Annotated in this window: 51 protein-coding genes and 2 pseudogenes (2 of these 53 running past the window's edge); 24 read left to right on the forward strand and 29 right to left on the reverse strand. The window is 64.6% G+C overall.

What is annotated here, in order from left to right:
• The 3 genes from ACS5Q0_RS03225 to ACS5Q0_RS03235 all read right to left on the reverse strand — a co-directional run.
• Window positions 1–207, reverse strand: the start of a protein-coding gene (locus ACS5Q0_RS03225) for a terminase small subunit-like protein (protein ID WP_473125157.1). 252 nt of this gene lie to the left of the window's left edge; the window shows 207 of its 459 coding nt (coding positions 1–207); it begins with the start codon at window positions 205–207; its stop codon lies beyond the left edge, outside the window.
• Window positions 207–467: a hypothetical protein gene (locus ACS5Q0_RS03230; RefSeq protein ID WP_473125158.1), complete on the reverse strand. Its 261-nt coding sequence runs from the start codon at window positions 465–467 to the stop codon at window positions 207–209. Before ACS5Q0_RS03230 ends, ACS5Q0_RS03225 begins: the two co-directional genes overlap by 1 nt.
• Before the next feature lie 121 nt (window positions 468–588).
• Window positions 589–825 (reverse strand): helix-turn-helix domain-containing protein, encoded by a 237-nt coding sequence (locus tag ACS5Q0_RS03235; protein ID WP_473125159.1) that lies wholly within the window; start codon window positions 823–825, stop codon window positions 589–591.
• Window positions 826–953: 128 nt separating this feature from the next.
• Here ACS5Q0_RS03235 and ACS5Q0_RS03240 point away from each other — a divergent pair, with 128 nt between their 5' ends.
• Window positions 954–1,355: a hypothetical protein gene (locus ACS5Q0_RS03240; protein ID WP_473125160.1), complete on the forward strand. Its 402-nt coding sequence runs from the start codon at window positions 954–956 to the stop codon at window positions 1,353–1,355.
• Window positions 1,356–1,371: 16 nt separating this feature from the next.
• Window positions 1,372–1,551 (forward strand): hypothetical protein, encoded by a 180-nt coding sequence (locus tag ACS5Q0_RS03245; RefSeq protein ID WP_473125161.1) that lies wholly within the window; start codon window positions 1,372–1,374, stop codon window positions 1,549–1,551.
• A 98-nt stretch (window positions 1,552–1,649) separates the two neighbouring features.
• Here ACS5Q0_RS03245 and ACS5Q0_RS03250 read toward each other — a convergent pair whose 3' ends face one another.
• A complete protein-coding gene (locus ACS5Q0_RS03250) occupies window positions 1,650–2,237 on the reverse strand; it encodes a hypothetical protein (RefSeq protein ID WP_473125162.1) in 588 nt (195 codons plus the stop codon).
• Window positions 2,234–3,205: a hypothetical protein gene (locus ACS5Q0_RS03255; protein ID WP_473125163.1), complete on the reverse strand. Its 972-nt coding sequence runs from the start codon at window positions 3,203–3,205 to the stop codon at window positions 2,234–2,236. The genes ACS5Q0_RS03250 and ACS5Q0_RS03255 overlap by 4 nt, the downstream gene beginning before the upstream one ends.
• A 385-nt stretch (window positions 3,206–3,590) precedes the next feature.
• On the opposite strand from ACS5Q0_RS03255, the gene ACS5Q0_RS03260 reads away from it, so the two are divergent.
• Entirely contained in the window at window positions 3,591–4,058 is a 468-nt protein-coding gene (locus ACS5Q0_RS03260) for a GFA family protein (RefSeq protein ID WP_473125164.1), read from the forward strand.
• 6 nt (window positions 4,059–4,064) lie between these two features.
• Here ACS5Q0_RS03260 and ACS5Q0_RS03265 read toward each other — a convergent pair whose 3' ends face one another.
• The 4 genes from ACS5Q0_RS03265 to cckA form a co-directional block, all read right to left on the reverse strand.
• On the reverse strand, window positions 4,065–5,168 hold the full coding sequence (locus tag ACS5Q0_RS03265; RefSeq protein ID WP_473125165.1) for a cyclic nucleotide-gated ion channel: 1,104 nt from the start codon (window positions 5,166–5,168) through the stop codon (window positions 4,065–4,067).
• Between the two features lie 76 nt (window positions 5,169–5,244).
• Window positions 5,245–7,896 carry an alanine--tRNA ligase gene (gene alaS / locus ACS5Q0_RS03270; protein WP_473125166.1) on the reverse strand — a complete coding sequence of 884 codons (2,652 nt, stop codon included), beginning with the start codon at window positions 7,894–7,896 and terminating at the stop codon, window positions 5,245–5,247.
• Between the two features lie 396 nt (window positions 7,897–8,292).
• Window positions 8,293–9,387, reverse strand: coding sequence for a recombinase RecA (gene recA / locus ACS5Q0_RS03275; protein ID WP_473125167.1), 1,095 nt, complete (start codon window positions 9,385–9,387; stop codon window positions 8,293–8,295).
• Between the two features lie 173 nt (window positions 9,388–9,560).
• Window positions 9,561–12,092 (reverse strand): cell cycle histidine kinase CckA, encoded by a 2,532-nt coding sequence (gene cckA, locus ACS5Q0_RS03280; protein ID WP_473125168.1) that lies wholly within the window; start codon window positions 12,090–12,092, stop codon window positions 9,561–9,563.
• 399 nt (window positions 12,093–12,491) lie between these two features.
• On the opposite strand from cckA, the gene ACS5Q0_RS03285 reads away from it, so the two are divergent.
• A complete protein-coding gene (locus tag ACS5Q0_RS03285) occupies window positions 12,492–13,745 on the forward strand; it encodes a hypothetical protein (protein WP_473125169.1) in 1,254 nt (417 codons plus the stop codon).
• A gap of 82 nt (window positions 13,746–13,827) precedes the next feature.
• Here the strand turns inward: ACS5Q0_RS03285 and dksA are convergent, their stop codons facing one another.
• The 4 genes from dksA to ACS5Q0_RS03305 form a co-directional block, all read right to left on the reverse strand.
• Complete coding sequence (gene dksA, locus ACS5Q0_RS03290; protein WP_473125170.1) at window positions 13,828–14,247, reverse strand: RNA polymerase-binding protein DksA; 420 nt, start codon at window positions 14,245–14,247, stop codon at window positions 13,828–13,830.
• A 178-nt stretch (window positions 14,248–14,425) separates the two neighbouring features.
• Window positions 14,426–15,412: a YcjF family protein gene (locus tag ACS5Q0_RS03295; protein WP_473125171.1), complete on the reverse strand. Its 987-nt coding sequence runs from the start codon at window positions 15,410–15,412 to the stop codon at window positions 14,426–14,428.
• Entirely contained in the window at window positions 15,409–16,857 is a 1,449-nt protein-coding gene (locus ACS5Q0_RS03300; protein WP_473125172.1) for a YcjX family GTP-binding protein, read from the reverse strand. Before ACS5Q0_RS03300 ends, ACS5Q0_RS03295 begins: the two co-directional genes overlap by 4 nt.
• A gap of 51 nt (window positions 16,858–16,908) precedes the next feature.
• Complete coding sequence (locus ACS5Q0_RS03305) at window positions 16,909–17,934, reverse strand: hypothetical protein (RefSeq protein ID WP_473125173.1); 1,026 nt, start codon at window positions 17,932–17,934, stop codon at window positions 16,909–16,911.
• Between the two features lie 142 nt (window positions 17,935–18,076).
• Here ACS5Q0_RS03305 and ACS5Q0_RS03310 point away from each other — a divergent pair, with 142 nt between their 5' ends.
• On the forward strand, window positions 18,077–18,598 hold the full coding sequence (locus tag ACS5Q0_RS03310) for a GNAT family N-acetyltransferase (RefSeq protein ID WP_473125174.1): 522 nt from the start codon (window positions 18,077–18,079) through the stop codon (window positions 18,596–18,598).
• Between the two features lie 4 nt (window positions 18,599–18,602).
• Here ACS5Q0_RS03310 and ACS5Q0_RS03315 read toward each other — a convergent pair whose 3' ends face one another.
• Both ACS5Q0_RS03315 and ACS5Q0_RS03320 read right to left on the reverse strand, forming a co-directional pair.
• Complete coding sequence (locus tag ACS5Q0_RS03315) at window positions 18,603–19,127, reverse strand: SixA phosphatase family protein (RefSeq protein WP_473125175.1); 525 nt, start codon at window positions 19,125–19,127, stop codon at window positions 18,603–18,605.
• Window positions 19,127–19,975, reverse strand: coding sequence for an AAA family ATPase (locus ACS5Q0_RS03320; protein WP_473125176.1), 849 nt, complete (start codon window positions 19,973–19,975; stop codon window positions 19,127–19,129). Before ACS5Q0_RS03320 ends, ACS5Q0_RS03315 begins: the two co-directional genes overlap by 1 nt.
• A 215-nt stretch (window positions 19,976–20,190) precedes the next feature.
• Here ACS5Q0_RS03320 and ACS5Q0_RS03325 point away from each other — a divergent pair, with 215 nt between their 5' ends.
• On the forward strand, window positions 20,191–21,477 hold the full coding sequence (locus ACS5Q0_RS03325; RefSeq protein ID WP_473125177.1) for a cystathionine gamma-synthase family protein: 1,287 nt from the start codon (window positions 20,191–20,193) through the stop codon (window positions 21,475–21,477).
• Between the two features lie 66 nt (window positions 21,478–21,543).
• Here the strand turns inward: ACS5Q0_RS03325 and ACS5Q0_RS03330 are convergent, their stop codons facing one another.
• Entirely contained in the window at window positions 21,544–22,209 is a 666-nt protein-coding gene (locus tag ACS5Q0_RS03330) for a glutathione S-transferase family protein (RefSeq protein ID WP_473125178.1), read from the reverse strand.
• 108 nt (window positions 22,210–22,317) lie between these two features.
• On the opposite strand from ACS5Q0_RS03330, the gene gcvA reads away from it, so the two are divergent.
• From gcvA to ACS5Q0_RS03355, 5 genes are all read left to right on the forward strand, one after another.
• Window positions 22,318–23,241: a transcriptional regulator GcvA gene (gene gcvA, locus ACS5Q0_RS03335; RefSeq protein WP_473125179.1), complete on the forward strand. Its 924-nt coding sequence runs from the start codon at window positions 22,318–22,320 to the stop codon at window positions 23,239–23,241.
• 362 nt (window positions 23,242–23,603) lie between these two features.
• The gene (locus ACS5Q0_RS03340; protein ID WP_473125180.1) at window positions 23,604–24,263 is read left to right on the forward strand and encodes a hypothetical protein; all 660 of its coding nucleotides are present in this window, start codon (window positions 23,604–23,606) and stop codon (window positions 24,261–24,263) included.
• Window positions 24,264–24,331: 68 nt separating this feature from the next.
• The gene (locus ACS5Q0_RS03345; RefSeq protein ID WP_473125181.1) at window positions 24,332–26,122 is read left to right on the forward strand and encodes a cation:proton antiporter domain-containing protein; all 1,791 of its coding nucleotides are present in this window, start codon (window positions 24,332–24,334) and stop codon (window positions 26,120–26,122) included.
• Between the two features lie 67 nt (window positions 26,123–26,189).
• Window positions 26,190–27,365 (forward strand): vWA domain-containing protein, encoded by a 1,176-nt coding sequence (locus ACS5Q0_RS03350; protein ID WP_473125182.1) that lies wholly within the window; start codon window positions 26,190–26,192, stop codon window positions 27,363–27,365.
• 4 nt (window positions 27,366–27,369) lie between these two features.
• Complete coding sequence (locus tag ACS5Q0_RS03355; RefSeq protein ID WP_473125183.1) at window positions 27,370–27,939, forward strand: hypothetical protein; 570 nt, start codon at window positions 27,370–27,372, stop codon at window positions 27,937–27,939.
• A 180-nt stretch (window positions 27,940–28,119) separates the two neighbouring features.
• On the opposite strand, the gene ACS5Q0_RS03360 is transcribed toward ACS5Q0_RS03355, so the two are convergent.
• On the reverse strand, window positions 28,120–32,787 hold the full coding sequence (locus ACS5Q0_RS03360) for an apolipoprotein A-IV repeat region-like domain-containing protein (RefSeq protein ID WP_473125184.1): 4,668 nt from the start codon (window positions 32,785–32,787) through the stop codon (window positions 28,120–28,122).
• A 317-nt stretch (window positions 32,788–33,104) separates the two neighbouring features.
• Here ACS5Q0_RS03360 and ACS5Q0_RS03365 point away from each other — a divergent pair, with 317 nt between their 5' ends.
• Window positions 33,105–33,425, forward strand: coding sequence for a 2Fe-2S iron-sulfur cluster-binding protein (locus tag ACS5Q0_RS03365; RefSeq protein ID WP_473125185.1), 321 nt, complete (start codon window positions 33,105–33,107; stop codon window positions 33,423–33,425).
• A 14-nt stretch (window positions 33,426–33,439) separates the two neighbouring features.
• Window positions 33,440–33,865 (forward strand): universal stress protein, encoded by a 426-nt coding sequence (locus ACS5Q0_RS03370; protein WP_473125186.1) that lies wholly within the window; start codon window positions 33,440–33,442, stop codon window positions 33,863–33,865.
• Window positions 33,866–33,961: 96 nt separating this feature from the next.
• Here the strand turns inward: ACS5Q0_RS03370 and ACS5Q0_RS03375 are convergent, their stop codons facing one another.
• Genes ACS5Q0_RS03375 through ACS5Q0_RS03390 form a run of 4 tightly spaced genes read right to left on the reverse strand, consistent with a single transcriptional unit; the run spans window position 33,962 to window position 37,949 of the window.
• The gene (locus tag ACS5Q0_RS03375) at window positions 33,962–34,627 is read right to left on the reverse strand and encodes an ABC-type transport auxiliary lipoprotein family protein (RefSeq protein WP_473125187.1); all 666 of its coding nucleotides are present in this window, start codon (window positions 34,625–34,627) and stop codon (window positions 33,962–33,964) included.
• Window positions 34,628–34,651: 24 nt separating this feature from the next.
• Entirely contained in the window at window positions 34,652–35,989 is a 1,338-nt protein-coding gene (locus ACS5Q0_RS03380; protein ID WP_473125188.1) for an MlaD family protein, read from the reverse strand.
• Between the two features lie 9 nt (window positions 35,990–35,998).
• Window positions 35,999–36,799, reverse strand: coding sequence for an ABC transporter ATP-binding protein (locus ACS5Q0_RS03385; RefSeq protein WP_473125189.1), 801 nt, complete (start codon window positions 36,797–36,799; stop codon window positions 35,999–36,001).
• Between the two features lie 4 nt (window positions 36,800–36,803).
• Window positions 36,804–37,949 (reverse strand): ABC transporter permease, encoded by a 1,146-nt coding sequence (locus ACS5Q0_RS03390; RefSeq protein WP_473125190.1) that lies wholly within the window; start codon window positions 37,947–37,949, stop codon window positions 36,804–36,806.
• Between the two features lie 88 nt (window positions 37,950–38,037).
• On the opposite strand from ACS5Q0_RS03390, the gene dgcA reads away from it, so the two are divergent.
• Window positions 38,038–39,021 (forward strand): N-acetyl-D-Glu racemase DgcA, encoded by a 984-nt coding sequence (gene dgcA, locus ACS5Q0_RS03395; protein WP_473125191.1) that lies wholly within the window; start codon window positions 38,038–38,040, stop codon window positions 39,019–39,021.
• On the opposite strand, the gene ACS5Q0_RS03400 is transcribed toward dgcA, so the two are convergent.
• The 3 genes from ACS5Q0_RS03400 to ACS5Q0_RS03410 form a co-directional block, all read right to left on the reverse strand.
• A complete protein-coding gene (locus ACS5Q0_RS03400) occupies window positions 38,991–40,175 on the reverse strand; it encodes an MFS transporter (RefSeq protein WP_473125192.1) in 1,185 nt (394 codons plus the stop codon). The two genes, dgcA and ACS5Q0_RS03400, sit on opposite strands and share 31 nt — an antisense overlap.
• A 110-nt stretch (window positions 40,176–40,285) precedes the next feature.
• Window positions 40,286–41,296, reverse strand: coding sequence for a glycosyltransferase family 4 protein (locus ACS5Q0_RS03405; protein WP_473125193.1), 1,011 nt, complete (start codon window positions 41,294–41,296; stop codon window positions 40,286–40,288).
• Window positions 41,296–42,123: a UDP-2,3-diacylglucosamine diphosphatase gene (locus tag ACS5Q0_RS03410; protein ID WP_473125194.1), complete on the reverse strand. Its 828-nt coding sequence runs from the start codon at window positions 42,121–42,123 to the stop codon at window positions 41,296–41,298. The genes ACS5Q0_RS03405 and ACS5Q0_RS03410 overlap by 1 nt, the downstream gene beginning before the upstream one ends.
• 198 nt (window positions 42,124–42,321) lie before the next feature.
• On the opposite strand from ACS5Q0_RS03410, the gene ACS5Q0_RS03415 reads away from it, so the two are divergent.
• Both ACS5Q0_RS03415 and ACS5Q0_RS03420 read left to right on the forward strand, forming a co-directional pair.
• On the forward strand, window positions 42,322–43,254 hold the full coding sequence (locus ACS5Q0_RS03415) for a DMT family transporter (RefSeq protein WP_473125195.1): 933 nt from the start codon (window positions 42,322–42,324) through the stop codon (window positions 43,252–43,254).
• A 108-nt stretch (window positions 43,255–43,362) separates the two neighbouring features.
• Window positions 43,363–43,980 (forward strand): helix-turn-helix domain-containing protein, encoded by a 618-nt coding sequence (locus ACS5Q0_RS03420; protein WP_473125196.1) that lies wholly within the window; start codon window positions 43,363–43,365, stop codon window positions 43,978–43,980.
• Window positions 43,981–44,005: 25 nt separating this feature from the next.
• On the opposite strand, the gene ACS5Q0_RS03425 is transcribed toward ACS5Q0_RS03420, so the two are convergent.
• From ACS5Q0_RS03425 to lysM, 4 genes are all read right to left on the reverse strand, one after another.
• Complete coding sequence (locus ACS5Q0_RS03425; protein WP_473125197.1) at window positions 44,006–44,941, reverse strand: c-type cytochrome; 936 nt, start codon at window positions 44,939–44,941, stop codon at window positions 44,006–44,008.
• Window positions 44,942–44,997: 56 nt separating this feature from the next.
• Window positions 44,998–45,435: a c-type cytochrome gene (locus tag ACS5Q0_RS03430; RefSeq protein WP_473125198.1), complete on the reverse strand. Its 438-nt coding sequence runs from the start codon at window positions 45,433–45,435 to the stop codon at window positions 44,998–45,000.
• Window positions 45,436–45,558: 123 nt separating this feature from the next.
• The gene (locus tag ACS5Q0_RS03435) at window positions 45,559–45,879 is read right to left on the reverse strand and encodes a rhodanese-like domain-containing protein (RefSeq protein ID WP_473125199.1); all 321 of its coding nucleotides are present in this window, start codon (window positions 45,877–45,879) and stop codon (window positions 45,559–45,561) included.
• An 85-nt stretch (window positions 45,880–45,964) separates the two neighbouring features.
• Window positions 45,965–46,411, reverse strand: coding sequence for a peptidoglycan-binding protein LysM (gene lysM / locus ACS5Q0_RS03440; protein WP_473125200.1), 447 nt, complete (start codon window positions 46,409–46,411; stop codon window positions 45,965–45,967).
• Between the two features lie 429 nt (window positions 46,412–46,840).
• On the opposite strand from lysM, the gene ACS5Q0_RS03445 reads away from it, so the two are divergent.
• The 8 genes and pseudogenes from ACS5Q0_RS03445 to ligD form a co-directional block, all read left to right on the forward strand.
• Window positions 46,841–48,055 (forward strand): urate hydroxylase PuuD, encoded by a 1,215-nt coding sequence (locus ACS5Q0_RS03445; RefSeq protein ID WP_473125201.1) that lies wholly within the window; start codon window positions 46,841–46,843, stop codon window positions 48,053–48,055.
• Window positions 48,056–48,101: 46 nt separating this feature from the next.
• Complete coding sequence (locus tag ACS5Q0_RS03450; RefSeq protein WP_473125202.1) at window positions 48,102–48,536, forward strand: GlcG/HbpS family heme-binding protein; 435 nt, start codon at window positions 48,102–48,104, stop codon at window positions 48,534–48,536.
• A gap of 272 nt (window positions 48,537–48,808) precedes the next feature.
• Window positions 48,809–50,404 (forward strand): peptide ABC transporter substrate-binding protein, encoded by a 1,596-nt coding sequence (locus tag ACS5Q0_RS03455; RefSeq protein WP_473125203.1) that lies wholly within the window; start codon window positions 48,809–48,811, stop codon window positions 50,402–50,404.
• 84 nt (window positions 50,405–50,488) lie between these two features.
• On the forward strand, window positions 50,489–51,409 hold the full coding sequence (locus ACS5Q0_RS03460) for an ABC transporter permease subunit (RefSeq protein WP_473125204.1): 921 nt from the start codon (window positions 50,489–50,491) through the stop codon (window positions 51,407–51,409).
• Window positions 51,410–51,417: 8 nt separating this feature from the next.
• Window positions 51,418–52,563 (forward strand): ABC transporter permease subunit, encoded by a 1,146-nt coding sequence (locus ACS5Q0_RS03465; RefSeq protein ID WP_473125205.1) that lies wholly within the window; start codon window positions 51,418–51,420, stop codon window positions 52,561–52,563.
• Window position 52,564: 1 nt separating this feature from the next.
• A complete protein-coding gene (locus tag ACS5Q0_RS03470; protein ID WP_473125206.1) occupies window positions 52,565–54,199 on the forward strand; it encodes an ABC transporter ATP-binding protein in 1,635 nt (544 codons plus the stop codon).
• Window positions 54,200–54,240: 41 nt separating this feature from the next.
• Window positions 54,241–54,897 (forward strand): annotated as a pseudogene (locus tag ACS5Q0_RS03475) (DNA polymerase ligase N-terminal domain-containing protein); the annotation flags it as partial.
• A 63-nt stretch (window positions 54,898–54,960) separates the two neighbouring features.
• Window positions 54,961–55,791 (forward strand): annotated as a pseudogene (gene ligD, locus ACS5Q0_RS03480) (non-homologous end-joining DNA ligase); the annotation flags it as partial.
• An 18-nt stretch (window positions 55,792–55,809) separates the two neighbouring features.
• Here ligD and ACS5Q0_RS03485 read toward each other — a convergent pair.
• Window positions 55,810–56,164, reverse strand: the 3' portion of a protein-coding gene (locus ACS5Q0_RS03485; RefSeq protein WP_473125207.1) for a GYD domain-containing protein. It continues 8 nt past the right edge of the window; only the last 355 of its 363 coding nucleotides appear in the window; the start codon falls outside the window, past its right edge; the stop codon is at window positions 55,810–55,812.

Below are 56,164 nucleotides of genomic sequence, written 5' to 3' on the forward strand. Positions count from 1 at the left end.
GTCCTCCATCACGTTCAACTGGATCTCCCTCGCGCGCGCGTACTGGTCGCGAAACTCCGGGTCGCCGTCGTCGGCGAGGGAACGGTAGATCGTGCTCGCATGCGGCATGTGCTCGTCGGCCGCAATCTGCCTGACGGTCCCGCCATTTGCGATGCGCTGGCAGATTTCCGACTTCAAGGCTTTCGTCAGGACCTTCGGCCGCGCCATCATGTCCTCCTGTGCTTGCGCCTCGACCGGGCCGCCGAGGCGCGCGCCTGGCAGCAGCGGGCGTAAGCGGCGGCCACGGCAGCATCAGCTCCCGGCCCGCCGCGTGTGACCTGCTCACGAAACTCCGGATGGTCTTTCATCCAGACGTGGAACGTAGCCACGTCGATGCCGAACTGCCGGGCGATGGCCTCGTCGGACATCCCCAGCAGGGCGTACCCGAACGCCACCTCGGGGTGGTAGTCGGGCCTGTATTCGGTCATCGGGTCAGCTCCTTTCCTAGGAGCTGCGAGGCAGTCATTAAAGTTGCCCCTATGTTCAATGTTTGTTCTAGCATCATGGTGATTCAATTGCACGTCTATGGGGGCTGCACCCGTAGTCAGGTCAGGACTTGCTCCGATCCCTCAGGCGCACCCCTGCGCCGCCGCCATTCTCGGGAATGAAGGTGACCCCTGCCTTCTCGAACGAGAGCTGCAACAGCATGCGATTGCTGTCCCGCATCTCTCCCCCCTTTTCGAACGCACGAATGGTGACGACGCTCAGGCCCGTCACCTGAGCGAGGTCGGCTTGGGTCCAATCGAGAAGCGCGCGGGCGGCCCGGCATTGGGCAGAGACAATCATGGCGCGGATATAGCCAAGTCTTTCCTTTTTAGCAAGTTACATCTTGAAAGAGAAAGACACTTGAAATAACTTTCCTTTTTAGAAAGTCGGTCTCTCTTCTGCTTCTGCTGACGAACAGGAGACGCTCCATGGCTCGAAGCAAAGCACACCTCACCATTCGCAAGCGTGCCCAAGGGCAACCCGATGCGGCGCTGCTGCGGCTCTTGGACGAGCACACCAAGGCCCAAGCCCTTGTCGATGCCGCCGAGGCCACTCCCGGCAGCCTGTCGGACGAAGCCTTCGATCGGCTCTGCGCAAAGGTCTCCGCGCTTGAGGATACCCTGCTGGTGCAGCCCGCCTGTACGCCTGAGGAGCTTGGCGTCAAGGCGCGGGTTGCGGCCCGCTACCTGCAATCGCCCGAGGCGTGGGGCTGGCGCACCTACGCTGTTCTTGGCCACCTCGTGCAGGACGTGCTGCGCCTGAGCGAGAGCCGCCGCGCAGCAGGTCCCGCTGCTGTCGTGCGCCAGCACGCAATGCCGGGCCGTTCCTGAGCCCGAGGAGGTCACGATGAAACACCGATCGGGAGACATGGCCCGCCGCCGCGCCGCAGCCTACCGCAGGGGCCGCCGCGACCTGGCGGAGGAAATCCTGGCCCTCCTGCGCGAGGGCGAGGTGAGTGCCGCCCAGGAGCGGCTACGGGCTGAGGCAGGCTGGGGTAATTTCAGCCAGGGAACGAGCAGGGCTTGATAGAGCAAGGACTTCGGCAAGGCCAGCGAAGCCCTGCCCTGCCAGGCTCTTCCCCACTCCCGAAATTCAACCTCCAGTCGCAATGGAGGTAGGTGCAATCAGTGTGGTATCTCAATCCTTGAGCCATAGCCAGGCGGCATCTGGTAATCGTCAAGCTCGTTTACGGTGGCATCCTCAGCTGGCTTGTCACGTGCCCGCGCCTCGTCCTCCGCAATTGCGGTCGAGAGATGCAAAATGCTTCTCACGGCTGCGATAACCCGGAGCGAACGCAGAACCAGCAGAACAAGCGTGTAGGTAAGGGCTGCCGGAAGCAATTGTGCGAAGGAGATGGTGGGCATTTGCTCCCACCCGGTGGGAAGCGCCGGAAGTGTCCAATTGAGGAGTTTGCCGGTGACGGCAATCACGCAGGCAATGACGGCGTAGACAAACAGTCCGCCGAAGACGGCGACTTGTCGGTCAATTGCTTCAGAGATCGACTGAAGGCGCTTTACGCTGAAATTCCCGGCCCGAAGCGCCGTTGCACCTAAGACCATCGCAGGGATGAATGCGGCCATGAGGAAGCCGATCACGGTCACAATCTCGGCGATGGCGTCCTTATAGAAGTCTCTTGGCATGAAGAGGGCCGAGGCAATACCCGCCGCCAAGGCTGCGATTGTCTCCCATCCGGCGAAGCGTAGGCGTCTCATTCGATCAATCCTGCGTTCCTGTAGGAGGTCGCCGCCGTTTGCAGAGCCCGCCAAGCCTCGTTCCGAATCAGAATGTTCCCTCTATGTTCAATATCGGCCTCAACGCTAAGACGTTCAAGCCTCCCTCGGTTTCTCTGCATTCCGCTCCCTTTGAGAACCAGCTCCTCATCCGGGATATGACGGAGCATGGCCAGGGCCTCATCCCCCTTGAGGGTGAGTTTCTTTCGTCCAGATTTGAGCGAGACGCTAAGGTTGATTTCGATCGTCGCGCCATAGTCGCCAGCAATCTTCTCAATAACGCCAGTATCGAAATGTGCGGCTTTCAAAACGCCCCACACGTCCGTCGGGCTCTCCCCGGTCATGCGTGCTGAGAAATTGCTGTTGGTGTCCAGCCTTAGATCATTCAGGCTGAGGGGCGGCGGCCTCAGGTTAATTGAGTTCACGTCCTTGAGGATGTGGGCGCTGTCATCGAGCAGAACCTCACGCAGCAATTGTACCTTTCCGTTCTTGGCTGCGACCTGAGTCCTCTCGCCGAGGAGCCAAGAGAGATACCGCTCTAAAATGCTCGTCGTCAGGTCCTGTTCAATGATGAGAACATGATCAGCTCTGACCAAAAAGAAGCTCATGCCGCGCAGGACTTCGGCATCGTTTGGCTTCACAAGTTCTCGAACCTCAAGTTCGGCCACGTTGGCCGCGTTCTGCATTAGCAGCGGAATATGGGTATCCTCTCGGAAGCGGACCAACTCGCCATAAACGTCTCCGCTTTTGGTTGCCTTTCGGCCATTGAGCAGAATACTCCCATGATCCAAATCCAGGCAGGTTCGAAGTTTGGCTGCCGCATCAAGTGGTACGCCATCCACTCGATGCTGCAGAGCCTCAGCAATCGAAGAGGAAAGTGTCCCCGCAATCAGCGGCTCAGAGCTGCGGTGGAAACGGCGGTAATGAACACGAACGCGCTTGGTCGGCATCGATAAGCCTTAATACCTAAACTGCTGGAACCTTACGGGCTGGTGGCCTCACGGGACAAGGGCGGCAATACGCTTGTGCATAGGTTCTGGCCCCGCCAGAATGGCAATCGAGTAACACGGATGCCTCAGGGGGCTCCGGTTGCAAGCTGCTTAGCCCAAAGTTGCAGGGAAACCGGGAGAGCTATTGGCACTAATGGCACAAACGACTCAACTTCTCGGAAGAAAACTGGAAGAGCTGAGATCCACGGGCATTGTCATATTCAATCGTACTACTTCGCTTCCCATATGCTTCCCAATTCGGATTTCTGGGAAGCAGGTTGCGCCGCGGGCAGACGAAGCCAAGGACCTGGAATGCTATTGCAGCAAAATGGAGGGACACCGCTAAATGGCTGAAAATATAGATAAACCTAACATGACCGGCGGCTGCCAGTGCGGCGCGGTGCGCTATGCGCTGACGGCCGAGCCGACCCATGCCAGCATCTGCCATTGCCGCATGTGCCAGAAGGCCTTTGGCAACTACTTCGCGCCTTTCACCGGCGTGCGGAGGAAGAATCTGGTCTGGACGAAGGGGGAGCCCAGCATCTTCAGGAGCTCGGAGGCCGTGGAGCGCGGGTTCTGCCGGGATTGCGGAACGCCGCTGACCTATTCCTACCTGGGGATCGACCGCATCAGCGTCTCCATCGGCAGCCTCGACGAGCCGGGCCGGATCACGCCGGAATTTCAGTACGGCCTCGAGAGCCGAATCCCCGCATTCGACCTTCTCCACACCCTACCCGGCCAGCGGACGGAGGATTACGCCACGCCGGAAGAACTGGCGAAGATGGCCTCCAGGCAGCACCCCGATCACGACTGAAGCCGCTTACTGGTTCGTCTCTCCCCCTCGGGAGCGAGCGACCGCGTGAACGTGCTCGGCCAAGGCCGGATTGCCTTCCATGAGGTCGTGAAGATCGCCGGCATCGAGCACGAGCAGGCGGCAATGGGTGAGTGCCCTGACGGTCGCGGCGCGGCGGCGGCGTTTGAGAACGGCCTTTTCACCGAAGAAATCGCCCGGACCGAGCCGGACGTTCTCGCCGGGGAGCACGACCTCCACGTCGCCCGCGGCGATCAGATACATGGAATGGGCCTCGTCGCCCTTCCGGACGATGACCTCCCCCGGCGCACAGCTGCGGGAGTTCAGGCACTGCATCACGCTTGCGATCTCCTGGGCGTCCAGATCCGCGAAGAGCGGCACTCTCGCCACCATGCTGGAGGTGATGACGAAGTCCCTCCGGTGGATCTCGCGTGAGAAGGCGCTCGCGATGATGCCGACCGGCAGGGCCAGCATGACGAGCCCTGCCACCGCGGTCAGGGCAGCGATCACCCGCCCGAGCGCCGTCACGGGAACGGCGTCGCCGTAACCCACGGTGGTCAGGGTCACGATGGCCCAGTACATGGATTCGGGGATGGTGCCGAACTTCTGGGGCTGCACGTCCCGTTCGACCAGATTGATCGCCGACGCCGCGAGGAGCATGGCGCCCATGAGGATGACGCCGCAGGCGATCAACGCCCGCCGCTCGGCATAGACGGCTTCGGCGAGGCTTGCGAGCCCCGGCGAGTAGCGCGCGAGCTTGAAGAAGCGGAAGAGCCGGAGCAGCAGGAAGGCCCGCAAGCCTCCCACGTCCCAATAGGCCAGGTAGAAGGGCAGAACGGCCATGAGGTCGATGATGGATTGCGGGTACAGCGCCCATTTCACCCGCGCCCGCCACGGCTTCACATGGCGCAAGGACAGATATTCCGGCGCGCACCAGAGCCGCGCCGCGTATTCCACCGTGAAGATGAACCCGCTGACGATCTCGATGACCAGGAAAAGCGTGTCATAGGTGCGCTGCAGGGACGGCACGCTTTCGAGGACGACCGCCGTGACGTTCACGGCGATCAACAGGATCAGGAAAAAATGAACAGCGTGAACGACAGGGTCGTTCACGCTGCTGCGTTCAAGGATTTCGTAGATCCTGCGCCGTGTCGGGTGTGAATGAACCCTCGGCACGGCGCTCGACCTCTCAGGCCGCGGCGGACAACGCCGCTTCGATGGCGGAGAGAGCGGCCTCCGCCTGCGCCCCGTCGGGGCCGCCGGCCTGGGCCATGTCGCGGCGTCCGCCGCCTCCCTTGCCGCCGAGCTTCTCCGACCCGATGCGCACGAGCGAAACCGCATCGTATTTCTCGGTCAGGTCCTCGGTCACGGCGACGACGATACCCGCCTTCCCGTCCTCGGCGACGCCCACGATGGCGACGACGCCGGAGCCAAGGCGCTTTTTGCCCTCGTCGGCGAGGCTCTTGAGGTCCTTCATCTCGACGCCCGTCACCGCGCGGGCCATGAGCTTGGTGCCGGCCACGTCCTTGACCGGCTCGCCGCCGCCCGCGCCGCCGCCCATGGCGAGCTTGCGACGGGCCTCGGCGAGTTCGCGTTCGAGCTTCCGGCGCTCTTCGAGAAGAGCCGTCAGGCGCGAGGAGACCTCGTCCACCGGCGTCTTCAGGAGGCCTGCAACTTCGCGCAGCCTGCGGCTTTCGCTTTCGAGGTGATGGCGCGCGCCATTCCCCGTCATGGCTTCGAGACGGCGCACGCCGGCGGCGACCGCGCTCTCGGACACGATGGTGATCACGCCGATATCGCCCGTGCGGTTCACATGGGTGCCGCCGCAGAGCTCGACGGAGAAGGCCTTGTTGCCCTCGCCTTTACCCATGGTGACGACGCGGACCTCGTCGCCGTACTTCTCGCCGAAGAGGGCGCGCGCGCCGGATTCGATGGCCTCGTCCACGGCCATGAGCTTGGTCACGACCGGCTCGTTCTGGAGCAGGACCTTGTTGGCGATTTCCTCGACCTCTTTAAGCTCCGCGTCCTCGATGGGCTTGGGATGGCTGAAGTCGAAGCGCAGGCGGTCGGGCGCGACCATCGAGCCCTTCTGGGCCACGTGGTCTCCCAGCACCTGGCGCAGGGCCTCATGCAGGAGGTGGGTAGCCGAGTGGTTCGCGCGCACCGCGGAGCGGCGCTCGTGATCCACGAGCAGTTCGAGGGACTGGCTGAGCTTCAGGGAGCCGTGCTCGACCGTGACATGGTGCACGAACAGGTCCCCGAGCTTCTTCTCGGTATTGGTCACGAAGACGCGCGCGCCCTCGCCCTGCATCACGCCGGTGTCCCCGACCTGGCCGCCGGACTCGCCGTAGAACGGGGTCTGGTTGAGAACGACGAGGCCGGTTTCGCCTGCCTTCAGCTCGGAAACCTCCTTGCCGTCTTTCAGCAGGGCCAGGACGACGCCCTCCGCGTTCTCGGTGTCGTAGCCGAGGAACTCGGTCGCGCCCGTGCGCTCCTTCACGGAGAACCATACGGTTTCCGTCGCCGCCTCGCCCGAGCCGGACCACGCCGCGCGGGCCTTCTCGCGCTGGCGCTCCATGGCCGCGTTGAAGGCCTCCGTGTCGACGCCAATGCCGCGCGGCTTCAGCGCATCCTGCGTCAGGTCGAGCGGGAAGCCGTAGGTGTCGTAGAGGGTGAAGGCCGTGTCGCCGGAGAGGTTCTGGCCCTTGGTGAGGCTGCGGCTTTCCTCGTCGAGGATGGAGAGGCCGCGCTCCAGGGTTTTGCGGAAGCGGGTTTCCTCGAGCTTCAGGGTCTCGGTGATGAGCGCCTCGGCGCGGAGCAGCTCAGGATATGCCTGTCCCATCTCGCGCACGAGAACGGGCACGAGGCGGTACATGAGCGGCTCCTTGGCGCCGAGCAGCTGCGCATGGCGCATGGCGCGGCGCATGATGCGGCGGAGCACGTAGCCGCGTCCCTCGTTCGAGGGCAGAACGCCGTCGGCCACGAGGAAGCACGAGGTGCGCAGGTGATCGGCGATCACCCGGTGCGAAGCCTTGCGGTCGCCTTCCGGCGCGATGCCGGTGGCATGGGCCACAGCCTCGATGAGGGTGCGGAACAGGTCCGTGTCGTAGTTCGAGTAGACGCCCTGCAGGATCGCCGAGATGCGCTCCAGCCCCATGCCGGTGTCGATGGAGGGCCTGGGCAGGCCGATGCGGTTGCCGGGCTCGATCTGCTCGTATTGCATGAACACGAGGTTCCAGAATTCGAGGAAGCGGTCGCCGTCCTCCTCCGGGCTGCCGGGAGGGCCGCCCCAGAGCTTGTCGCCCTGGTCGATGAAGATTTCCGAGCACGGGCCGCAGGGGCCGGTATCGCCCATCTGCCAGAAATTGTCCGAGGTCGGGATGCGGATGATCTTGGAATCTGAGAACCCGGCGATCTTCTTCCAGAGGTTCGCCGCCTCGTCGTCGTCGTGATAGACGGTGACCAGGAGCTTGTCCTTGGGCAGGTTGAACTCCTTGGTGATCAGCCCCCAGGCGAGCTCGATGGCGCGCTCCTTGAAGTAATCGCCGAAGGAGAAGTTGCCGAGCATCTCGAAGAAGGTGTGGTGGCGCGCCGTGTAGCCGACATTGTCGAGGTCGTTGTGCTTGCCGCCCGCGCGCACGCATTTCTGCGCCGTCGCCGCCGTGCTGTAGGGACGCTTCTCGGCCCCCGTGAAGACGTTCTTGAACTGCACCATGCCGGCATTCGTGAACATCAGGGTCGGGTCATTGCGCGGCACGAGGGGGCTCGAGCCCACGACCTCATGGCCGTTCTTGGCAAAGTAATCGAGGAAGGCCGACCGGATTTCGTTGACGCCGCTCATGGGTTCTCAAACTCGGATGCAGGGGCTCTCGGGCCCGGAAAACTGATATTTCGTCGGCGGTTTTAGCTGTCTGTCGAGGCCCTGTCGAGGCGGCGTGTCGTCAAATCCAAGACCCGACCTCCCCTCTCCCGTTTCGGAGAGGGGCCGGGGGTGGGGGCAGGCGGTCTCAACGCCCGGAAGCCGGAGCCGCGCCCAGCGGACGAGAGATGTCGGCGTCCTGCTGTTTCGACACCGGCTCTCACTTGCCCTGCACCTCTCCCAAACGGAAGAGGGAGGACAATAAAAAGACCGCCGCGATCTCTCGCGACGGTCCTTCCTTTGCCCTTGAAGGAGAGCAAACCCTCTTCTGTGCACGGCCTCACCGGATAACCGGATCCCGCTTATCCGGGCCATGCATCAGTCGGCGGAACCTTCATCCAGGTCTTCGGCGGTCGGGGTCGCCTGCTCCAGGATGCGGTCGGCCAAGAGGCCGGCATTCTGGCGGATGAGAGCCTCGATCCTGCCCGCGACCTCGGGGTTGTCGCGCAGGAATTGCTTGGCGTTCTCGCGGCCCTGGCCGAGGCGCTGGCTGTCGTAGGAGAACCAGGCGCCGGACTTCTCGACGATGCCGGCCTTGACGCCGAGATCGACGAGCTCGCCCACCTTGGACACGCCCTCGCCGAACATGATGTCGAACTCGACCTGCTTGAAAGGCGGAGCGACCTTGTTCTTGACGATCTTGACGCGCACCGAGTTGCCGATCGGATCATCGCGATCCTTCAGCGTCGAGACGCGGCGGATGTCGAGGCGTACGGAGGCGTAGAACTTCAGGGCGTTGCCGCCCGTGGTCGTCTCCGGGCTTCCGTACATGACGCCGATCTTCATGCGGATCTGGTTGATGAAGATCACCATCGTGTTCGAGCGCGAGATCGAACCGGTGAGCTTGCGCAGGGCCTGGCTCATGAGGCGGGCCTGGAGGCCCGGCTGGACCTCGCCCATCTCGCCGTCGAGCTCGGCCTTGGGGGTGAGCGCCGCCACCGAGTCGATGACGAGCACGTCCACCGCGCCGGAGCGCACCAGCGTGTCGGCGATTTCGAGGGCCTGCTCGCCGGTGTCGGGCTGGGAGATCAGGAGATCGTCCAGGTTGACGCCGAGCTTGCGGGCATAAACGGGATCGAGCGCGTGTTCCGCGTCCACGAAGGCGCAGACGCCGCCCTTCTTCTGGGCCTCGGCGATGGTGTGCAGCGCCAGCGTGGTCTTGCCGGAGGATTCCGGCCCGTAGATCTCGATGATGCGGCCGCGGGGCAGTCCGCCCACGCCGAGCGCGATGTCGAGGCCGAGCGACCCCGTCGAGATGGTTTCGATTTCGACCGGCTGCTGCCCCTTGCCGAGCCGCATGATCGAGCCCTTGCCGAAGGCGCGCTCGATCTGAGAGAGCGCCGCGTCGAGAGCTTTCGACTTGTCTTTATCCATTGATGAGCTTTCCACCAGTCTCAGAGAAGACTGCGACATGATCAGACACCTTCTTATGGCAGGAGGATGAGTGAATCTCAACGCGGTGTTGAGGGAATATATGTACTCACTTTGTTCCCCCTTACAAGTTCTTTTTTCGTTCTCATTCGAGAATTCACAACCCTTTGCCAAGTCAGATTGGCGCAGAAAAATTATCTAATTATGTCAGAATCTTAACGCCCCATGGCCTGCTTCACGGTCTCGACGAGCTGGCGCAGGCTGAAGGGCTTGGGCAGGAAGTTGAAATCCTCACCCTCCGGCAGGTTCTTGCGGAATGCTTCCTCCGCGTAGCCGGAGACGAAGATCACCTTGAGATCGGGATAGAGCTTGCGCAGTTCGCCCAGCAGGGTGGGCCCGTCCATCTCCGGCATCACCACGTCGGACACCACGAGATCCACGGGCGCACCCCGCTCCTGGATGATCTCCAGGGCCTCGACGCCGGAGGCCGCCTCCAGCACGGTATAGCCCCGCGCAGAGAGAGCCCGGGCGTTCACCGCGCGGACAGGATCCTCGTCCTCCACGAGAAGGATGGTGCCCTGCCCCGTCATGTCGGCCGTTGGCTTCTTGGGTGCGTCGGCCTTGGCCTCCTCGGGCGCCTCCTGGGCCTCCACCATGTGGCGCGGAAGGTAGATGCGGAAGGTGGTGCCCTGCCCGGGCTTCGAATCCACGTCGATATAGCCGCCCGACTGCTTGACGATGCCGAAGACGGTGGACAGGCCGAGACCCGTTCCCTTCCCGACCTCCTTCGTGGTGAAGAAGGGCTCGAAGATCTTGTCGACGATCTCGGGGGTCATGCCGGTGCCGGTATCGGACACCTCGACGAGCACGTAATCGGCGGGCGGCATGCCGCTCACGTTGAGACGCGCGGCGTCCTGGGCCGAGACGTTGGCCGTGCGGATGGCGAGCTTTCCGCCGTCCGGCATCGCGTCGCGGGCATTGACCGCCAGGTTCACCACCACCTGCTCGAACTGGTTCACGTCCGCCTTTACGAACCACAGGTCGCGGCCGTGGCTGAGGTCCAGCTCGACGCGTTCGCCGAGGAGGCGCTTGAGGAGCATGGACAGGTCGTAGAGCCGGTCGTTGAGGTTGAGCACCTCGGGCCGCAGGGTCTGGCGGCGGGAGAATGCGAGCAGCTGGCGCACCAGGCTCGCGGCCCGGTTCGCGTTCTGCTTGATCTGCATGATGTCCTGGAAGGACGGGTCGGTGGGCCGGTGATTGGCCAGCAGCAGGTCGCTGTAGCCGATGATGGCCTGAAGCACGTTGTTGAAGTCATGCGCCACGCCGCCCGCGAGCTGGCCGACCGCGTTCATCTTCTGCGATTGGGCGAGCTGTTCCTCGACTTTGCGAAAATCCGTGGTGTCGAGGGCATAGAGGATCGCCGCCTCGCCGTCCGCGCCCGAATCCCCCGCGGGCGTGACCCAGACGCGCACGGAGCTGCCGTTTTCGCCCGCGGTCTGGAGTTCGAGCGGAGCGATGTCGCCCCGGTTCTCCACGACGGCTTTGAGGGCCGCGTCGAGAGGGCCGCTCTCGCGCAGGCTTTCGAAGATGGAAGGGCCCTCGCCCGCATTGTCGCCGGTCCGCGGCAGGATGCCGAAGAGCTTCGAGAAGGGCGCGTTGGCGTGAACGATGCGGCCCGCGCGGTTCACGGTCGCGATCGCGATCGGCGTGTTGTTGAAGAAGCGGACGAACCGCACCTCGGCGGCGCGCTGGCCCTCGTCCACCTCGACGCCCGGCGAACGGTTGAGGACGAGGGTGCGGGACGCGCCCGCCCGCCCGTCCATTCCGAAAGCGATCCGGTGGTAGAGGCGCGCGGGCAGGAACTGGCCGTTGCGGCGGCGCAGGTCGAGATCAAAGGTCTCCGTCCGCACGCTTCCCGGCTCCCCGGTGAGCGACGTCATCATCGCCGCCACGTTGCGCGGCACGATATCGCCGAGGCTCAGGCCGCCGGAGCCGACCTGGGCGAGGTCGTAGTCGAGCCAGCTCGCCAGCGTGGCATTGAGATAGAGGATCGCCCCGTTGGGGTCGATCGAAAGGAAGCCTGCCGGCGCGTGGTCGAGATAGTCGATGGCGTGCTGGAGTTCCTGGAAGACGTTCTCCTGCCGCTCCCGCTCGTGGGTGATGTCGGCGACGATCCACAAGGTGGCGTCCCGGCTGCCGGTGCGGGGCACAGGCCGGACGCTGACGCGATACCACCCGAACTCCCGGGTCCCGTCGAGAGACGGCGACAGGCGGATCTCTTCGATCCCGGTCCGGCGCTCGCGCCCGGCCTGGGCAAGGCGATAGATGGCCTCCGAGACCTCCGGGGCGCCCATGAACAGGCGTTCGACCGGCAGCACCTCCGCCCCGTCGGAGCCTGAGAAGGAGAGATAGGCGGCATTGGCGTAGACGATCCGCCCCTCGTCGTCGATCACGGCCAGCCCCTCGCCTGCCGTGTCGGCCATGATCTTGGTGATGTCGTTCCGGACGGTCTGGCCCGCGAACCGGACGACGCCGATGGCGAGAGCAAAGAGGAAGAACACGCCGGCCATGGCAAAGAAGGCCAGGAGCCCCAGGATCAGCGGCTGCGCCTGCTCGCTGCCGAGAAAGCGCAGGCCCAGGACGGCACCCGCCAGGACGGCGGCCAGCAGCAGGACCCAACCGAAATGGCCGGTACGGTCGGAACGGTCGATGGTCGCGCCCTTCGGCATGTCGCCTCGTTGAGCCATGTACTTTCACTATCCCTCAGGAAGGCGGATGCGTCCAAGGACACCGGCGAGAGAGCGGCGGCGGGAGCCCGGACCCGCGCCTGATCTATGAGGTGTCCTACACGGAATTTATTGATTGACCTCTAAGTCGGCATCAAGAGGCCGCGCAAGAGGTGTAAAGGGGTCGATTCTCCGAGGAATAATTCTCAGACTGCCCCGCGCAGGCCACATTTGAGTGATTGAGGGCTCCTTCACCCTTCCCCTGCGGATTGCAGGGATTCTCCTGAACCCTATATGCCGCAAGGCAGAATTTGCGCCGTTAACCATCTGTTAACCTTGCAACTGGCTTTGGCGGTCAATGTGGTACAACCAACACAGAACTGGCCTGTCAAAGGCCCCCACAAGGCTTGAGAGTTCATCGTGTCATCACTTTTTGGTATCGAAGCGTCGCGGGCAGTCCTTTTCGTGATCGCGTTCGCGATCATTCTGGCCCTGGTCGCATTGTTCGGCCTGGTGTTGCGCAAGCTGACGGGCGCCCGCCTCATGATGCCGGGCAACGACCGGTCCCGCAGCCGCCAGCCGCGTCTCGGCATCGTCGACGTTTACGACCTCGACCGTCAGCGCCAGCTCGTTCTGCTGCGGCGCGACAATGTCGAGCACCTTCTCCTGATCGGCGGCCCCAACGATGCAGTCATCGAAACGAACATCGTGCGCGTGGCGGGCGCCCGTATTCCGGCAGCCGCCAACGAGGCCGTGCCGGAGCGCTTGGAGCCCGCCTTCGATCAGGTTCCGCGTGCAGCCCAGGTGGAATCGGGCGGACGCCCCTCCATTGAAACCCAGCTCGCGGCCCAGCTCGACGCCTTCGTGCGCCGCCCCTCCGAGGAATCGGACGTCGACCAGGAACTGGCGGCCGTGGCCTCGGTCAGCGCGCCCGTTCCGGCTCGCCCGGAACCCGTTCTGAAGCCGGACACCATTTCGGTGTCCGCTACATCCGCCATCCCGGGCCTGCGCAGCGAGGCGCGCTCGACGCCGGCCCCGAGCGCTCCGGCAGCCGCTCCACCTCCGGAGCGCCCCGAGCCGCGCCCGTCGTTCACGCCGCCGCCCTTCCAGTCCCGGGCGACGCCGACGGCTCCGACTCCGCCCGCGCCTCCGCCGCCGGCTGAGCCCATCCGCCCGGCTCCCGCCGCGCCTGTCGCGCCTGTTGCTTCCGTGGCTCCTGCCGCTCCTGCCGCTCCTGCCGTCAAGGCGGGCCCCGACGCCGCGATCCTGTCCAACATGGCCAAGCAGCTCGAGGAGGCCTTGAAGCGCCCTGCGGCCACGGTCACCCCTCCTCCCCCTCCGGCCTACGAGCCGCAGAACGAGGATGTCGAGGAGGAGGACGATCTTCTCGAATCCGCCTCCGCCGAGGACGTTCGTGCGGACTTCCACGACGAGGATCGCGAGGAACACGTCGAGGAACCCGTCGAGGAACCCGCGCCCGTTGCGCAGCCGGAGCCGCCCCGTCCGGCCGTCGAAGCCGTGCGCCCCGCCCCGTCCCCGCTGCCTCCGCAGCAGCCGGAGCCGGCCGCGGCCTCCAAGGCGCAGAAGGAGCCAGACCCCTTCTCCGTGGAGGAGATCGAGGCCGAGTTCGCCCGCCTCCTCGGACGCCCGCTCGATACGGGCAAGAGGGGTTGAGGCTCTCACCGGAACCATCGCACCCAATGAAAAAGGGCTCCGTCACCGGAGCCCTTATTTCTTTTTGGAATGACGGGAGGAGTTAGTCGTCCCGGTAGACCCGCTCATTGCGTTCGTGCCGCTCCTGAGCCTCCAGCGAGAGGGTCGCAATGGGGCGAGCCTCGAGGCGCTTGAGGGAAATCGGATCGCCGGTTTCTTCGCAATACCCGTAGGAGCCGTCATCGATCCGGGCAATCGCCGCATCGATCTTGGCAATCAGCTTGCGCTGCCGGTCGCGAGCGCGAAGCTCGATGGCCCGATCCGTTTCAGAAGAGGCGCGGTCCGCCAGGTCAGGATGGTTCTCGTTCTCGCTCTGCAAGGTGGCGAGGGTCTCCTGAGCCTCTTTGAGGATGTCGTTCTTCCAGCGGATGAGTTTACGCCGGAAATACTCCCGCTGCCGTTCATTCATGAAGGGCTCGTCTTCTGTCGGTCGATATCCCTCATCAATAACGATGTCTGTCATGTTCGGCCGTTGTTCCCCGATGAACTGTGGCGCCCCTATATAGGGAAGCGGGTTGCACCACAACGCTCTTCAGCGTCATCGATTCGTCTAAATGCGTGTTTGGCGGCCCCAGAACCCCTTGAATTTTAAAGAAAAGCTCAGACGCGTACGATTTGCCGCACCGCGGAATGGCTACCCCCTAAGAGGTAGCTGCCTCCGCGCGGCTCACCAGCTCTCCCGCTACGTCTCCGATCTTCGGAGTCTCCTCCCGAATAAAGGGCAGCGGCCGGCAGACGGACAGCGCAGCCAGTCCGAATCGAGCGGTCATGAGCCCGTTCAGAACGCCCTCGCCCAGCTTCGCCGAGATCCGGGCGGCCAGCCCCAGTCCCAGAACCTGCTGCATCAGGCTATCGCCGACCGCCATGCCGCCTGTGACGGCGAGGTGGTTCAGCGCCGCCTTGGCAAGCCGCAGGAAGCCGAAAAGCCCCGGCCTGCCGCCGTAGATCCGCGCCAAGGTGCGCAGCAGCCGCACGGCCGCGAAGATCACGAAGGCCACGTCCACGATGGCTCGGGGGCTCACGGCGGTGACGAGCGAGACCTGCTTGGCCGCGGCGGCGATCGCCCGCTTGGCCTGCGCGTCGAGAGGCGCGAGCAGCTCGCGCTCGGCAATGGCCAGCCGGTCGTCCGCATCGATGATCTCGTCGGTCAGTCCCTTGAGGCGTGCGCTCCCGCGGGCAGCGCTGCTCCTGCCCCCGTACAGGGTCACGAGATCGGCCACGATGCCTTTGGCGGCCTTGTGATCCTTCACGGCGAGGGCATCGACGGCCGCCTCGCGCAGCCGCTCGATCTTCTGCTCCCGCCAGATCCCAAGCACCTCGCGCCCGATGATGGCGAGAAAGGCCAGGGCCGCGAGGACCGCGAGGGCGAGCGCGACCCAGCCGAGCCACGGGGCGACGGCATAGAGATCGACGATCAGGTTCTCGATGGCGAGGCCGAGCCCCAGGACGATCAGGCCCGACACGGCCGAGAGAAGGATGCCCACCCAGGGGGCGCGCCGCCGCTCGCCCATGGGCACGACGACGCCGTCCGCCGCCTCGATGGCGTCGAAGGGCTCCTCCGTGACCTGGATCGAACCGCCGGTCACGTTGGGATCATCGAGGCGGAAAGCGCGTGGTTGGCGGCTCATGCGAAACGGTCCCCCAGCAGGAATTCAAGGGCGCGGTCGAGGCGGATATGGGGCATCCTGGCCATGCGGCCCGCCGCATCCACCGGAAGCCTGGGCGGTCTGAAGCGCGGGAACCGCAAGGAGCCGGGCTCGATCGCGCCATGAAAGATGGCTTCCGCGTTTTCGGGCAGCTCACCTGGGAAGATCGCGGCCTCGGTCTCGCCGTCGAAAATCTCGTCCCCCACCTGCTCGCCCGCCTCGGGCACGCCCGCCACCGCCCGAAGGGTTTCCCGGCCCTCGCGGATGGTCGTCTCGCGGGTCGCCCGCAGGGACGCCAGCGCGACCGTGCCGACCCGCGCGCCCGCGGCTTCCGTCCGACGGGAGGCCCGGTTCACGAGGAGGCGCAGAACCGCGTCGAGCCGGTCGTGATCGGTATGGTGGATGTGATCGGCCTTGGTCGCCGCGAACAGCACCCGGTCGGCGCGCGGCGAGAACAGACGCGAGAGCAGCGTGTTGCGCCCGATCCGGAACGCCATGAGGACCTGATCGAGCGCCTCCTCCAGTTCGGCCAGGGCCACGGGCCCGGCATCGATGGCGGCCAGCACGTCCACCAGGACGATCTGCCGGTCGATGCGCTGGAAATGATCGCGGAAGAAGGGCCTCACGACATGGGTCTTATAGGCTTCGAACCGGCGCTCCATGAGGGCCGCGAAGCTGCCCGGCGCGATGGTCTGGCCGATGGAAAGGTCGAGGGGGGCGAAGGTCAGCGCCGGAGAGCCCGCGAGATCGCCCGGCATGAGGAAGCGCCCCGGCGGGGTCGTGGCCACCGCCTCGGCGCCCGAGCGAAGAGCCAGCAGGTAATCCTTGAACACCTCGCTGGCTTTCGAGGCCAGCACCTCGTCTGCTGGGCCGGAAGGGTCGAGAATCTTCAGAATGTCGTGCCAGCGGCCCGCGACCGCCGCCCGATCGGACCGGCGGCTGGCCTGAACCGTCTGGCGGGACCAGTCGGCATAGCCCGCATCGAGGAGGGCCAAGTCCAGCAGCCATTCGCCGGGATAATCCACGATGTCGAGGGCAAGGGAGGCCGGGCCAGGACGCCAGCCCGCCTTACGTTCATACTCAATGTCCACCCGCAATTCGCTGATCCGGCTCGTGGATTGCGGCCAAAGGCGGTCCTCCGTCAGGGAGGCCATGTGCTCTTCGAACGGAAATCTGGGCACCGCGTCGTCGGGCTGATGGGCCAGGTGCGCGCGCCGGATGCGCCCTTCGGCCGAAGCGCGAAAGGCGGGAAGGCTGGTGCCGCGGGTCAGATGGTGCACGAGGGCCGTGGTGAACACGGTCTTTCCGGAACGGGCGAGGCCCGTGACGCCGAGGCGGAGCGAGGGCTGGATCAGTTGGCCGGAGGCCTCCCAGAGCGAATGCGCAGCAGACCCGGCGCGGGAGGCAAGATCGGTGATGACAGACACGCAGATGAACCTAATTCTCTCAAGCCAAGCTGAAAGGTGGGGCTTGGAGTCCTATCGCGCAAGGCGGCTCTCCTGTTCCTGAGCCTGGACGGTTTCGGCCCTCGCCTCGGTTTTCCGGACAGCCCGCTCGATGGCGGCCTGGACCAGATCCGGACTGGCCTTGAGGGCTCCCAGTTCGACGGCCGACATGGCCAGCATCACCGGAGCGAGGTTCGGCAAGGGCTTCCCGTCCGCTGCGAAGAGCTTGAGATCGTCCTTGGGGCCGATCCCCAGCCCCTCGACCATGCGGCTCGCATAATTGCGCAGGCGCTGCTCGTCCGGAGCACAGGCGGAGGCGACCGGCGGATTGGGAGCCGTGGAACCCGTCTTGACCGACTCCCGCTTGGGCTTGGCTTTTTCGACGACCAGCGGCCTCGGGTCCGGGGCCTTCGGTTTCTCGCCCATCCCCACGGCGATGCTCGGCACGCGGTATTCCGGCGTCTTCGGCTTCACGGGAATGACGACGGATACCCGGCCCGGCTTGCCGCCGCTGCCGCTCTTCGCCGTATAGCGCACCACGTTTCCCTTGCGGCGCGATGCGAGATATTGGGCGCGGACCGTTCCGCCGATCCCCCGCACGGCCAGCACGGCGATTCCACCAATCCCGGTCGCGACGCCGCATTCGGGCGGCGCCCAGCGGCGCACGATGTCGAGGGCGGACTTGCGTCCGTAATCGAGATAATAACGCTTCAGCAGCAGGGCCGCGGCGTCGGCCCCGTGATGCGCGGAGACGAAACCCACATGCCCTTCGCTGTCGGTGGCGAGCTCCCCGTTCCAGCGCGCGCTCTTGATGCACCAATAATTGTTCAGCTTCACGCAACGGGTGACGAAGGGGCGCTCCGCCTTGAAAAGAGCCGCCAGGGTGATCACGACCTTCGGTTCGAGCGCGTCGACCGCCTCCGAGCGCCAGTTCGTCACCTCGCGGCCCCGGGGCTCATAGCGGACCTGGAGCGCCTGAGCGGGCGCCGAAAAATCCGCGATGTCGGGAAGCAACGCGCGGCCGGCAAGCCCGAGCGCAAGAAGCGTCTGAAACAGCATGGTAAGCTATAAATCCCGCGAACGCCTGAAGACTTCTGAAGGAGGTTCCAGGAGAAACGACGGCGGAAAGGATATGTTCATGCGGGTTGAGCAGGACCTCCGCGATCTTGACCGTCGGTACCGTCAGCCCCACGAATAGGCGATGACAGCCGATATCCTGATCCGAACACTGGAGCCGTCAGACGTCCGAGCCTTTCGGGACCTGAGGCTGGAAGCCCTCGCTGCCACTCCGGAGGCCTTCGGCTCCAGCTACGAGGAGGAAGCCCCGATTCCTCTCGAAACCGTGCGGGCGCGCATCCCGACCTCCGGCCCCAACGCCATCTTCGGAGCTTTTGCGGGAGACCGCCTCGTGGGAATGGCCGGATTTGCCGCCTATGAACGCGCCAAGGCATCCCACAAGGGCGTGATGTGGGGGGTCTATGTCCAGGCGGAGCAACGGGGCCGGGGATTGGGCAAGAGGCTGGTCCAGGAGGTCATCGGACACGCCTCGCGGCACGTGATCATGCTCGAAGCGGCGGTCGGAATGACGAACGAGAGCGCCCGGCGCACCTACCATGCCCTCGGATTCAGGCCCTACGGGATCGAACGGAAGGCCCTGCGCGTCGGCGGCATCTTCTACGACGAGGAACTGCTGTTCATCGAATTCGAGGAACGCGAGACCTGAAGGTCTAATCGTCCTCGCCTTCTCCGATGGTCTTCGGCGTTGCGAAGCGCTCAAGCCTCCCGGATTTCCGCTTCACCTCCGCCCAGCTCCGATGCGGGAAATCGATGACGGCGAGACCGGCCGTCGGATATTTGTGGCCGAGGCGGAGAATTCCGTCCATGTCCCCCTCGCCGATCAGGAAGCTCGCCAGATCCTCGAAGCCGGGATTGTGGCCGATCATCAGAACCGTCTGCGCTTCCGGCTCGATCTCCTGCAGGACCTTGAGAAGCCGCGCGAGCGGAGCCTCGTAGATACGTCCATCCAGACGGCTCGGCACCTCGCCGATGATCGGCCGCACGAGTTCCCAGGTTTCCTGGGTCCGGCGCGCGGGGGACAGGATGACGAGGTCCGGAGCCAGGCATTCGCGCTTCATGTAGTTGCCCATGACGGCGGAAGCCTGCTGCCCCCGAGAGGCCAGCGGCCGGTCCACGTCGAGAACACCGGACGGCCAGGCGGCCTTGGCATGGCGGAGAAGGAGCAGGCGGAGCATCAGCGCCCTTCCCGCCTTGCGATGAAGGCCAACTTCTCGAAGAGGCTCACGTCCTGCTCGTTCTTGAGGAGCGCCCCGTGAAGCGGGGGAATGAGCTTGCGGGTGTCGCGCTCGCGCAGTTGCTCGGGCCCGATGTCCTCGGAGAGAAGGAGCTTGAGCCAATCGAGCAGCTCGGAGGTCGAGGGTTTCTTGCGCAGGCCCGGAACCTCCCGGACCTCGAAGAAGATTTTCAGCGCCTCCTCCACGAGCCGGTGCTTGATGCCGGGATAATGCACCTCGACGATGCGCCCCATGGTCTGTGCGTCCGGGAACTTGATGTAGTGGAAGAAGCAGCGGCGCAGGAACGCGTCCGGAAGCTCCTTCTCGTTGTTCGAGGTGATGATGACGATGGGGCGCCGGTCCGCCCTGACTGTCTCGCCGGTCTCGTAGACGAAGAACTCCATGCGATCGAGTTCGAGCAGGAGGTCGTTCGGGAACTCGATATCCGCCTTGTCGATCTCGTCGATCAGCAGAACGGGCCGGGTTTCGGAGGCGAAGGCCTCCCACAGCTTGCCGCGCCTGATGTAGTTCCGGATATCCGAGACGCGCGGATCACCGAGCTGGCTGTCGCGCAGGCGCGAAACGGCGTCGTATTCATAGAGGCCCTGCTGGGCCTTCGTGGTGGACTTGATGTGCCAGGTGAGGAGCGGCGCATTCAGGGACCGGGCGATCTCTTCCGCGAGGACCGACTTCCCCGTGCCGGGCTCGCCCTTCACGAGAAGCGGACGCTCCAGGGTGATCGCCGCGTTGACGGCCACCTTCAGATCCTCGGTCGCCACATAGCTTTCGGTTCCGGTAAAACGCGCCATCCTCACCATTCCTTGTCAACGGGCGGAGCCTAGTGCATCGGCTCCAAAAGTGGAAACCGCTTTTGGGACCCGGCCGATGCGTCCCCTTTCAAGCCGCGCATCGTTGAACGCGGATCCGGAGGGTCGCGTTCAACGATGCGCAAAGTCGTGTCTATGGCTTTCGGCAACCGCTCTCATCATGTAAGCCCATAACAAACCTGGGAGGACAAGTGACCATGACCGATAACCGCTATCACAAGGATCGCATCGGCAACCACAAGCTGAAGCCGGAAACCCTCATGCTGGGCTACGGCTACGACCCGACCCTGTCGGAAGGCGCGGTGAAGCCGCCCGTCTTCCTGACGTCGACCTTCGTGTTCAACAGCGCCGAACACGGCAAGGAGTTCTTCGACTACGTCTCGGGCCGCAAGGAGCCGCCCAAGGGCGAAGCCGCCGGCCTCGTCTATTCGCGCTTCAACCACCCGAACGCGGAGATCGTCGAGGACAGGCTCGCCATCTTCGAGGAGGCGGAAGCGGGCCTTCTCTTCTCCTCGGGCATGTCGGCCATCGCCACGACGATCCTGGCCTACGCCCGTCCCGGCGACGTGGTTCTCCACTCCCAGCCCCTCTATGGCGGCACGGAGACCCTGATCGCCAAGACGCTCGCCAATTTCGGCATTCAGGCCGTCGGCTTCGGCGACGGCGTCGACGAGGCGGGCATCCGCGCCGCGGCGAAGGAGGCACAAGGAAAGGGCCGGGTCTCGATCGTCATGATCGAAACCCCGTCGAACCCGCTCAACACCCTCGTGGACGTGGCCCTCATCCGCGCCGTTGCGGACGAGATCGGCCAGGCTCAGGGCACCCGCCCGATCGTCGTCTGCGACAATACCCTGCTCGGGCCCCTCTTCCAGAAGCCGCTGAAGCACGGCGCGGACATCTCGGTCTATTCGCTCACCAAATACGTGGGCGGCCATTCGGACCTGATCGCCGGCGCGGCTCTGGGCTCCAAGGAGCACATGAAGGCCGTGCGCCTGCTGCGCTCGGCCATCGGCACCCAGCTCGATCCGCATTCCTGCTGGATGATCGGCCGTTCGCTCGAAACTCTCGCGCTGCGCATGACGGCCGCCAACCGCAATGCGGAGATCGTGGCCAAGTTCCTGCACGAGCATCCGAGCGTGGCGAAGGTCCACCACCTGGCCTACCTGCCGGAAGGCTCCCGCGCCAAGCAGGTCTACAAGGCGCAGAGCGACGCCCCCGGCTCCACCTTCTCCTTCGACGTGAAGGGCGGCGAGGCGGAGGCCTTCAAGGTGCTCAACGCGCTTCAGGTGTTCAAGCTGGCGGTCAGCCTGGGCGGCACGGAATCCCTGATCTCGCACCCGGCCTCCACCACCCATTCCGGCGTGCCGAAGGCGACCCGCGACAGGCTCGGCGTGGCCGACGCCACGATCCGCGTCTCCATCGGCATCGAACACCCCGACGACCTGGTGGCCGACCTCGCCCAGGCTCTGGCGACGATTGGGTAGTGCGGATGCTCAACGGCAGCCCCTGCTTCGGGGCTGCCGATCGCGACCCTTCGAGATATGGGCCATTCACGAAGAAATCGTAATGCCTTCGTCGGCCATCGCCTGCTGAACGGAAGGTCGCGCTAGGGTTCGGTCAGCGATCCGCGTCCAGGCGGGATAAGTGGATTTCATATCAAGACCGATGCGCATTCCTCCCCACCGATAGAACACGAAAAGAAATGCATCGGCGATGGTGAAACTGGCCCCCGCAACGGCCCAATCGCGTCCGTCACTCATGAGCTCTTCGACATAGGCGAATTGCTCTGTCAGACTCTCACGCCCCGTCGCTGAGACAGCGGGAAACAGCGCTGTCTCCGCCACGAAGCGTTGCGGGCGCCAGATTTGGGCAAAGGACATCCCGTGCATCGTGCTGGAAAGCCAATTCAGCCATTCGAAGCTGCGCGCTTGGAGGCTTGGATCCTGCGGCAGGAGCTCCAGCTCCGGCCTGAGCTGCGCCAGATAGAGGAGAATGGCAGGAGCCTCCGTGAGAATTCCCGTCGAATTCCCATTTTTTCCGAACGGCCCTTCAAGGGCTGGGATACGGGCCTTCGGATTGACGGCAAGATAATCGGGCTCCAGGTGCGCTCCCTCCGCGAGCGGCACTCGAACCAGCTCATAGGGCTGGCCGATTTCTTCCAGGACGATGTGAGGTGCGAGAGAGCAGGCTCCGGGAGAATAGTAGAGTTTCAGCATGGGTCCACTTGCCGTCAGAGAACTGGATCAGGTTCAGACAGCACGGCGTGCCATCATCAGGCGAACGAATATTCTTGACTCTATATGTGAGCCAAATTCACATACCTCATGGCCCCGCGTCTTCCTCCTCTCCAATCTCTCCTCGCCTTCGAAGCGGCAGCCCGTCATCAAAGCTACAGCCGGGCGGCGGAAGACCTGAATTTGACGCATGGCGCCATCAGTCATGCGATCAGAGGGCTCGAGGCGCGGCTCGGACAATCTCTGTTTCGACGGGAAGGTCGGCGCATGCTGCTCACCCCGGACGGGCAAGCCTTGTCCACGAAGGTGCGCTACGGCCTGCGCCTGCTCGAGAGCGCATTTGAAACCGAGCGCCCCGGCAAGGAGAAGCGTCACATCACCGTCAGCGTTCTGCCTGCCTTCGCAGGCCGCTGGCTCGTGCCCCGGCTCCATCAATTCACGACGACGCATCCGGACATCGTTCTGGATATTTACCCGTCCGTCGAACTTGCCCGTCTCGACGAGCAGGATGGAATCGACGTCGCCATCCGATATGGCCCCGGCGGCTGGCCTCACCTGAGACAGGACAAGCTCATGGACGAGTTTGTCTTTCCTGTCTGCAGCCCCGCCTACAGAACGGCGAAGCTGCCGAAGCAGCCGTCCGATCTGCGTGAATGTACGCTGCTTCGCTATTCACGCGAACCATGGTCGCCATGGTTCGCGGCGGCAGGGCTCGATTGGCCGGAGCCGAAGGAGGGGCCGGTCTACAGGGATGCGTCGCTGTTGCTCGACGCCGCTGGTGCAGGCCAAGGCGTCGCGCTCGCCCGAAGGGCTCTCGTCAGCGAGGATCTTCGCTCCGGCCGCCTGTGCCGTCCTTTCGACCTGGAGGTTCCCGGCGAGTACGCGTACTGGTTCGTCTCTCGGACGAAGAACGCCGCCGAGCCTTCTATCGAGGCGTTCCGGGAATGGATGCTCGCAGAGACGTCTCTCTTCTCTCAAGAGAGGAGTTCGTCCTTGCTCACCCCTGCCTCCTAGAACCGCAATCTGCATGAACGGAAGGAAGACACTGCCCGCCCGGTCGTAGGCGCAAGCGCTACGACCGGCTGACCCAGATCCGCGTCTCCATCGGCATCGAGCATCCCTAAGACCTGGTGGCCGATCTCGCCCAGGCTCTGGCGACGATCGGGTAAGCTCAAAGAGCGTCATCCCCGGGCCTGTCCCGGGGATCCACGTCTTCACCCCGCCGGGGCTCCCAAGACGTGATGGCCGAGCCCGGGCATGGTTTCGCTTGCCGTTACGCTCCGAGGCGTCCGTTCTCACGGTCCTGCATTCTGCCCTTGGCTTATGCTTGAATGAAACTAAGCTGCGGCCTCTTCTCAGAGGGCGAGTCCGAAGGAATGGGCCACGACAAAGATTGGTACCGAAACGAAACCTGGAGCCCTGAGATCGCAGAACAATTCCAGGCGAGGCTGCAGAGATCCCGCAAGAAATCTCAGTACCTGCGGATACAAGCAAGCATCCTGGCCCAAACGCATCCTGACACTGCGCTCACACTGCTTGAGCAATATTTCGATTTCGCGGCAGGGAACGATTTAGAGCTTGCTCAAGCCTATGTGGATCAAGCCACCGCATACTTGGCTAGCGGCGATATCGAGGCGGCGTTGACGGCCTTGGAGGCCGCTCTCGCGAGAGAGATCGATTTTCCGCATGTGCGAACCCAGGCCTATCTGATTCTGCCGCGTCTTGTTGCCACACGCAGGCTCAGGCAGCACTACATCCGAGCGCTTGATATTCTTGATGCCCACAGATCGTCGCCGACCTTTCCGGTGGAGCACTACACATGGCACGGCGCCAGAGCTCTCATCCTGTCCGAACAGGGTCGGAAAACGGAGGCTATTCGGGAAGCCAAGCTGGCTCTCGATGCGGCCGGGCAGACAAAATCCGGCTTCCGGTACCATCCGGATCTCGGCCTTGCCAAAAATACAGCGGATGATTTCGGAAATCGTTTGAAACGCCTGGCACGGGCAAGCCATTGGTGGCGTTCGTTCTTGCCGTAGCTCCTGCGATTTGCCCTTGCGCTCCCGTTCTCGGCGGAACCACAATGCGCTGCAACGGAAAGGACCACATGAGTACCGCGATCGACCTGCACGCCTATCAGGAGCCCATTCTTTTTCTGGCCACGGCAGGCATCGTCGTTCCGGTCTTCCATCGGCTGAAAATCAGCCCGGTCCTGGGCTTTCTCGCCGCCGGCGCCCTGCTGGGCCCCTATGGGCTCGGGCGGCTCATGCCCTCCTATCCCTGGATCGACTGGGTGACCTTCTCGAATGCGGAAGGCACGTCGCGGATCGCCGAATTCGGTGTGGTGTTCCTGCTCTTCACCATCGGCATCGAACTCTCCTGGCAGCGCCTCCGCGTTCTGCGCCGTCAGGTCTTCGGGTTCGGCTCCCTGCAGGTCCTGCTCTGCGCTCTGGCCTTGAGCCTCTTCGCCTTCAAGGTCGTGAACTCCCTCGCCGCGGCGGCGCTCATCGGCATCGCCCTGGCCCTGTCCTCGACGGCCATCGTGCTGCCGGTTCTGGCCGAGCAGAAGCGCCTCAGCTCGGCAGCGGGACGCGCGAGCTTTTCAGCACTCCTGTTCCAGGACCTCGCCGTGGCGCCGATCCTGTTCGCCATCGCGGCGCTCGATACGCACCAGCCTGAATTCACCATGCTGTCCTTTGCGACCGCCCTGTTCCAGGCGGCCCTGGCGCTCGCGATCATCGTGGGTCTCGGACGGCTCGTGCTCCGGCCCTTCTTTCAGATGGTCTCGGCCACCAAGAGCCCGGAACTCTTCATGGCGGCCTGCCTGCTCGTCGTGCTCGTCACGAGCCTCGTCGCCGCCGTCAGCGGCCTCTCCATGGCGCTCGGCGCCTTCATCGCGGGCATTCTCCTGTCGGAGACCGAATACCGCCGGGCCGTCGACACGACGATCCAGCCGTTCAAGGGGCTCCTCCTCGGGGTGTTCTTCGTCTCGGTGGGCATGAACCTCGATCTCGTCCGCTTCCTCGAAACCCCGGTGACGATCCTCGCCGTCGCAACCTTCCTCATCGCCCTCAAGAGCGTGATCATCTTCTGGCTCGGGCGGCCCTTCGGCCTGAGCGCGCCCGAGGCGGCGGAAACCAGCCTTCTCCTGGGACCGGGCGGCGAGTTCGCCCTCGTCATCATCGGGGCCTCGATGGCGGCGGGGCTCGTTCCGTACGAGATCGGCAAGAACCTGCTTCTCGTCACCACGCTCACCATGGTGGCGATCCCCTTCCTGGCCCGCCTCGGCCGCCGCCTGAGCCGGCGCCTGGAGCGGGCCCGCCCCTTGAGCCCCGAGGCCGCGGAACCGCCACCGCCAGAGGAAGCCGGGCGCGTCATCGTGGCCGGATACGGCCGTGTCGGGCGGCTCGTGGGCGACATGCTCCAGCGGCACGGGGTGCCCTATCTCGCCATCGACATGGACCCGGCCCGCGTCGCCGAGGAGCGCCGGGCCGGAAAGCCGGTCTTCTTCGGGGATGGATCGCATTCCGGTTTTCTGCGCGCCTGCGGCATCGAGCAGGCCCGCGCCCTCGTCATCACTCTCGACACCCCGAGCGCCACCGAGGCGGTGGTGGCGGCGGCCCGTCAGGAGCGCCCCGACCTCACCATCGTGTCCCGCGCCCGCGACGCCAGGCACGCGACCCGGCTCTACGAACTCGGCGTCGACGATGCGGTGCCGGAAACCATCGAGGCTTCGCTGCAACTAAGCGAAGCGGTGCTGTCGGATATCGGTGTGCCCATGGGCCTCGTGATCGCCTCCATCCATGAGCGGCGCGACGAGTTCCGCGCGATCCTGAAGCAGAACAACAAGAAGCCGGAGCGTATCGAGTTCCGGGCCCGCCGCACCGTAGGCAAGTGAGGGTTCCAAAGTGAGGCCTTTCGGCTTCGGCCCTTGACCTTGCCGCAACTTGCCCGACACTGGCCCGATGTTTCTCACCTTCTTCACAGAGCTGCGCGCGGCGAAGGTTCCGGTCTCGCTGCGGGAATATCTCTCCCTTCTGGAGGCGCTCGACCGTGACCTCGCGGACAAGAGCGTGGAGGATTTCTATTATCTCTCCCGCGCCTGCCTGGTGAAGGACGAGCGGCATCTCGACCGCTTCGACCAGGTCTTCGCCCATGTGTTCGAGGGCCTGGAGCGGATGGGCCAGGCTCTGGACAAGGCTGAGCTCCCCGAGGAATGGCTGCGCAAGCTGGCCGAGCGCTATCTCACCGAGGACGAGAAGAAGCAGCTCGAAGCCATGGGCTGGGACAAGCTCTGGGAGAACCTCAAAAAGCGCCTGGAAGAGCAGAAAGGCCGCCACCAGGGCGGCAACAAATGGATCGGCACCGCCGGCACCTCGCCTTACGGGGCCTACGGCTACAACCCGGAAGGCATCCGCATCGGCCAGGACAAGAACCGCAACTTCCGCGCCGTGAAGGTCTGGGACAGGCGCGAGTTCAAGGATTTCGACGACAGCGTGGAACTCGGCGTGCGCAACATGCGCATCGCTTTGCGGCGGCTGCGGCGCTTCGCCCGCACGGGCTCGGCCGAGGAACTCGATCTCGACGAGACGATCCACGAGACCGCACACAAGGGCTATCTCGACGTGCGCCTGCGGCCCGAGCGCCGCAATGCGGTGAAGGTCCTGCTCTTCCTCGACGTGGGCGGCTCCATGGACTGGCACATCCAGGCCGCGGAGGAGCTGTTCTCGGCGGCGCGCCTGGAATTCAAGCATTTCGAGCATTTCTATTTCCACAACTGCGTCTACGAGCATCTGTGGAAGGAGAACCGCCGCCGCTTCGACGAGAAGATCCCAACCCTCGACGTGATCCGCACCTACCCGTCCGACTACCGCGTGGTCTTCGTGGGCGACGCCTCCATGAGCCCCTACGAGATCACCCATCCCGGCGGGTCGGTGGAGCATTGGAACGAGGAGGCGGGCCAGGTCTGGATCCGGCGCATCCTGGATCATTTCCCGAAGGCGGTCTGGCTGAACCCCGTGCCGGAGAGCCACTGGAACTACACCCAGTCCGTCACCCTCATGCGGCAGCTCTTTGCCGGGCGCATGCACCCGCTGACCCTCGAAGGCATAGACCACGCCATGCGCGAACTGGTACGTTGACGCCATGAGCCAGACCTACACCCACAGCCCCCGCCCCATCGGCGGGCCGATCAGCTTCGCCATCAAGGGTGACCGGTTGACCGTGGATTCCGGCCGCAAGGTGCACGAGGTCCGCCTCGGCGCGGTCGAGACCGTGCGCATGACCTATGAGCCCGGCCGCATCGGCCAGAGATCCTTCCGCACGAAGGTCACGATGAAGGACGGCAAGGCCTTCACCTTCAGCTCGCTCAACTGGCGCAGCCTCATCGAGGCGCAGGAGATGACGACGGAATACCGGGCCTTCGCCAAAAGCCTGTGCGAGGCCATCGTGAAGGCCAACCCGCAGGCGCGCCTCGTCGCCGGCAAGCCTTGGTGGCTCTGGGCCTCGACCGCGACGGTCGCCGTCCTGTCGTTTCTCGTGACGGCCTACCTGATCTGGCAGGCCCTCCGGATGGGATCGATGGGCATCGCCCTGATCGGCGCGCTGCTTGCCGTCGTGGGAATCTGGCAGATCGAGCCGATGGTTCGGCTCAACAAGCCCCGCCCCTTCACCTCCGGCGCACTGCCGGACGAGCTGATGCCGAAGGCGGGGTGACAAGCTCCGGCGTCGTCCTCGGGCTTGTTCCGGGGATCCATGCCTTTGAGCCGCTGTCGTTCGCAGAACGTGAAGAGTTGCTCCCAAGGCGGCTTCAACGAGAAACGGTCGAGCGGTGACCCAACAAAAACGCGGCCCCGAAAGGCCGCGTTTTTCGTGTCTCCTCGGCGTGAGCCGGACTTACTCGAACCGTCCGCTCGCGTGAGCCAGCATGGTGTAGACCTTGCCGGTTTCAGACGTGAGATAGGTCTTGGTCAACGTCGAGTCGCGATCGTCGCGAGAGACCTCGGTGAGAAGACGCTCGAACTCGTCCACGTAACGATCGACCGTCTGGCGGAACTCCGCGTCGCGGCGATATTTCTGCCGGATCTCCTCGAAGGTCTGCTGACCCTGCGCCGTATAGAGGCGGCGGCTGAACACGTTGGCCTCACCACGGCGATAGCGATCCCACAAATCCACGGCCGCATCGTGATCGATCATGCGGGCGATGTCGACCGAGATCGAGTCCAGGGACTCGAGGCCGTTGGCGCGGGCGCGGCCAGCGCCGTGCTCGGGCTCCTCGTCGTCGCGCGAGGCGCGGGTCAGAAGGTCCGAGAGCCAGCCGCTGCGGGGAGAACCAGCATTGCGGGCGGAAGCGGCCTCTTCCCGACGGGAAGCGGGGCGCTCCGCGGGCGTCTGACGCATGGGGGCGGGAGCCGGCGCCGGAGCCGGACGAGCTTCGGCCTGTCGGGCGACACTCGGCGCAGGGGCCGGAGCGGGAGCCGGAGAGGCGATGCGCTGTTCGACGGCGGCGGCAACTGCGGCCATCGTGGCCGCGACCGGCGTCTCGTTGACGGCAGCACGGCGGGGCTGTGCGGCCGGAGCCGCATCGACCACGCGGTTCGACCGCGAGACCAGGGCGGAGAGCTCGTTGAGCGCCTTGATCTGGTCGGCGACCACGCGGCGCATGTTGGCGGTGGTCTCCTGGGTCTCCTGCGGCAGTTCCACCACGCCGCGGCGCAGCTCGGCGCGGGTGGCTTCCAGCTCGCGCTGGATCTGGCCGGTCATGCCGCGCAGCTCGCCCATGGTTTCGCGGAACTTCGCAGTGGCGCCGCTGAGCGCTTCCGCCATCTCTGCGGCAGCCTTCTCGTAGCTCGTCCGCAGGGTCGCTGCGGTGCGCTCGCTTTCCACGCCGGTCGTCAGGCGGATTCGGTCGAACTGCTCGCCGATCGCCTGAGTGGTGGTCGTTGCCGCGTCGGACAGGACGGAGCCGATCTGGCGCGCCTTGGACTCGGCGTTCTGGAGAGAGCCTTCCACGAGCGTCGTGAAGGAGCGAGTGACGGATTCGAGGTCCTGCGAACGCTCCTCGATACGGCCGAGCAATTCGTCCAGGGCGCTCTGGCGGCTGGCCAGGGCCTCGGTCATGCGGCTCTCGACGCGCTCCAGGGCGGACGCCGCCTGGGTCAGGGTGTTGATCTGCTCGTAGGTCGTCTCGGTGAGCGCACGGCCGCGTTCGTCGAGGGATTGGGCGAGGTCCATGGCCTGCTGGATCGCGCCGGCGGACACGCTGCGCAGGGCGTCGACCTGATCGGCCACCTGATCGGAGGCGTGGTTCGCCTGCGTGGCGATTTCCGAAAGGAGGCTCTCGATCTGCTGCACGCGGCCGCCCAGGCCGTCCTCGACGGCGCCGAGATTGCCGCTGGCGGAGGTGGCGACTTCCTGCAGGGTGCGGCTTGCCTCCTGCAGACGGCCGAGCACGTCCGCTAACTCGCCGCGCAGGCGCTCGTTGGTGCCGACGAGGGTCTCCACCGTGCGCTCCGTGCCGTCGTCGATGGCCGTGCGCATGGCCTCGGTCGACTGCGCATAGGAGGAGGTGAGCTCCATCGTGCGCTCCTGGAGCGACGACAGCATGGTCTTGCTGCGTTCATCGAGGGCGCGCAGCGTGTTCTCGGTGATGGCTTCGACCTCACGGCCGATCACCTCGCCGCGGGTGCCCAGGGTTTCGACCAGCGAGTTGCCCTGCTTGTCGAAGATCGACCGGATCTCGCCGATGCGGCTGTTGAGCGAGGAGACGACGGCCAGGCCGCGCTCGTCGATGGCTTCCGCAACGCCGCCGAGGCGGTTGACTACGCGCTCCTCGAACTTCGACACGCGCTCGTCAAGGGTCGAAGCGATCTCGTCCGCACGGTTGCCGAGGGTCTGGTTGATCTCGAAGGCGCGGGCGCCGAGCGCCTCGGCGATCTCGTCCGCCCGGTCCCCGAGGATCTGGTTGATCGTGGAGATGCGATTTTCGATCGTCTGCGTGATCTCGCCCGCGCGGGTGCCGAGGATCTCGTTGATGCTGGAGGCGCGGGCATCCAGCGTCTCGCCGATCTGCTGGGCCCTGGAGGACAGGGCGTCCGCGATGCTGTTGGTCTTCGCGGTGATCGCCTGGCCGATCTCGTCGACGCGGGCCTGAAGGGCTGTCGCCACGTCACGGCCGCCTTCGGCCATCACGCGGGCCAGCTCGCCCGTGCGCACCACGAGCGCTTCGTTCAAAGCCGTGGAGCGGGCGCTGAGGACGCTGTCCACGCGTTCGACGATGGTGTCGAAATTGCTGGTGATTTCCATCGTGCGGCGAGAGGCGTGCTCTTCGAGGGTCGAAAGCTGGGTCTCGATGGCGGTGGTCGCATCGCGGGCGCGCTCGGCGAAGGTCTCCGCCACAGTGCGGCCCTGCACGGTGATGAGGCGGTCCATCTCCTCGAAGCGGCCGCTGATCGTCTCGGTCAGGGTGCCCACCTCGCGGGAGATGCGATCGGCGATCTCGCCGCCGCGGCCCATGACGCCCTCGATGGATTCGAGGCGCGAGCCGAGGGTTTCCTCGATCTCGCGGGTGCGGGTCTCGACGGTGTTCGTGAGAGTCTCCGCCGTGCGGTTGAGGACGTCGTTGACGCGCGCGCCCTGCGTGGCGATGGCAAGCACGATATCCTTGCCCGTGCCCGCGAGGCGGGTCTGCGCTTCGTCCGTATGGCGGGACAGGGTCTCGAAGAGCTCCTGGCCGCGGTTTTCGAACGCGGCCTGGAACTCCTCGACCTTGGAGCCCAGGAGGGAGGAGATGCGCTCGCCGGCCTGGGTGAGGTTGGTCTCGAGAGCCTGACCCTGAACCGTCACGGACTCGCTGACACGCTGGCTGGCGGTCTCGAGGCGAACGGCGAGATCCTCGACGCGGCTGCCGATGGACTCGTCGGCCAAGCGCACGGCGCTTTCGAGATGCTCGCGCACCTCGTTGCCGCGCAGGGCGATCTGGCTGCCAATCTCGGACGCCGTGGCGGCCAGATTCTCGCGGAAGCCGTTTCCGTGGGCGATGATGTCGTTGACCACATCCGAGCCGGTGGTGGCGAGCTGCTCCCGCAGAGCCGTGCCCCGGGCCGTGAGTTCCTCGCTCACGGAGAGGCCGGCGGCGGCGATCTGTTCGCGCATCTCGGTCGTGCGGGCGGAAATGTCGTCGGCGATCACGCCGCCGGTCGCTGCCAGCTTCTCGGTGATCTCGCTGCCGCGCTGCGCGAAGCTCTCTTCCAGGCTCCGCGCCGTCTGCTCGAAGGCCTCGCGCACGTCGTTGCCCTGCTGGGCAAGGGCTTCGATGACGCCGCGGCCCGTCTCGGCCAGCGTGCGGGTGACCTGGCTCGCGCCCTCCTGCAGGTGGCGGGTGAGAACGTCGCCGGTGCGCTCGAAGGCGCCGGTGATGTCCTGGGCCTTGCTTTCCAGGGCGCCGGTGATGGTGGTGCCGACCTCGGCGATGCCTGTCTTGATCTCTTCGCTGGCGCCCGAGAGGCGCTCCACGAGCTCGACGCCGCGGCTCGCCATCTCCTCGACCACGCGTTCGCCGGCGCGGCCGAGAGCCTGGGTGATCTGGTCGCCCTGCTGCTCCAGGGAGCCGGTGACCCTGTCGCCCGCGCCGCCGACGGCGGTGACGACGCGCTCGCTGGCGGTGTCGAGGTCCTGGATCAGGTTCTGGTGAACGCCGGTGATGGCGCCGCGCACGCGCTCCGCGTTGGAGACGATGGCCTCGCGCTGAGCCACGAGCTCATCGATCAGGGAGCGGATGCGGATCTCGTTGTCGGAATAGGCGCGCTCCAGGGTGGAAATCTCGCTGCGCACCAGGGTTTCGAGCTCGCCCGCGCGGGCCAGCGCACGTTCCACGCCGTCGCCCACGGCAGCCACTTCGCGGCGCACGGCCTGGGAGACGGAGAGAACCGCATCAGTGGAGAAATTCTCCGGCTGGGCGAGACGAACGGCCACTTCGCCGACGGCGCGGGCCACCATCTTCATCTCCTGCGAGCGGATGGTGAGCATCGCGGCGATGAAGAACAGGACGACCGGGGCAACCACGGCGACGGCGCCCAGTGCCAGCTGCGAGGGGGAGAAGGTGGCGAGCAGCTGTTCGGGCGCCGCGAGCCCCTGCGCGTAGAGGAAATATCCGATGGCGCCGATCCAGAGAAGGGATGCGAGGGTCGCGAAAACGTAAGCGCGGGAGGAGGCGCGAACCTGAAGGGCCTGCAGCATCACGCCGACGTTCTGGCGGTCGTCGTTGGCGACGGCGGCGCGGTCGGGCGCGAGGAAGCCGGAACGGGGCGTATCGTCCAGCCTCATGTCGCGCTCGTGCGAGCGACCGTCACCCCCCTCGTCCGGAAGATCGGGGTTGAGGGAGAACGGACCCTTCGTGAAGTCGTGCGCGTCGATATCCGGAAGCTTGGGCTCCTCGGAAGAAGACTTGTCGTTCGGCTGGTCGGGCGAGGAGATCTCGAACGTCTCCTCAAGATTGAGCGCTTGCTCAACAGCCGAAAGGGCCGCCTCCGCCGGGTCTTTTATCTTCTTCTGCTCGGTCGCCATGATCCGCCCTCGTGACGCAACTGATGGTGGTTGAAGCCGCCGCATTCCCTTGACCATCAAGAGGCGATGCGTGACGTCAGCCGGCGCGGAAAACTGCTGAGAGTCCTTCCGCGCGGTAATCTACTATTTACCAAGCGAGTTTAGCGGCCGGTCATGTTCAAGGAAACCCGATGTCCCCTGCCACTTGCGAACGTCGTTAACGGCTCAGTAACTTGCACTACCGGGGAAAATACGGCGAAAAGACGGCAAGCCTACGCTCATCTCTCGTCATCCGGCGCGCCGTATCTTAAATATGCGCCGTCACAGAAAGGTCCGCAATGATCAAGATTACTTTCATCGATGCCGAGGGCACAGCCCGGACCGTCGAGGCCGAGGAGGGCTCGACGGTCATGGAAACCGCCATTCGCAACGGCATTCCCGGCATCGAGGCCGAATGTGGCGGCGCCTGTTCCTGCGCGACCTGCCACGTCTATGTCGAGGAGGAGTGGGAATCCGTCACCGGCCAGCCTCAGCCCATGGAAGAGGATATGCTGGACTTCGCCTTCGACGTCCGCCCCAATTCGCGCCTGTCCTGCCAGATCAGGGTCCGGCCGGAGATGGACGGTCTCGTCGTTCACACCCCCACCCGTCAGGGCTGATCCGGAGGTTTGCCATGTTCAAGACGATCCTGGTTCCCGTCGATCTCGGTGAAATCGGAGCGGTGAAGCCCGCTATCGACAAGGCGGTCGAGCTCGCCGAAAACGGCGAGGGCAGCGTCCGTCTCATCTATGTGCGCGCCATCGTGCCCGTGACCTACATGGAGTTCATGCCCCCGGCCTTCGACCAGGAGCAGCAGGACGAGGCCGAGAAGAAGCTCGCCAAGCTCGCAGCCCAGGTGAAGCTCCCCGCCGAGCGCGTCTCCGCCGCGGTGCGTCTTGGCTCCGTTTACGCCGAGGTGCTCGACGAGGCCGAGAAGACCGGCGCGGACCTCATCGTCATCGGCTCGCACCGCCCGAGCATGGCCAGCTATCTTTTGGGATCGAACGCCTCCACCATCGTGCGGCACGCCAAGTGCTCGGTTCTGGTGGTGAGGGCTTAACGGGCTCCATCCCCGGCCTCGCTCCGGGGATCGGCCCCGGCCGACCACGTCCGGGGGCTCGAGACGCGGAGTATTGGCACGCGGCGGCCCAAACGCTTAGGTCGGCGCCTGCTCCCTGGCCGGCGCTTCGCTGCGCAGATCGCCCGGTTCCTCGCGCCGAGGCAGCTGGCTGCCGCTCACCCAGCGGACGATGTCGAGCATCACCGTGGACAGCGCCTCGTCGAGAGCCCGCGCGCCGTTCGGGGCGTCGACGGCGGCCACGGGGGTCCGGGCGCGGAAAATGCGGCCATTCACGATGCGCCCGCTCTGATCGCTGACGATCTTCACGGACATCTCCACCACGGCCTCGTTGGCGGGCGTCGCGATCTCGAAGCTCCGGAGTTCCGAGACGAGCTGCACATCGGCGACCGCGCCGCTGCTGGGGCGGGAGACCCCGCGGAGCTGGGAGGCGTTTTCGAAGGTGTTGATCAGGCGGGTCTGGATGAGGCGCGGCAGGTTGTCGGCCCACTGCCCGCCACCCAGAAAGGAGACCGTGCCGCTCGCATCCTTCACCAGAATCTGCTGGCTCGACAGGGTCTGAAGGGCGGCCGGTTCGTTCACGAGCACCTGGACGCCGGCAGCGCCCCTGATCCGAGACGTCGGCGCGGAGAGATCATACGACGTCGGCGCCGGGCCCGACGAGCAGGCGCCGGCCAGTGCCGCCAGGAGCACCACGGGCGTCAGGCGCCGGAGCGGCCGGAGTTCGGTCGGGAGGAATGACACGGATGATCCACGCATAGGGGTTACTTAGCGGCGTCCATTGTATTCAGGGAGGTTCGAACGGCCACCGAAAAGAAACTGCTGTGGATTACGCTCGATGCTCCGGACCGCCCGGCTGATGTCCTCCAGCGTCTTGCGGCCCTCGACGGCGAGCGCCTCGTACTCGCGGAGTCCTGAATCGGTGAAGCGGCCGACGCCCTTCACGACTCCTTCGATGCCGCTCGTGCGGGCATTCAAATCGTCGGCGAGCTCACGCACGGAGACGGCGGCCGCCTTGATTTCGTCGAAGGCCCCCCTGCCCGCCTCTCCCGAGGCCGAGCCCAGGAACTTTTCGGCGCCCGCCAGAACGGCGTCGATGCGATCGGCGGATTTGTTCAGCTTCTCGGTGATCGAGCGCGCCTCCTGGATGGCCTTGTCGATATCGGGGCTGCGACGATTGAGCGTATCGGTGAAGCTTTGGACGTTGTCGACCGTGCGGCTCACCTTGTTCGGATCGATGGCCTTCACGACGTCCGAGATCTCGGACACGGCGACATCGAGCTTCGGAGCGGTATCGTTGAGGCTGCGCACCAGGGTCGCGGCATCCCGCAGGGCCTCGCTGACCACCTGCCGGTTCTCGCCGAGGGCCTGGGTGAAGTTGTCCACGTTCTCGACGATTCGGTTCACCCGCTGCGGCTCGACCGCGCGAACGACCTGATCGACGTTGCCGGCGAGCGTGTCGAGCTTCTCGGCCAGGGGGCCGATCTTCTCCGCCGCCTGTCCGACCTGGGCCAGGAAGCGGTCGATGCCGTCCGCGTTCTCGCCCAGCGCCTGGGAGAAGCGTTCCACGTTCTGAACAGTCCGATTGATCGACCCTTCGTTGTCGGCGATGACGCGGCCCACGCGCTCGAGCACGTCGTCGGCCCGGCGGGCGATGTTGCGCGCGGTCTCGATCAGATCCTGGAAGTCGGAACGGTCCGCGAAGATGGTCGGCAGCGGCTGGCCGGGGCCGGCCACCAGCGGAGGAGCGCCGGGCTCGCCACCCGAGAGGCCGATATTCGCAACGCCGGTCAGGCCCTGGTATTCGAGACGGGCGCGTGTATCGGCGCGGACCGGTGTGCTCCTGTCCACCTGGACGATGGCGACGACGCGGCGCGGATCCTCGGGAAGAAGGCTGATCTGGGTCACCTCGCCCACGCGCAGGCCGTTGAACGAGACGCTGGAACCCTGGGACAGGCCCGAGACGGAACCCGAGAACACGATGCGCACGGCCTGCCGTTCCTGGCCCCGGCTTCCTCCGGAGAACCAATAGACGAAGCCGAACGCCGCAGCGATCACCGCCAGGGTGAAGATGCCGATCAGAGCGTAGTTCGCACGCGTTTCCATCGTTGACCCTTACGCGCCGCCGGCCGATGCCGCGCGAGCCCGTTTTCCGTGAAAATAGGAGCGGAGCCACGGGTGATCTGATGCCAGCATCGCCTCGATGGGGCCTTCCGCCAGAATTTTTCCCTCACCCAGCGCCGCGATCCGGTCGCAGACCGTGTAAAGGCTGTCGAGATCGTGCGTTACCATGAATACGGTAAGCCCTAAAGTCCGCTGTAACGTCGCAATCAGCTCGTCGAAATCGCCTGCGCCGATGGGATCGAGGCCGGATGTGGGCTCGTCGAGGAAGACGATGTCGGGATCGAGAGCGAGCGCCCGGGCGAGCGCCGCGCGCTTGATCATGCCGCCAGAGAGTTCCGCGGGCAGCTTGTCCGCCGCATCCGGGCTGAGGCCCACCATCTCGATCTTGAGCATGGCGAGCTCGTCCAGGAGGCGCTCGGAGAGGTCGAGATGCTCGCGCATCGGGACTTGGACGTTCTGCTTCACGGTGAGCGCCGAGAACAGGGCGCCCTGCTGGAACAGCACCCCCCAGTGCCGTTCCATGAGGCGGCGTTCAGCCGGGGACAGATCGTCGAGATTGCGGCCGAGCACCTCGATGGTCCCCGCGCGCTTGGGAACGAGCCCCAGAATGGCGCGGGTCAGCACCGACTTGCCTTGGCCCGACGCGCCGACGAAGCCGAGGATCTCGCCGCGATAGACGTCGAGATCGAGGTCCTTGAGGATGGTCCTGTCGCCGAAGCCCACCTCGACCCCCCGCACGCGGATGATCACTTCACGGTTCTCAGTGGGGGCGGGATGATGCCGTTCGAGCATTGTTTCAGTACCGGATGGCCGCGAAGAACATGGCGAAGAGGCCGTCGAGCACGATGACCATGAAGATCGCCTTCACGACCGATGAGGTCACGTGCCGGCCGAGGGATTCCGCTGAGCCCGCCACCGCCAAGCCCTCCAGCGTGGCGATGATGCCGATGATCATGGCCATGAACGGCGCCTTGATCAGGCCGACCATGAAGGTGTTGAACGCGATCGCCGCCTTCAGGCGGGTCAGGAACACGTCCGGGCTGATGTCGCCATACACCCAGGCCGTGATGCCGCCGCCGAGGAGCGCCGCGATGGAGGCGAGGAAGGTGAGCAGAGGCAGGCCGATGATGAGGGCGAGGATGCGAGGCAGGATCAGCACCTCGATGGGATCGAGCCCCATGACACGCAGGGCGTCGATCTCCTCCCGCATCTTCATCGAGCCGATCTCGGCCGTGAAGGCGGAACCGGAGCGGCCCGCGACCATGATCGAGGTCAGCAGCACGCCCAATTCGCGCATCACGAGGATGCCGATGAGGTCCACCACGAAGGGCGTGGCGCCGAATTTGACGAGCTGGAAGATGCCCTGCTGGGCGACGATCGCGCCCACCAGGAACGAAATCAGGACGATGATGGGCACGCCCCGATAGGCGATCTGCTCCAGCTGGTTCACGACCGCGGTGCCCCGGAACCGCCGGGGATGGGTGACGACCCGGATGAAGGCCGCGATGAGTTCGCCCAGGAACGCGACGCCGCGCACCAGGTCGCTTCCCGCCTCGGCGACCGTATGGCCCACGTCGACGAAGAAGTCGACGAGGCGCGAGCGCCGGGGCTTGGACATCTCCTGGAAGCCGCGATAGGCGACCTCGTTCAGGAGGATGTCCTGCTCCTGGGTGGCGTTCACGAAATCCGACGCCAGGCCTTTTCCTCCGAGCTCGTGACGGGTTCGGTCGAGAACCCACGCCCCCAGGGTGTCGAGCCGCTGGACTCCGGCGAGATCGATGATGAGGTGGTGCCGGTCGGCCTGCGCCGCGATCTCGCCCGCAAGGGATTCCACGTCCCGCGCGTGCCCGGCGGTCCAGGGACCTGCCAGCACGGCCGTGACCTTGTTTCCGGCACGCTCGATTTTCAGCTGCGGCCCTTGAGCCAGGGTGCTCTGCGCCACGGTGATCCTTCCGGCATTGATTCCGCTTGGTGATAGCGTGTAGCTGCGTCAGAAGTCGAGATGAACTTCCAAAGAGAAGCCCCAGAGAATGCGTCACCTTACCGTTTCCGTCGACAGGTTCCCCATCGCGGGCAAATTCACCATCTCCCGCGGCTCGCGCACGGAGGCCGTGGTGGTGACGGCCACCATCGTTGAAGACGGCGCCATCGGGCACGGAGAATGCGTGCCCTACCCGCGCTACGGCGAGACGGTGGAAGGCGTGGCGGCCGCCATTGAGGCGATGCGCCCGCAGATCGAGGCCGGGCTGACGCGGGAGGCGCTTCAATCCGCCATGGCCGCGGGAGCCGCGCGCAACGCGGTGGATTGCGCACTCTGGGACCTCGACGCGAAGCGCTCCGGCATCCGCGCCCATATTACGGCGGGCCTGACCCGGTGGCAGCCCGTGACCACGGCCTACACGATCAGCCTCGATACCCCCGAGGGCATGGCCGAGGCGGCGGCCAAGGCCGCGGAGCGCCCGATCCTGAAGGTGAAGTTCGGCGGCCCCGACGGCGACATCGCGCGGATCCGCGCCGTGCGGCAGGCCGCCCCGGATGCGACGCTCATCGCGGACGCCAACGAAGGCTGGACCGAGGGCAATATCGAAGCGCATCTCGCCGCCTGCGCCGAGGAGGGCTACGCCCTGGTGGAACAGCCCCTCCCAGCCAAGGCCGACGGTTTCCTGGCCCGGATCGAGCGGCCCGTCCCCATCATGGCGGACGAGAGCGTCCATGATCGCCAGGGCCTGCAGCGTCTCGTCGGGCTCTACGACGTGGTGAACATCAAGCTCGACAAGACCGGCGGCCTGACCGAGGCGCTGGCCCTGGCCGATGCGGCCGAGGCGCTCGGCTTCTCGCTCATGATCGGCTGCATGGTCGGAACGTCGCTCGCCATGGCCCCTGCCCTGGTGATTGCGCCCCGGTGCCGCTTCGTGGACCTGGACGGCCCCCTGCTTCTCGCCAGGGATCGGGACCCCGGCCTGAGATACGAGGGCAGCCTCGTCTACCCTCCCGAGCCCGCCCTCTGGGGCTGAGCCTTCAGCCTGCGGATCACGATCAGCGTGAGAATGAAGCCGATGGCGCCCAAGGGAGCCATCGCGGCAAAGACCAGCGACCCGCCCTCCTCGTAGATCATGCCGCTGCCGATGGTGGAGATCGCCGTCGTCAGAGCGGCAAGCGAGCCATAGATGCCCTGTGCCCGCCCCCGCGCCTGCATCGGCGCGAGCGCGGTCAGGGCCGCCATGGTGCCGATATGGGTGGCGGCGAAAGTCAGGCTATGGGTGACCTGCAGGAGGAGGCTCACGCCGAGCGCCGGCTGCAGAGACATCAGCGAGAAGCGGATGACCGCGGCCGCCGATCCGAGGAGGATCAGCCCGACGCCGGAACCGCGCCCGACCACCCGCCCGAGAAAGATGAAGACCAGGATCTCCGCGATCACGCCCACGGCCCAGAAATAGCCGATGACCAAATCCGAGAAGCCGAGCGAGCGCCAGTAGATGCTGGCAAAGGCGTTGAGCGCGCCATGGCTGCCCTGCGTGACCGCGCCTGCGATCAGGAGAAGCCAGAGGACGCCCGGCAGCGCAGGGGTCGTTTTCGCCTCCTCGCCCGGCTTTCTGGAGGGATGGTCGGGAACCTCGTCCGGAACGGCGGCCAAAGTCGCCGAGATGCCGAGGACCGGGATGAAGGTAAGCGCCAGGATCACCATCGTCGGCCCGAAGGCGCCGACGAGATAACCGGCCAGGATATTGGTGATGAAATACGCGACCGAGCCGGTGCCCCGGATGCGCCCGTAATGGAGGCCGGGATGGCGCTGAACCGCATTCGTGGACACGAGGTCGTTGCCGGGAAGGATTGCCGCCTGGGCGAAGGCGACGAGGGCCACGAGCGCGATGATCGTCAGGCTGTGGTCGGACAGCAGCAGCAGTGGAAAGATCATCATCTGGCCCATGTGGCTGGCGATCAGCAGACGCCGGGCACCGAAGGACCGATCGGCGAGACTGAGCAGCGGAGCCGTCGCGATGATGCGCACGACGATGGGGATGGCGACCACGAGACCGATGAGCGTGGGGGACAGCGCCTTGCTTTGGAGCCAGAGGGGGAAGAACGGCAGATACACGCCGTGGCTCACGAAACTTGCCGCCTGCAAGGCGCCCAGGCGGAGTTCGAGGGCTCTGATCGAAGAGGTCAAGGAGGGAGCTTTCGGGAATCAGCAGAAGCGGGGAGGATCGTCCATTTGAGACATGTCGTTACGACAGCCAAGAGCCGATGCTTACGGATTTGTTGACGGTGCCCGTCATTTCAGGCGGCTGCATGAGCCGCCTCGATGTGCGAGAAGAACTGCCGTGCGCTCTCTCTCCAGGTGAAGGTTTCGCCATAGGCCCGGCATCGATCTTTCGGGATCTCCAATGCGGCAAGGGAGGCCTTGCGCAGGTTGGCATCGAGGATCCCGCACCCCGACGCCCCCACGACATCCAGAGGACCCGGCACCGGGAAGGCCGCGATGGGAACCCCGGATGCCAACGCCTCGAGCAGAACGATCCCGAAAGTATCCGTCAGGCTCGGGAACACGAACACGTCCGAGGACGCGTAGACCCGGGCCAATTCCTCGCCCGCAAGGGCGCCGAGAAAGCGAACCCGCCCGCCATATTGCCGCTCGAGGTCCTGACGGGCCGGCCCGTCGCCGACCACGACCTTGCTGCCCGGCAGGTCGAGGGACAGGAAAGCCCGGAGATTCTTCTCCACCGCGACGCGGCCCACATAGAGAAAGACCGGGCCGGGGCCATCGAGGACACGCTCGTGGCGAGGGCGAAACAGCGTGGTGTCGACCCCTCTCGTCCAACGCACGATGTTCCGGAAGCCGCGGGCGCTCAGCTCGCGCTCGATGGATGGCGTGCTGACCATCACGGCCCTCGCGTCCCCATGGAAACGGCGCAGGATGCCATAGGACCACGCCTCCGGCACCGGCAGCCGAGCGGCCAGGTATTCCGGAAAGCGCGTGTGATAGCTCGTCGTGAAGCCCCGGCCCTGATTCCGGCACGCGAGACGGGCGGACCAGCCGAGCGGACCCTCCGTCGCGATATGCACATGATCCGGAGCGGTTTCGGCGATGATGCGCCCGACCCGCCCCGGCCCCGTCAGGGACAGGCGAATCTCCGGATAGGTCGGCATCGGGACCGAGCGGAACCGTTCCGGCGTCAGGAACGAGACCTCCATGCCGAAGGACGGACCGTGCTCCGCCATGTATTCGAGCGAACGTACGACGCCGTTGACCTGAGGCCGCCAGGCATCCGTGACGATAAGCACGCGCATCAGGCGCTCCGCTTGTCGAGAACAACATACTGCTCCGATGTAACATCCACATCCGGCGCCAACAAGCTGCGCTTGGGGACTTCGTTCCATCGGAGCAGTTCGAGCGTCCCGTCCCAGTGCTCGACCACGACGGTGCAGGATTCCACCCAATCGCCCGTATTCACGTAAGCGATGCCGAAATTGTCGTGCATGGCCGCGTGGTGGATATGGCCGCAGATCACGCCGTCGACCTCCTGCCGCCGCGCTTCCGCCGCCAACAACTCCTCGAAGCGGCTGATGAAGTTCACCGCGTTCTTCACCTTCAGCTTGGCCCAAGCCGACAGGGACCAGTAAGTCAGGCCGAGCCTGCGCCGCGCGATGTTGAGGTAGGTGTTGATGAAAAGGGCCGCCGTGTAGGCTCCATCCCCCAGGAGGGCGAGCCAGCGGGCATGCCGGACGACGAGATCGAACTGATCTCCGTGAATCACGAGATAGCGCTTTCCGTTCGCCGTCTCGTGGATCGCATGGTCGGCCAGTTCGATGCCGCCCAGATTGACGCCCACATAATCGCGCAGGAACTCGTCGTGGTTTCCGGGCACGTAGACGAGGGACGAACCCTTGCGCACCTTGCGCAGCAGTTTCTGCACCACGTCGTTGTGGCTCTGCGGCCAATACCAGCCCGATCTCAACCGCCATCCATCGACGATGTCGCCGACGAGATAGATCGTCTCCGCATCGTAGGTTCTGAGAAAGTCCAGGAGCGCCTCCGCCTGGCACCCTTTCGTGCCTAGATGGAAATCCGACAGGAACAGCGTACGAACGCGGATCGTCTCCAGGTCCCTCGGCATGCGACGCCCTTTCGCGACATGAGCTCGCATCGACCAAACGGGATTCGCGTATCGCCTCTGTGACAGTCCGGCTGCGGATTTGTGACGAAGGCCCAGCCTGCCATGCAAGAGACGCAGGTGGCCCGCCCCGGATAAGGACTTCACCTTAAGGCTCAGCCGTGGTTCTTGTGCGTTTCGCTCGCTCAATGGCTCGTCGACGTGAAACCTCTTCTGGGGATCTCCCTCAAAGTCCTGTCCGCCTTCGTCTTCACGATGATGTCGGCCACTCTCAAGACCCTGACGGATCGGTATCCGACCGGTGAAGTGGTTTTCTTCCGCTCGGCCTTCGCGGTCCTGCCGCTCCTGGCATGGCTGGCCTGGCGCGGAAATCTGATCGACGGCCTGCGGACGCAGAATGTGCTGGGCCATTTCAAGCGCGGCCTGCTCGGCACAGTCAGCATGGCCCTGAGCTTCGCCGCCCTGTCCTATCTGCCCCTCCACGAAGCGATCGCCATCGGCTATGCCTCGCCCCTGATCCTCGTGATCCTGGCGGCCCTTCTCCTCAAGGAGACGGTCCGCGCCTATCGATGGACCGCCGTCGCCGTGGGCTTCGTTGGCGTGATGATCATGCTCTCGCCCTATCTGACGCCGCAGACATTCGCCGGAGGCATGATGGCCGGTCCTGCGCTCGGCGCCGCATGCGCCCTTCTGGCCGCGGCCCTCTCCGCAGGCGCCATGGTTCAGGTGCGGCGGCTGACCGGGACCGAGAAGACCGGCGCCATCGTGTTCTATTTCTTCCTCCTGGCCTCGGGCCTCTCCTTCTGCACCATCGTCTTCGGATGGAACATGCCAGACGCGACCGACCTGGGCCTTTTCGTCCTAGCAGGCATTCTGGGCGGCATCGGGCAGATTCTCCTCACCGAGAGCTACCGCTACGCGGATGCCTCCGTGATCGCGCCGTTCGAATATACGACGATGATCTGGGCGCTTCTGCTCGGCTGGTTCATGTTCTCGGACCTGCCTACCCCGACCATCCTGGTCGGCGCTTCCATCGTGACCGCCACGGGCCTTTTCATCGTCTGGCGCGAGCGCCGGCTCGGCCTCGAGCGGACGAAGGAGCTCAAGGTGGCTTCGCAGAGGCCCGGAGCCTGACCGGGGAAAATCCTCTCTGCGGCGTCTATGGCCTTGACCCGCCCCGCCTCTTATCTCACAACCGTTTAAAGGAACGGACGTTCGGTTTTTCAGAACAGAGGCAGCGGTATGGGCGTCGAAGGCAAAGAGCGGCAGCGGGACCTGGAAACGGGCGCGCAGGTCCTGTCCGGGAACATGGGCAAGACGATCCAGCGCCTGCGCAAGGCCTATAACCTGTCCCTGTCGGAACTCGCCGAACAATCCGGCGTGGCCAAGTCCATCATCAGCCAGATCGAGCGGAACGAGACCAATCCGACGCTCGCCACGATCTGGCGCCTGAGCCAGGCCCTCGACGTCTCCATCGAGCGCGTTCTGGCTTCGGCCGATGAGGAGCCGTTCATCGAGAAATCCTCCAAGGCCGATACCCCGATCCTCGTCTCCGACGACGGCAAGATGCGGCTCGCCATCATCGGCTGGATCAAGACCATCGAATGGCTTCAGTGGTACGATGTGCAGTCCGAACCGGGCGGCGTGCTCGATTCCGACAGCCACCAGCGCGGCTCCGTGGAATGCCTGTCCGTGCTCGAAGGCGAGTTCGAGGTCGAGGTCGGCGGCGTGACCCAGCAGGCCAAGGCCGGCGAATCCCTGCGCTATCGCTGCGACCGCCCCCATTCCGTGCGCTGCATCGGCAATACGCCGGGCCGGGCCACCATGGTCTGCATCCTCAAGGCCGCCGTGATGGACTGAGGCTCGCGCCTCAGCCCCTAACCTGTTACGGCTTCGGCGCCTTGTAGCCCTCCTTGGGCGGCAGGGAGAGCAAATAATCCGCGATCGCCTGGCGGTCGGTTTCCGGCAATTGCGCGGTATTGTGCACGACGGAACCCATCGGCCCGCCGACCGTGTCGAAATTCGGCGTCTCGCCGGTCGTGAGAAGAGTCACTAGATCGTCCTGCGTCCACCCGCCGATCCCGCTCGGGCTCGGGGTGATATTGGGAACGGAGCCCCTGCCCTCCGGGTCGGGTCCGCCGGCAAAGCGGCGCTCCTCGATGATGGCTCCGGCAAAATTGCGTTCGCTGTGGCACTCGGCGCAATGGCCAGGGCCATTCACCAGATAGGCTCCCCGGTTCCAGCTCTCCGATTTCGAGGGATCGGGCGTGAACGGCTTCCCGTCGAGGAAGGCGAGCTTCCAGAGCCCCACGCCGCGGCGGATGTTGAATGGGAACGGCAGTTCGTGATCTGGGGCTTTACCTTCGACGGGAGAAAGCGTCTGCAGGAAGGCGAAGAGATCGGCGAGGTCCTCCCGGCTCATACGCTGATAGGACGTGTAGGGAAAAGCGGGGTAATAGTGCTGCCCCTCCGGAGAAGTTCCCTCATGCATGGCGCGGATGAAATCCGTCGTGCTCCACGATCCGATTCCATCCTGCTTATGCGGTGAGATATTCGGGACGTGAAAGGTCCCGAACGGAGACTTCAGGGCATACCCGCCGCCGAGCCTCAACTTGTCGTCCTGGTGAGGCGTCGCGTGACAGGAAGTGCAGCCTCCCGCGAAAAACATGATACGGCCGTTCTCGGGATCAGGCTTGTGGTCTCCTGGAGAGGGCGCCGCTTGCGCACGCAGCATGCGGTAAGCCGAAGGCGACGTCAGCGCCAGGAAGCCCAGCGCGCCAAGCAGCACGAGAATACCGAAACCCAGGATTGCCTTACGCATCACTCTTCCCGACGTGAAGCGGGCGGCTGCTGGAGCCGCCCGCTCGATGACAAAAGCTAAGAGCTCTTCTTGCGGAAGTCGTTGTGGCAGGCGCCGCAATTCTGAAGGACCTTCGGCATCTCGGCCTTGAAGGTTGCCTCATCCTTGATCGAGGCAAGCGCCGTCTGCGCATCCTGGTGGAGCTTTGAGCGGATTGCATCGAACTTGGCCTTGTTCTCCCAGACGGATGGGAGGGCCTCGGTCTTGTCGACGTTCTTCGAGTTCTCGGGGAAGAGCGTGGCAACCTTTTCGGTATTGTTCGCGATGATCTTGAGGCTGTCCTGCACCTTGGCGAGGTTGAACGGCTCCTGCCCGCGCAGCATGCCGCCGATCGGCCGTGTCTGCGCGCCCATTTGCTTCATCAGGTCTTGGCGCTGCTTGACCACTTCGCTCTGCGCGATGGCCGCAGTCACTCCCAGCGCCAGAAGGCTGGCGACGAAAATGGTACGCTTCATAGAATTTCTTCCCTTTGGTTCTTCGAGAGCCGCTTTTCCCGAAAGCGGCTTAACGATGCAAAATAGTGCATTAAATCCTTCAGCAGAGTAGTCTCACCCCATACACATCTCTGTGAAGAATGCTCACTCGACCGGCTCTCCTGCGGCAGCCCAATCCTTGAAACCACCCCTGTAATGCTCATGAACGTCGAGCCCCGCGGCCTGCGCGAATTCGAGCGCCCGGACCGACCGGACACCGGCCGCGCAGGAAAAGACAATCCGCTTGTCCTTCGGAAGAGCCGCGGGATCGAAAGACGAGAGCGGGTGCAGCACCGCTCCTGGGATATGTCCCGCTGCATATTCGTGGGGTTCACGCACATCGACGAGCAGGATCGACCCGTCCCGAAGCCCCTTCTTGATGTCTTCGCGGTCGAGATCGACAATCTGTGGCATGGATGCGCTCATCCGGTACTCCTCCCTCCAAAGCCTCATTCATATCGGCGCTGGAGGGAGCATGACAATCGCCCCCGCGCATCGGAAGCGGAACGGCTCACGCGAGGGGCGGAATGCGCAGAACCCAGCCCGGCTGAATCATGTTGGGATCCTTGACCGGCGGAGAATTCGCCTTGACGATTTCCGTGTACTTTGCGCCTTTGCCTTTGCCGTAATGCTTTTCTGCAATCTCCCAGAGCGTATCTCCCTTCTGGACCGTGTACATGGTCGCAGGCGTGGAGGGCTGCTGGATCTGGAGATCGCTCGTATCCACCTCGGCGACCCCATACGTGTTGCCGAGAGAGAGAATGATTTTTTCCGCCTCTTCCTGGGTCATCGCGTTCCCGGAGAGCTTGACCCGATCGCCGTCGACCTGGATCCCGAGCTTGCTTGCGTCGAAGCCATGCCCCTGGACCTCCTGCTGCAAGGTCTCAGGCGTTGCCGCGGCGGCGCTGCCGCCGAAGAGCTTGGCGCCAGCATCCTTGATGAATTTGAAAAGACCCACGTCCCTCTCCTCTCAGGTCGGCTGCCTGTCCAGCCAAGGTGAGACGAAGACGCGCGATCGAGGAGAAGAGTTCCCTGTTCAAGCCGGTTCGAGAACACATCCGCCAGGGAGGGCATACGTTCCTTGAGGCACAGAGCGGCGGCCGCTCTCATGACGAAAAGCCCGATGGCGACGCCCCTGGCGGGCTTGCCGTCGATGTTATCCGGAACATGCGTGGACAGGCGGCCGGTGGAACCTCTTGCAGGCTTGGGAGAAAGGCGGGGCACTCTTGGCGTCGTGGCCCCCGGGTCAAAAAATTCAACCTTTCAACTCATTCGAAAGTCCAGGTTATGCCGGAACCCCTTCCTGTTGAAAAAGCGCCGGGGAAGGCCTTTCGCAATGAGGGGCGCCGCCCTAGGCTAACCTCTCCTTCATTGTTGAAGTGGCTGCATGATCGACCCGCAAATCTCCGAATGGATCAGCCAGATCCTGCGTTGGACCCATGTGATCACGGCAATCGCCTGGATCGGATCCTCCTTCTATTTCATCCATCTCGATTTGAGCCTGAAGAAGCGGGAGGGCTTGCCCGAAGGCGTCGGCGGCGAGGCCTGGCAGGTCCATGGCGGCGGCTTCTACAACATGCGCAAGTATCTCGTCGCGCCACCGGAGCTCCCGAAGGAGCTCACCTGGTTCAAGTGGGAGAGCTATTCCACCTGGATCAGCGGATTCTTCCTGATCGTCTGGGTTTATTACCTCCATGCCGACCTCTACACGATCGACCCGTCGGTGCGCGCCCTCGCCCCGTGGCAGGCCCCCGCGATCGGCATCGGCGGCATCGTGGCGAGCTGGTTCGTGTATGAGGGCCTCTGCCGTTCGCCGCTCGGCAGGAACGGGCTCGTCCTCGGCGTCGTTCTCTTCGCCTATATCCTTCTCGCCGCGTTTGCGTTCACGCAGGTTTTCAACGGACGCGCCGCTTTCCTTCATACGGGCGCGATGATCGCCACCTGGATGTCGGCGAGCGTGTTCTTCGTCATCATCCCGAACCAGAAGAAGGTGGTGGCGACCCTGCTGGCAGGTGGCTCGCCCGATCCGAAGCTCGGCAAGGAAGCCAAGCTGCGCTCGACGCACAATAACTACCTGACTCTGCCCGTCATCTTCCTGATGCTCTCGAACCATTACCCGCTGGCATGGTCGTCCCGCTACGCGGTCGGCATCATCGGCCTCATCCTGATCGCCGGCGCTGTGATCAGGCATTTCTTCAACTCCCAGCACGCGGGCAAGGGCTCGCCCTGGTGGACCTGGGGTGCCGCCGCCGCCGCCATCGTCCTCGCGATCTGGCTGTCGATCATCGGAAAGCCCGGCAACGACAACAAAGCGGCCGCGACCGCCGTGGAGCCCGCGGCCGCCTTCGAGGAAGCGACCCTCGCCATTCAATCCCGCTGCTCCATGTGCCATGCGTCCGAGCCGGTCTGGGACGGCATCGCCATCGCACCCAAGGGCGTGCGGCTCGACACGCCCGAGGAGATCGCCCGCCACGCGGAGATCATCCGGGTCCAGGCCGTGCTCACACACGCCATGCCGCCCAACAACATCACCGAAATGACCCTGGACGAGCGCAAGGCCGTCGCCACATGGCTGGCAAGCCGCGAGACTGCCGCACAGTAACCCCGTGCATCCCTGCACCAAGAACAATCCAACGGAGACCTCCCTCATGTCCGAACTCAGCCTCAAGACGGCCCAGACAATTGCCGAAGCAACCTTGAAGACCGCGCGCGAAAAGTCGTTCAAGCCGCTCTCGGTCGTCGTTTACGATGCGCGCGGCGCCCTGAAGGCTCTCCTGTCCGAGGACGGCACGAGCCTCAAGCGCGCCGAGATCGCCATGGGCAAGGCCTATGGCGCATTGTCCCTCGGCGTCGGCTCAAGAGCTCTCCACAAGATGGCAACCGACCGTCCCTATTTCGTCGCCGCCGCCACCCATGCGGTGGGCGGGCAGCTCGTGCCGGTCCCGGGCGGCGTGCTGATCAAGGATTCCCAGGGCCATATCCTCGGCGCCGTGGGCGTGTCCGGCGATACGTCCGACAATGACGAGATCGCCGCCGCCGGTGGGATCGAGGCCGCGGGCCTCGTCTTCGATGCCGGAGCCTGAAGGTTCCCGCATCCACATTCCTTAGCGCATCGTACGGCCCTTTCGCGCCCGACGATGCGCTCTTCAATGGAGTGGAGCATCGCATGGATTCAGAAGGTGAAAAGCCACTTTCCACGCCCGGTTATCCAGCAACCCAGAGTTCCGGAGCGGAACCCGGGCAGGGCTGGACAGAAACGGTCGATTGATCAACTAATAGGACAAGGTTATTGCCTTACCGGCGTGACCGAGAGATTCTAAAGCCTTAAGATATAAACAGAAAGGGAACGCGTCCGATGTCATCATGGATCAAACGCACGGCACTTGCCGCCGTCGCAACAGCCGCCCTCATGGGCGTCGTGGGCGCCGCCTCCGCCGAGGTGGTCTACAACCGCGGGAACCTGGGCGAGCCGGAAACCCTCGATACCCACAAGACTTCGACGGTCCAGGAAGCCCACATCCTGCGCGACATGCTCGAAGGCCTCGTGACCTATAGCCCCAAGGGCGAAGCCGTCCCGGGCCAGGCCGCGAAGTGGGAGGTGTCCGACGACGGACTGACCTACCGGTTCACGCTCCGCGACGGTCTCAAGTGGTCGAACGGCGATCCGTTGACGGCCGAGGACTTCGTCTATTCCTATCGCCGCATCATGGATCCGGCCACGGGCGCGAAATATTCGAACATCCTTTACCCGATCAAGAATGCGGAGAAGATCAACAAGGGCCAGGCCAAGCCCGAGGAACTGGGCGTGAAGGCCGTCGATCCCAAGACGGTCGAGATCACCCTCGAGGCGGCCACTCCCTACTTCATCGAGCTGCTCACCCACCAGACCAGCCTGCCCGTCCACAAGGCCTCCGTCGAGAAGTTCGGCAAGGATTTCGTGAAGCCGGGCAACATGGTGACGAACGGCGCCTACAAGCTCGCCGAGTTCGCTCCAAACTCCCACATCAAGCTCGTGAAGAACGAGAATTATTGGGACGCCAAGAACGTCAAGATCGATACGGTCAACTTCATCCCGCATCCGGATCTGGCCGCTGCCGTGCGCCGCTACGAGGCCGGGGAGCTGGACTCCATGGATGAGCTTCCGGCCGATCAGATCAAGTCGCTCAAGGAGCGCTTCAAGGATCAGGTCAAGCTCGGTCCCTATCTCGGCACTTGGTTCCTAGTCGTGAACTCCTCCAAGGCGCCGTTCAGCGACGTGCGCGTGCGCCAGGCCCTCTCGATGCTGGTCGATCGCGAGTTCATCGCCGAGCAGATCTGGGGCCAGACGATGCAGCCGGGCTATTCGTTCATCCCTCCGGGCGTGGGCAATTACGGCGAGCCGGCCTACATGGACTACAAGGACATGTCGCCGATCGACCGTGAGGACAAGGCGAAGGCACTCCTCAAGGAGGCCGGCTTCGGTCCCGGCAAGCCGCTCAAGGTCGAGATCCGCTACAACACCACGGACAACAACCGCAACTCGGTGATCGCAGTCGCCGAGCAGTGGAAGGCCGCCAATATCGAGACGTCCTTCATCAACACGGACGGCAAGACCCACTTCGCGCATCTGCGTGACGGCGGCGACTTCGACGTCGCCCGCTACGGCTGGATCGCCGATTACTCGGATCCGAACAACTTCCTGTTCCTGCTCAAGAGCGACAATACGGGCTTCAACTACGGCAAGTACAAGAACCCGCAATTCGACAAGCTGCTCGACGACGCGGCCAAGGAACTCGACCTGAAGAAGCGCGCGGACCTCATGAAGCAGGCCGAGGCGATCCTCATGAAGGAGATGCCCTGGATCCCGATCATGTATTACGGCAAGACCAACCTGATCTCGCCGAAGATCCAAGGGTTCGTCCAGAATACGCGCGGCGTCTATCCGTCGCGCTACCTCTCGAAGACGCAATAAAATAAGTCCCCGGAACAGGGCGGCCAGACCATCAGGCCGCCCTGTTTCTTGATCCGTTATCGCGTTTCACGGGAGGAGCCTGCCGTGCTCTCCTTCATTATCCGCCGGTTTCTTTCGGCCATCCCGACGCTGTTCATCATCGTCACGATCTCGTTCTTCCTGATCCGGCTCGCCCCCGGCGGCCCGTTCGATCTCGAGCGCCCGCTCGAGGCGAAGGTGATGGAGAACCTCAACCGGATCTATCAGCTCGACAAGCCGCTGATCGAGCAATACTGGCTCTACTTGAGCGCCTTGATGCACGGCGATTTCGGGCCTTCCTTCATTCTGCGCGACTTCTCGGTCGCCGAGCTCTTCGCGCGCGGGCTGCCCGTCTCCATGACTCTCGGAGCCCTCGCCCTGACGCTCGCGATCCTCGTCGGCGGGACGCTCGGCACGATCGCGGCCCTGCGCCAGAACAGCACCATCGATTACATCGTCACCGGCATGGGCGCGCTCGGCCTGACCATCCCGAACTTCGTGGTCGCGCCAATCCTGCAGCTCGTCCTCGGCCTCGCTCTCGCAATGCTGCCCGTTGCCGGATGGGGCAACGGAGACCCGCGCCATCTCATCATGCCGGTCATCGTTCTGGCCCTGCCCCAGATCGCCGTCGTCTCCCGCATGACCCGCGCCGCCATGATCGAGAACCTGCGCTCGAACCACATCCGTACGCTCCGCTCCCTGGGACTGCCGACGCGGACCGTCGTCGCCCATGCCCTTCGGGGCGCGGCGCTGCCGGTCGTGTCCTATCTCGGACCTGCGGCCGCCGCCCTGCTCACGGGCTCGGTGGTCGTCGAGACGATCTTCGGCCTTCCAGGCATCGGCCGCTACTTCGTGGAAGGCGCCCTTAACCGCGACTACACGCTCGTCATGGGCACCGTCGTGGTCGTGGCCGTCTTCGTCCTGCTCTTCAACCTCGTGGTCGATATCCTCTACGCGCTGATCGATCCCCGCATCCGTTACGATTGAGTGTCATCATGGCTGAAGGCGCTGTTCTTCCTGTCGAAACCATGACCGGGCCGGTCGTCGCGGGCCGATCCCTCTGGGCCGAGGCGCGCGGTCGTCTCGTCCGCAACCGGGCCGCCCTCACCAGCATCATCGTGCTGGGTCTGATCGCCCTCACCTGCATCTTCGGTCCGTTCTTCACGGGGCATCCCTTCGACCGGGTCTATCCGGACTACGTGAAGGTGCCCGCGAGCATGGAGGCCTATCCCAAGGCGGACCAGATCGAGCCTCAGATCGAGCGCATCGGCTCACGGGTCCGGGCCAAGGCGGAGAACATCAGCATCGACAACGGAATCGTGCATCTCACCCTGGTGAGCACGAGCACCCGTCCGATCGACGAGCGGCTGCTCGCCTATTTCGAGCGTTCCGATTTCTTCAGCACCGCGAAGGTCGTCGATCGCCAGGACGAAGGCCGCAGGCTCGTCGTGGACGTGCCGGTGAAGCAGCTCTACTTCTTCTTCGGCACCGACACGAATGGGCGCGATCTCCTGACCCGGACCATGAAGGCGGGCCAGATCTCGCTGGCCATCGGCCTCCTCGCCACCTTCGTCGCCATCCTCATCGGCGTGATCTATGGCGCGACGTCCGGCTATCTCGGCGGGCGCGTCGACCTCGTGATGATGCGCATCGTCGACATTCTCTACTCGCTGCCGTTCATCTTCTTCGTGATCATGCTGGTGGTGTTCTTCGGCCGCAACTTCGTCCTGATGTTCATCGCGGTCGGAGCGGTGGAATGGCTCGACATGGCCCGGATCGTGCGCGGCCAGACGCTCTCGATCAAACGCCAGGAATACGTGCAGGCGGCGGAAGCGCTCGGCGTCGAAACGAAAGGCATCATCCGTCGCCACGTCATTCCGAACACGCTGGGTCCGGTCGTGGTTTACATGACGCTGCTCGTGCCGAGGGTGATCCTGCTGGAGAGTTTCCTCTCGTTCCTCGGCCTCGGAGTACAGGAGCCCAACACCAGCCTCGGCGTGCTGATTTCCGAAGGCGCCAAGAACATCCAGGGTGCCACCTGGATGCTGATCTATCCCTCCATTACGCTTGTCGCGACCCTGTTCTGCCTCAACTTCATCGGCGACGGCCTGCGCGACGCGCTCGACCCGAAGGATCGGTGACATGACCGAACCCGTTCTGTCCGTCCGCGACCTTCACGTCCGCTTCCGCACCGGCGACGGCATCCTTCATGCCGTCAAGGGCATCGACCTCGACATTCCGCCTGGCGCGACGGTCGCCATCGTGGGCGAGTCGGGCTCGGGCAAGAGCCAGACGATGATGTCCGTCATGGGCCTTCTCGCTTCGAACGGCTGGGCCGAAGGATCGGTGAAATATCGCGGCCAGGAGCTGATCGGCCTCCCCCCTGAGAAGCTCAACGCCTATCGCGGCTCGAAGCTCACCATGATCTTCCAGGAGCCCATGACCTCGCTCGATCCACTCTACCGGATCGGCGAGCAGCTCGCCCTGCCGCTGACGACCCATGGCGGCCTGAGCAAAGCCGCCGCGCGCAAGCGCGCCATCGAGCTTCTGGAGCTGGTGCGCATTCCGGATCCCGCTCGCCGCATCGATGCCTATCCGCACGAGATGTCCGGCGGCCAGCGGCAGCGCGTGATGATCGCCATGGCACTCGCCAACAACCCGGACGTGCTGATCGCCGACGAACCGACCACGGCTCTCGACGTGACGGTGCAGGCGCAGATCCTCGAATTGCTGCGCGATCTGCAGAAGCGCCTGGGCATGTCCATCGTGTTCATCACCCACGACCTCGGCATCGTGCGCCGTTTCGCGGACCGCACCTATGTGATGAAGCGCGGCGAAGTGGTGGAAAGCGGAAGCACGGCGGAGATTTTCGCCGCGCCCAAGCATCCCTATACGCAGATGTTGATCGATGCCGAGCCGCGAGGCCGCAAGGAGCCGGCGCCGGCCGGCGCGCCGGTGATCCTGGATGCCAGAAACGTCCAGGTGACCTTCGCCCTCGAGAAGAACCTCTTCGGCAGGGCCACCCATGTCCTCCGCGCCGTCGACGATGTCAGCCTCACCGTCCGGGCGGGGGAAACAGTGGGCGTCGTGGGCGAGTCGGGCTCCGGCAAGTCCACCCTCGGACGCGCGATTCTGAAACTGCAGACCGCTTCCGGCATGGTGCGGTTCGAGGATCGCAACCTCATGCCGCTCGACCGCGCGGGCATGCGCCCGCTGCGCCGTCACCTCCAGCTCGTGTTCCAGGACCCCTTCGGCTCCCTCTCTCCCCGGATGACGGCGGGCGAGATCGTCACCGAAGGCCTGCTCGTCCACGAGCCGAGCATCTCCCGCAAGGAGCGCGACCGGCGGGCGGCCCAGGCCTTCGAGGAAGTGCAGCTCGATCCGGCCTGGCGCAACCGCTTCCCCCATGAATTCTCGGGCGGCCAGCGCCAGCGCATCGCCATCGCCCGCGCGATGATCCTGCACCCGAAGCTCGTGGTGCTCGACGAGCCGACTTCGGCCCTCGACCGCTCCGTGCAGAAGGAGATCGTGGAGCTGTTGCGGGGCCTTCAGACGGCGCATGGTTTGGCTTACGTCTTCATCAGCCACGACCTTGCCGTCGTCAGGGCACTCTCGGACGAGATCATGGTCATGAAGTCCGGCAAGGTGGTGGAACGCGGCAGCGCCGAGGCGATTTTCGAGCGCCCGCGCGAGGCCTATACCCGGGACCTGATCGCCGCCGCCTTCCTGGCCGAGCGCGAGAAATCCGGGGCCGGAGGCCAAGCCCTGGCCACCTGAGGCTGGAACCGACATCCATGGCGCGGACTTGACTCCGCGCCATGGCAAAGCTCGCTTCCTATCGCGCCAAGCGCGACTTCACCAAAACCTCCGAGCCGGAGGGCACGACGGCACGACGCAAGGGCTTCTCCTTCGTCGTTCAGAAGCACGATGCTTCCCGCCTCCATTATGACTTCCGCCTCGAGCTCGACGGAGCGCTCAAGAGCTGGGCCGTCGCGAAGGGTCCGAGCCTCGTCAAGGGCGAGAAGCGCCTTGCGGTCCATGTGGAGGACCACCCGCTCGCCTATGCGGATTTCGAGGGCACGATTCCCGTAGGGCAGTATGGCGGCGGGACGGTCCTGGTCTGGGACCGGGGCACCTGGGAGCCGGAGGGCGACCCCCATGACGGCTATGACAAGGGCCGCCTCACCTTCCGTCTCGACGGCGAGAAGCTGCACGGCACATGGCACCTGATCCGCATGGCGAAGCGCCCGCGCGAAAAACAGGAATCCTGGCTGCTGATCAAAGCCGACGATTCCTATGCCCGTACGGAAGAGGACCCGGACATTCTCGACGAGGAGCCCCTGTCCGTGAAGTCTGGCCGGTCCATCGAGGACATCGCGCCCGGCCGGGCGGCGAAGAGCGCCAAGGCCCGGAAGGCGGCTCCTAAAAAGGCAGCAGCCTCTTCGACTGATAAGGCTTCATCTCCTGCAAAGCGCCCGTCGTCTGCCAAGACGCTCAAGTCGAACGGCGTCGCGGTCGCGGGCATACCGCTCACCCATCCCGAGCGGGTCCTGTGGGAGGATCAGGGGCTGACCAAACAGGAATTGGCCGAGTTCTACGAGGGCATTGCCGAGTGGCTCCTGCCGCATGTCGTCGACCGCCCCCTGACCCTGATCCGCTGCCCGGGAGGCGCGCAGAAGAAATGCTTCGTCCAGCGCCATACCTGGGCGGGCATGAATTCTGTGATCCACAGCACGATGGTGCCGGATCCCGGAGGCAAGCTGGAAGTGCTGACCGTCAGCGACATCCAGGGGGTCGTCGCCCTCGTTCAATCCGGCGTCCTCGAGATGCATGTCTGGGGCGCGACACTCAAGGACCTGGAGCGCCCGGACCGGCTGATCTTCGACCTTGATCCAGGCGAGGGAGTCGGATGGGGACAGGTGATCGAAGGGGCATTCGCCATCCGCGAACGCCTGAAGGCGCAGGGCCTCGAAAGCTTCGTGAAGACGACCGGCGGCAAAGGGCTCCATGTAGTCACCCCTCTGAAGCCGAAGGCCTCCTGGAAGGAGGCGCTGGCCTTCACCCGCGACATGGCGGAAGCCGTCACGAAGGATGAGCCGGACCGCTACACCACCACATCGCTCAAGACCGAGCGGCAGGGCAGGATCTTCATCGATTACCTGCGCAACAACCGGGAGGCATCCGCCGTTGCCCCCTACTCCACCCGTTCGCGCCCGGGCGCGCCCGTGGCGACCCCGGTCGCCTGGGAGGAGCTGACGCTGGATCTCAAGCCGAACGGCTTCACCGTCGAGAATCTCGGAGCGCGGCTTGCCTCCCTGCGCCGCGATCCCTGGGCGGAGATGAAAGAGATCGATCAGGCTCTGCCCTAAGGGGATTTCTCCCGTCGCTCAGGGAATCGCCGCCATCGGCAAATCCACCGCCGTGAGACCGGCCGACCTGAACGTGGCCGCCACGGCACCGGCCTTGGCGAAGGCCGCCTTCATCTCGGCAGCGGTCATGGCGACGGTGGTCTTCATATCGGTCACACCACCGCCCGAAGCCGCAACGATGGCCGAGGTCGCGACGCCCTCGAACGGCCCTTCGGAGATGACGAGAAAATCGTACTCGCCGAATGTCATATAGTAGGACAGAAGCCTGCCTCCGGACTGCGCGAAGAGCTGTGACACCATCTCGGAACGGTCTTCCGGCTTGGCGATCATCCCCTTCAATGCATCCTGCGTGAATCGTCCCTGAGTAATGAAG

This window comes from Microvirga sp. HS2, from assembly GCF_055792805.1.

Bases quoted from the DNA above. Each gene is read 5' to 3' on its own strand.
- ACS5Q0_RS03430 (WP_473125198.1), bottom strand. From the start codon at position 45,435: ATGAAGCGTACCATTTTCGTCGCCAGCCTTCTGGCGCTGGGAGTGACT.
- ACS5Q0_RS03245 (WP_473125161.1), top strand. From the start codon at position 1,372: ATGAAACACCGATCGGGAGACATGGCCCGCCGCCGCGCCGCAGCCTAC.
- dgcA (WP_473125191.1), top strand. From the start codon at position 38,038: ATGCGTCACCTTACCGTTTCCGTCGACAGGTTCCCCATCGCGGGCAAA.
- ACS5Q0_RS03235 (WP_473125159.1), bottom strand. From the start codon at position 825: ATGATTGTCTCTGCCCAATGCCGGGCCGCCCGCGCGCTTCTCGATTGG.
- ACS5Q0_RS03360 (WP_473125184.1), bottom strand. From the start codon at position 32,787: ATGGCGACCGAGCAGAAGAAGATAAAAGACCCGGCGGAGGCGGCCCTT.
- ACS5Q0_RS03250 (WP_473125162.1), bottom strand. From the start codon at position 2,237: ATGAGACGCCTACGCTTCGCCGGATGGGAGACAATCGCAGCCTTGGCG.
- ACS5Q0_RS03470 (WP_473125206.1), top strand. From the start codon at position 52,565: ATGACCGAACCCGTTCTGTCCGTCCGCGACCTTCACGTCCGCTTCCGC.
- ACS5Q0_RS03380 (WP_473125188.1), bottom strand. From the start codon at position 35,989: ATGGAAACGCGTGCGAACTACGCTCTGATCGGCATCTTCACCCTGGCG.
- ACS5Q0_RS03330 (WP_473125178.1), bottom strand. From the start codon at position 22,209: ATGCTGAAACTCTACTATTCTCCCGGAGCCTGCTCTCTCGCACCTCAC.
- ACS5Q0_RS03370 (WP_473125186.1), top strand. From the start codon at position 33,440: ATGTTCAAGACGATCCTGGTTCCCGTCGATCTCGGTGAAATCGGAGCG.
- ACS5Q0_RS03295 (WP_473125171.1), bottom strand. From the start codon at position 15,412: ATGAGCCGCCAACCACGCGCTTTCCGCCTCGATGATCCCAACGTGACC.
- ACS5Q0_RS03310 (WP_473125174.1), top strand. From the start codon at position 18,077: ATGACAGCCGATATCCTGATCCGAACACTGGAGCCGTCAGACGTCCGA.
- ACS5Q0_RS03465 (WP_473125205.1), top strand. From the start codon at position 51,418: ATGGCTGAAGGCGCTGTTCTTCCTGTCGAAACCATGACCGGGCCGGTC.
- ACS5Q0_RS03410 (WP_473125194.1), bottom strand. From the start codon at position 42,123: ATGCCGAGGGACCTGGAGACGATCCGCGTTCGTACGCTGTTCCTGTCG.
- ACS5Q0_RS03340 (WP_473125180.1), top strand. From the start codon at position 23,604: ATGGGCCACGACAAAGATTGGTACCGAAACGAAACCTGGAGCCCTGAG.
- ACS5Q0_RS03425 (WP_473125197.1), bottom strand. From the start codon at position 44,941: ATGCGTAAGGCAATCCTGGGTTTCGGTATTCTCGTGCTGCTTGGCGCG.
- alaS (WP_473125166.1), bottom strand. From the start codon at position 7,896: ATGAGCGGCGTCAACGAAATCCGGTCGGCCTTCCTCGATTACTTTGCC.
- recA (WP_473125167.1), bottom strand. From the start codon at position 9,387: ATGTCGCAGTCTTCTCTGAGACTGGTGGAAAGCTCATCAATGGATAAA.
- ACS5Q0_RS03240 (WP_473125160.1), top strand. From the start codon at position 954: ATGGCTCGAAGCAAAGCACACCTCACCATTCGCAAGCGTGCCCAAGGG.
- ACS5Q0_RS03385 (WP_473125189.1), bottom strand. From the start codon at position 36,799: ATGCTCGAACGGCATCATCCCGCCCCCACTGAGAACCGTGAAGTGATC.
- ACS5Q0_RS03320 (WP_473125176.1), bottom strand. From the start codon at position 19,975: ATGGCGCGTTTTACCGGAACCGAAAGCTATGTGGCGACCGAGGATCTG.
- ACS5Q0_RS03260 (WP_473125164.1), top strand. From the start codon at position 3,591: ATGGCTGAAAATATAGATAAACCTAACATGACCGGCGGCTGCCAGTGC.
- ACS5Q0_RS03445 (WP_473125201.1), top strand. From the start codon at position 46,841: ATGATCGACCCGCAAATCTCCGAATGGATCAGCCAGATCCTGCGTTGG.
- ACS5Q0_RS03455 (WP_473125203.1), top strand. From the start codon at position 48,809: ATGTCATCATGGATCAAACGCACGGCACTTGCCGCCGTCGCAACAGCC.
- ACS5Q0_RS03450 (WP_473125202.1), top strand. From the start codon at position 48,102: ATGTCCGAACTCAGCCTCAAGACGGCCCAGACAATTGCCGAAGCAACC.
- cckA (WP_473125168.1), bottom strand. From the start codon at position 12,092: ATGGCTCAACGAGGCGACATGCCGAAGGGCGCGACCATCGACCGTTCC.
- ACS5Q0_RS03350 (WP_473125182.1), top strand. From the start codon at position 26,190: ATGTTTCTCACCTTCTTCACAGAGCTGCGCGCGGCGAAGGTTCCGGTC.
- ACS5Q0_RS03325 (WP_473125177.1), top strand. From the start codon at position 20,191: ATGACCGATAACCGCTATCACAAGGATCGCATCGGCAACCACAAGCTG.
- ACS5Q0_RS03435 (WP_473125199.1), bottom strand. From the start codon at position 45,879: ATGAGCGCATCCATGCCACAGATTGTCGATCTCGACCGCGAAGACATC.
- ACS5Q0_RS03315 (WP_473125175.1), bottom strand. From the start codon at position 19,127: ATGCTCCGCCTGCTCCTTCTCCGCCATGCCAAGGCCGCCTGGCCGTCC.
- dksA (WP_473125170.1), bottom strand. From the start codon at position 14,247: ATGACAGACATCGTTATTGATGAGGGATATCGACCGACAGAAGACGAG.
- gcvA (WP_473125179.1), top strand. From the start codon at position 22,318: ATGGCCCCGCGTCTTCCTCCTCTCCAATCTCTCCTCGCCTTCGAAGCG.
- ACS5Q0_RS03405 (WP_473125193.1), bottom strand. From the start codon at position 41,296: ATGCGCGTGCTTATCGTCACGGATGCCTGGCGGCCTCAGGTCAACGGC.
- ACS5Q0_RS03355 (WP_473125183.1), top strand. From the start codon at position 27,370: ATGAGCCAGACCTACACCCACAGCCCCCGCCCCATCGGCGGGCCGATC.
- ACS5Q0_RS03365 (WP_473125185.1), top strand. From the start codon at position 33,105: ATGATCAAGATTACTTTCATCGATGCCGAGGGCACAGCCCGGACCGTC.
- ACS5Q0_RS03345 (WP_473125181.1), top strand. From the start codon at position 24,332: ATGAGTACCGCGATCGACCTGCACGCCTATCAGGAGCCCATTCTTTTT.
- ACS5Q0_RS03305 (WP_473125173.1), bottom strand. From the start codon at position 17,934: ATGCTGTTTCAGACGCTTCTTGCGCTCGGGCTTGCCGGCCGCGCGTTG.
- ACS5Q0_RS03230 (WP_473125158.1), bottom strand. From the start codon at position 467: ATGACCGAATACAGGCCCGACTACCACCCCGAGGTGGCGTTCGGGTAC.
- ACS5Q0_RS03255 (WP_473125163.1), bottom strand. From the start codon at position 3,205: ATGCCGACCAAGCGCGTTCGTGTTCATTACCGCCGTTTCCACCGCAGC.
- ACS5Q0_RS03420 (WP_473125196.1), top strand. From the start codon at position 43,363: ATGGGCGTCGAAGGCAAAGAGCGGCAGCGGGACCTGGAAACGGGCGCG.